The organism is Pedobacter sp. G11 (assembly GCF_003860265.1).
Taxonomy (GTDB): domain Bacteria; phylum Bacteroidota; class Bacteroidia; order Sphingobacteriales; family Sphingobacteriaceae; genus Pedobacter; species Pedobacter agri.
In genome coordinates this window covers 698,308-755,978 of the sequence record NZ_CP034190.1, presented here as the reverse complement: position 1 = coordinate 755,978, position 57,671 = coordinate 698,308, and the positions used below count along the sequence as shown (strand labels likewise).

Sequence of the window (57,671 nt, the reverse complement as noted above, 5' to 3'; positions counted from 1 at the left end):
ACTTTACCTCACGATACCTCATCGTATGTAGAAGGCTTGGAATATCATGATGGATTTTTCTATGAAAGTGCTGGTGATTACGGGCATTCTAGTTTACGTAAGGTAGAGCCTTCAACAGGAAAAATAGTGCAATCTACACCTGTTGATAAGCAATATTTTGCAGAAGGTATTACCATAATTGGTGATAAAATTATTCAGCTTACCTATCGTGAAAAAGTGGGCTTTGTTTATGATAAAGCAACGTTAAAAAAACTTTCTGAGTTTTCTTATACTACCGGAAGAGAAGGATGGGGTTTAGCTTTTGACGGTGAGAAAGTTTTAAATACAGATGGTTCGAATACCATATTTTTTCTGGATAAAGATAAATACAACCGGATTGGTTCAATTGATGTTTATGATAACAAAGGGCCGGTTCAGAATTTAAATGAACTGGAAGTGATTGACGGGAAAATTTATGCAAACGTTTATACCACCAATGAAATTCTAATCATCAACCCTGAAAATGGTGCCGTAGAAGGTCGAATTAATCTAACTGGCATATTTCCTTCAGATTATTTCAAAACCGAAGATCAAAGAGCAAATAATGTGTTAAATGGAATTGCTTATGATCAGGCAACCAAACGACTTTTTGTAACAGGAAAAAAATGGCCACATATTTACCAGATACAGATCAGCAAGAAATAACTAATTCATTCAATTGTCATTCTGAGCTTGTCTGAAGAAATTATTAATCGTTTCGACAAGCTCAACCTGACAAATGAAGAGCTGCATATCATTCCCCACGTTTTCGACTGTAGTAGAGAAGGCTTAAAGGAATTACTCTTCCTTTTTCTTTGGTTCCTCTAAAACCCCATTAAATGTAATGGGCTGCTTATTATTTCCACTTGCAATTAATGTGGCATAGCCGTTTTTCGATACACTTAAAGTAAAGCGATAGTTTTCCCTTTTAACATCTTTAGTGTTAATTTGTATAGTGTAGTTGCCTTTTTTGCTAATGGTTTGATTGTAGGTGAAATCTTTAGACGTGAATTTTATGCCTCCTTCATTAGGATTGTAGGGCGCAGTAAACGCTCTGCCATAGAAAGGCAGATAAGCAACAACGCTATCTTTAGTCACTCTAAAATCGTAATTAGAACCAGTCAGATTTATTGATCCACCACCGCCAACATTGCCAGGCATTCTTTCCAAAATTCTTGAAATATCCATATTGGACATTGGAATGGCAGTATTTGCGATGAAGACATAATTTTTATCTTTTACAATTTTATCTGTTGTTTCCTTATCTGTCTGGGCAAACAATGGCAAAGCCGATGCCATCAAAACCATGCTTAATAATACTTTCAATTGTTTCATAATGTGTGTTTTAATCGTATAACAATTTAAAGATGTGCAAGTTTCATTGATTCCATAAACAAATACTAATAAAAGCTATCTGCTTCAATGGAAAAGGCGCAAGATGACATTGCGCCTTTAAAAATAAATTTTAATTGTTCCTTATTCGATGCTTCAATGCATGATCAGCAGATCAAAATTGAGTGAGTTATTATTTTAACCCTACTATATGTCCGTAAACATACAACCTTGAATCTGCAGTCGCTTCGTCTTGAAAAATCGCATTACCGTCCTGATCAACTTCTAAAAAAACGGTTTTGAAAAAGTCTCCATTTTTAATTTTATAGGTAATGATGGTCTTGTTCTTTTTTTGTTTAATCGACTTCACTTTAAACGCCGGAGTAGTGAGCAATTGATAATCGATCTCCTTGTTGTTTATTTTACCCAATCGCAAGGTCGATTCATTTTGGGCCAGGAAAACTTTCCCATCAAGCGCTAGCTTTTTATCTCTTGAGATTTTATTATTGATATTATAAGCTGTGAAGTAACTTCCATCTCCACTTGCTAATCGATAGTAACGATCTGTCTCTGCTACAGGGAATCTTCCATCCTGAGACGTTATAGACAAGCTAGTTTGTATGCTCGCTGTACTAGGATTCACATTTGAATAATTCGGAACATCAAAGTTGTAACCACTACTCCCATTTGTGCCTGGTTTTTTCTCGACTTTCGTCGCTAAAAAGGCGAATTTTTGACTTTTCAAAACTTGTTGGATATCCTCAGACATCTCTTTCTGTGCCATTGCAACGCCTGCGTATGCAATTAGGCAAAACATTAGTAATTGTTTCATTCTTGTTTCATTTATGTGTACAACAATATAACAATTACTAAGTTCATTTGGTTACGGATCTGATTAATAGATTGTAACAATTGCGAAGATTATCTCCAGGCTTTATATTGATTGATCAATCCGTTGGTTGAGCCATCGTGGCTCTCCACCTTTTGATCACCTTCCAATTCAGGAAGAATCTTTTTTGCCAGTTGTTTGCCCAGTTCCACGCCCCACTGATCGAAGCTAAATATATTCCAAATTACACCCTGTACAAATATTTTATGCTCATACATGGCAACTAAGCTACCTAGCGTGTAAGGTGTAACTTTTTTTAAGAGAATAGAATTGGTTGGTCTGTTCCCTTCAAAAACCTTAAACGGCGCTATTTTGGCAATTTCATCTGCTGATTTACCATCTTTTTTCAGTTCTTCAGTTACCTCTTCTTCCGTTTTGCCATTCATTAAGGCCTCTGTTTGAGCAAAGAAGTTAGATAATAAAATTGGATGATGATCGCCAAGCGGATTTAAACTTTGTGCTGGTGCAATAAAATCGGCAGGAATAATTCTGGTTCCCTGATGAATCAGTTGGTAGAAAGCATGCTGGCCATTGGTACCTGGCTCACCCCAAATAATGGGTCCGGTTTCGTAATCAACTTCGTTACCGTTTCTATCTACATGTTTACCGTTACTTTCCATATCACCTTGTTGAAAATACGCCGCAAAGCGATGCATGTATTGATCGTAAGGTAAAATAACCTGTGTTTCGGCATTGTAAAAATTGATATACCAAACTCCGAGTAAACCTAAAATAACAGGGATGTTGCTTTCAAATTCTGCTGTGGCAAAATGTTTGTCGGTAGCATGTGCGCCTGCTAAAAGCTCTTTAAAGTTATCGAAACCAATACTTAATGAAATTGATAAGCCAATTGCGCTCCATAAAGAGTAACGACCGCCAACCCAATCCCAGAATTCAAACATGTTTTCAGTATCAATTCCAAAAGCCGAAACATCTTTTGCATTGGTTGATAAAGCAGCGAAATGTTTCGCAATATCATCTTCTTTACCACCTTTCTCTAAAAACCATGAACGGGCAGAATGGGCATTCGTCATCGTTTCTTGCGTGGTAAACGTTTTCGACGCCACTAAAAATAAAGTGGTTTCAGCATTTAATGCTGATAAGGTTTCAGCTATGTGGGTACCATCGATATTCGAAACGAAATGAATATTTAAGTGGTTTTTATAATGTTTCAGTGCTTCCGTTACCATTACCGGACCCAAGTCAGATCCGCCAATACCAATATTCACCACATCGGTTATGGCTTTACCGGTGTAACCCTTCCATTCGCCGCTGATAATACTGTTGCTAAACTTTTCCATTTTGGCTAAAACAGCATTAACTTCAGGCATCACATCTTTTCCATCCACTAAAACAGGTGTGTTGCTCAAATTACGTAAAGCTATATGAAGTACCGAACGATCTTCGGTTTCATTGATTTTATCACCTGCATACATCGATTTTATCGCTTCATCCAATTTGCATTCGCGAGCCAGTTGCATTAAAAGCGCCAGTGTTTCATCGCTTATTCTGTTCTTGCTATAATCAAGCAAAATGTCTTCAAAAAAAACAGAAAACTTGTTGAAACGATCAGCATCTTCAGCAAAAAGATCTTTAATGCTTTTCTGATTAATATCGATAAAATGATCGGCCAAATATTTATATGCCGCTGTTTCAGTAAAATTTATTTTAGGTAACATATCCTTTGTTTTTTGTAAAAGTAATAAAGCAAACTTTTAAAACTGTCTTTTTAATGTTCAAAATCATTAAGAATTTTTATTCTTGAATTTAGAGCGTAACTTTGAGGCAAGTCCCTATTGATACTGAGCATTCAACATTATTAATCATAAACAATTATGTTAGAAAATTTAAATCAATTGGTGCGTGAAAACGTACAGGATACCGTTGTAAACAACAGCGAAGTTCCAAACGAACAAAATGAAGAGGTTATTCAAGCAGCTTCGGGCTCAATTTTCGACAGCTTAAAAGACCAACTTGCATCAGGAAACGTAGGCGGTTTAGCCGAGATTTTCAATTCGGGCAATGCGGAAGGTTCGGCCGTAACTCAACAGGCTGCAGGTAATTTTACGGATAAGTTAGCAGGCTTAGGTATTAACGCAGAAACCGCTAAAAAGTTGGCTGCCACTGTAATTCCTGTAATTATCGGTAAGCTCACGCAAAAAACAGCTGATCCAAATGACAGTTCTTTCAATATCAAAGACGTTTTGGGAAGTTTGGCTGGCGGAAGCGATGGCAAGTTTGATGTAAGTGACGTGATCGGCATGTTTAATGGCGGTGGACAACAATCTAATCAGGCAGGTGCAGCTCAAGGCGAAGGCGGAATCCTTGATAAACTCAAAGGAATGTTTAATTAGTCAACGATTATATTGTATATCAAGCCATCTCAACGGATGGCTTTTTTTATTAATTTTGAAACAACTAATTCACGTATCTCATGATTAAAAAAATCTTTTTCGTTTTTGCTTTAGCACTCATGTCGCAGCTTATTGTTGCTTGTGTAGATTGTAATTGTTTGCCTGTTAAAACAATTTACTATACCAATAAAGCCCTTTTACTTAGAAATATGGATTTTTCCTTGGCTGAACCTAAAATTTCCAATGCTGCAATGATTTCGGGCGCAAATTATGGCATTCAAGTTCAATTGCAAACTGAAATCATCGTTTTAAATAAAAAACAGAACAGATTTGGCTTGATGCAATCTGCCTATGCCTGTAGTTGCCCTGAAGATGATTTCATTGCTAAAGATAATATTGCATCCTTAAAAATATTTTCCAATAATGATTTTGATGCCACTCATCCAAAAAACACTGATCTAAGTTTGTATTTTAAGGCAAAAAGAAATAACGCCATGGTGGCAATAACTGATTATATCGCTGCTATCAAAGATCAGATCTATGCTTATCCGAATAATTTTTATGAGGGTATATTTTTACAAACCGCACCAACCTTAAATAAAAAGCACAGATTTAAGATCGTTATTACCTTAACCGATGGCAGGGTTTTGGAAGCCGAAACAACAGAGGTAGAATTAACTTAACGCAATATTAAATTAAGTAATTTTTAAGCCATGTAATTTATTGCATGGCTTTTTTGTGTGAGTAGAGCCTGAAAATTCTTAGATTAGTACATCCTTAAATCCAAACAGAAATCATGAAAAAAATTTACCTCGCTGCATTTTCTTTGTTATCAATTAATGCCTTTGCACAAAAGTCTGATTTACGCTCAGCGGTTACAAAAAAAGCTGATGCAATAGAAAAGAAAGTAATCGAATGGAGGAGAGATTTTCATGAACATCCTGAACTTGGGAATACCGAAGTAAGAACAGCTGGGATAATTGCCAAACATTTAGAATCATTAGGCATTAAAGTAACCACTGGTGTAGCTAAAACAGGCGTGGTTGGAATTTTGAAAGGTGGCAAACCTGGTCCGGTTGTAGCGTTAAGGGCCGATATGGATGGTTTGCCTGTTGTCGAGCGAGTGAACATTCCTTTTGCTTCAAAAGTAAAAACTCAATATAACGGGCAGGAAGTTGGTGTAATGCATGCTTGTGGGCATGATAGCCATATGGCCATTTTAATGGGCGTTGCAGAAGTGCTGGCCTCCATGCAAAAAGATATTCCCGGAACAGTAAAGTTTATTTTTCAACCTGCTGAAGAAGGCGTTCCGGCAGGAGAAGAGGGTGGAGCGGCATTAATGATTAAAGAAGGCGTTTTAGAAAACCCAAAGGTAGAAGCTATATTCGGTTTACACATTAATGCGCAAACGGAAGTTGGAAATGTTACCTATCGCCCGGGTGGAACCATGGCTGCGGTAAACGATATGAAAATTACGGTTACAGGCAGGCAGGCACATGGTGCTTATCCCTGGAGCAGTATTGATCCGGTGGTAATTTCTGCCCAGATTATCAATAACCTTCAAACCATCGTAAGTAGAAACTTAAATGTAACTGAACATCCTGGCGTGGTAACCATCGGTGCCATTAACGGTGGCGTACGTTCGAACATCATCCCTGAAAAAGTCGAAATGCTGGGCACTGTCCGCAATTTCAGCAAAGAGGATGAAGCCATGTTTATCGAACGGATTAAAACCATTGCTACAAAAACTGCTGAAGCTGGTGGTGGTACTGCCGAAGTTAAGATTCCTTACAGCAATCATTATCCCGTAACTTTCAATGATATCGCTTTAACAGAAAAAATGCTTCCAAGTATGCGGGCAACAGCTGGTGCTGATCACGTGATGCTGAAACCACCTGTAACCGGTGCAGAAGATTTTTCTTTCTTTCAAGAGAAAGTGCCTGGTTTATTTGTGTTTTTAGGCGGAATGCCGAAGGGAAAAGATCCGCTTAAAACTGCTTCACATCATACGCCGGATTTTTACCTGGATGAAAGTGGATTTACACTAGGGGTAAAATTACTTTCAAATTTAACCCTGGACTATATGGGGCTGAAGAAATAAACCTTAGGCATGAACCGCATTACATTAATTGAAGTGCTTATGCCGGTTGATCAACCCAATTTTATATATTTGCCATTATGACCAAAGAACAAATTCAGGATTTAAGGGACAGAGTAACGTCCCTGAGGAGGCATCTTTGACGTCGATGAGCTACTATACGCCATCCGTGAAGAAGAAAAATTAACGATGGCGCCCGATTTCTGGGATGATCCAAAAAAAGCAGAAAAAATTCTTGCTGAAATCAGTTCGAAGAAAAAATGGACAGATGGTTTCAACCAAACCAATAATGCGGTAGAAGATGCTGCAGTGATGTTTGAATTTTTTCAATCTGGCGATGCATCAGAAGCCGAACTACAAGAACAGTTTGAGTTGAGTAAAACTTCAGTTGAAGAGCTGGAACTGAAAAACATGCTTCGCAATAAAGAAGACCAGCTTTCGGCAGTGGTGCAAATTACCGCTGGCGCCGGCGGTACAGAAAGCTGCGATTGGGCTTACATGCTCATGCGTATGTACATGATGTGGGGCGATAAAAACGGCTACAAAATTACCGAACAGGATAGTCAGGAAGGGGAAATTGCCGGTATTAAATCGGTAACACTTCAGTTCGATGGCGATTTTTCTTATGGTTATTTGAAAGGCGAAAATGGCGTTCACCGATTGGTGCGTATTTCACCTTTCGACTCCAATGCTCGCCGCCATACTTCATTTGCATCTGTTTATGTTTATCCTTTAGTGGATGATACCATTCAGATTGACATCAACCCAGCTGATATTGAGTTCGAAACTTTCAGGGCAGGGGGTGCCGGCGGACAAAATGTAAACAAAGTTGAAACGGCAGTGCGTTTATACCACAAGCCATCAGGGATTATTATTAAAAACCAGGAATCAAGATCTCAACTTCAGAACAAGGAAAACGCGATTCGTTTGCTTAAATCTCAATTGTATGAAATTGAAGAACGTAAACGTAATGAAGCCATCGCTGCAGTGGAAGGATCGAAGAAGAAAATTGAATGGGGATCGCAAATCAGAAGTTATGTGCTGGATGATCGAAGGGTAAAAGATCATCGTACAAATTATCAAACTTCAAACCCTGATGCGGTTTTAAATGGCGATATTAACGACTTTTTAAAAGCATATTTAATGGAATTTTAAAAATAAATCATGGCAAAATCATCCATCCTTTTCGTGTTGATATTTATGACGGTTCAATTTTCAAAAGCGCAAGAAGTTATACCGCTCTATTCCGATAGCATTCCTGGTGCTAAACCAACACCATCATCGTATGTTGAAAATACAGAAACGCGGACAAACGGAACTTTAAGTGTAACGAAGGTTTCTATACCCACATTAACCGTTTTTGAAGCGCCTAAAAACATTGCTACAGGTACTGCTATAATTATCTGCCCGGGTGGTGGATACGGAGCTTTGGCATTCAGTCATGAAGGAACCGATGTAGCCAAGCGATTCAATGCCATTGGGGTAACGGCTTTCGTTTTAAAGTACCGCTTGCCGAGTGATCAGATTATGGTGGATAAGACTTATGCATTATTACAGGATGCGCAAAAAGCCATTTATCTGGTGAGAAAGGATGCGAAAAAATATGGCATCAAAAGTAATAAGGTTGGTATTATGGGTTTTTCTGCAGGTGGTCATTTTGCTTCCACCCTGGCTTCACATTACAGCGATTTAAAAATTGCGAATCCTGAAAAGATTGATCTTCGCCCGAGTTTTGCGGTATTGGTTTATCCGGTAATCAGTTTTGAAGAATCTGTGCATACGGGGACTATGAAAAATCTTTTAGGACCAAATCCATCGGATTCATTAAAGAAATACTTTTCTGCAAATGAAAATGTAAACAAGAAAACGCCGCCAATGTATTTTGTTCATGCTAAAGATGATAAAACGGTGCCAGTTGCTAATAGTGAATTAATGCATCAAGCTTTACTGGCAGCTAAAATCCCAAGCAATTTAATGTATTATGAAAAAGGGGGACATGGTTTCGGCCTGATCAATAAAACCTCTGATATAGATTGGTTTAACTTGATGGCTGGCTGGTTGAAAGTTCAAAAGTTTAAAGTAAAGGGCGATTTTTAAAATTAAATCACAAAATATTTAGAAGCCACAATTCTCATTGTGGCTTCTTTTTTATTTTGCCAAAGTTTCGTGGATAACACTAAGCAATCCATTTGAATAAGCATCATCTGTTAATTCCCAAAACATAATGCCGTTCAACTGATGATCAACTACATATTTGGTTTTTAGCGCTATTGATTTGGGATCATCAAAAGTAGCCAATTGCTTAGTTGCAGCATTATAGTAATAGGGCGCTTTAGCCGAATCATCCCAGTAATATTTAAATCCTTTCTCTTCCGTAAATTGATCAGAAAAGTGCTTATAAGAAACGCCACTTAAGAATTTTGTAGGCTGATATAAACCTTGGTTTGCATCGGTGGTATTTTGAAAAATTCGGGCATAAAACGCAGCACCTAAAGCTATTTTGCTTGCCGGAACGCCCTTTTTGATCATTTCTTTAATGCCATAATCAGCTGATAACATAAGTTGAGGCGTGGAGAATAAGGCCGTATGATGCCCGCTTTGGGTAGCATAACCACTTACCAAATCATAGCTCATTAAATTTACCCGGTCAACAAGCGGCATTACTTTTTTCCATTCGAAACAAGAATCAATGCAGTTTTTCGTTCCGCCTGCAGCAAAGCTGATTTCTGCTTTTTTACCCAGTTTCTTGCGGAGTTCCTGAATTAACAAGGTGAAGTTTTGTTTATCATCTTCCGTATATCGGTGCCCGGGATAACCTGCCACCGCAGGATATTCCCAATCGATGTCTATTCCATCAGCATGGAAATAATCAAGTAATTCTTTAGTGGTTTTTGCAAAGGTTTCTCGGCCGTTTTTTCTGCTGAATACCTCCGAGCAAGGGCCGCAGGCGCTCCAGCCGCCCATGGCAATCATTACCTTTAAATCTTTGTTGCGGCTTTTTAAAGCCACCATTTTTGCAATTAGGGCAGAATCTTTTGCGCTATTGATATTCAAGCTATCGCCCTTCAGGTGGCCGAAACTATAAATCAAATGGCTTAACTTTTCAATGGGATAACTTTCAATTTCTGTGCCGCCGCCACCTGTATAGTATGCAATTACATTAGGCTTTGTGGTTTTTTGCGCCTTGAGATTAAATCCAAATAGAAGTAACGCTGCTGTTAAGATTAAAAATCGCGAAGAAAGTTGGGATAGGGAGTTTGTTTGGTGGTTCAAGGTTGATTTGTTTTTATGGTTCAGCAATTATTTTTTGTAATTCGGTGAGCTCTGCAACCTTTTCAGTAGCGCCGGCATTTTCATAAGCAGAAATTAAATTTCTAATTACGCGGCGGATAATATCTGTATTGCTGCAGGGACGATAATATTCTGGTAATGATTCGAGGTTTAGCTGACGTAAAAATTGATCTACATCGTGTTTGCCAAATATATTTCCTCTGTTGAAGGCGTTGATGTAAAACAGTACACCATATTCTGTGCCCTCCTGTTTGCTCTCATCAATAAAACCTAAAATGAAGTGTTGCGGAAGGTTAATGCCATAAATAGGCAAGTCAAGTTTCTGCGCCAGCGTAGAATAAATAATCGCCAATGAAATTTGATTACCCTTTTTACTTTCTAAAACCTGGTTTAGATAGGAGTTTTGAGGATCATGGTGGTTTTTCGTATTCCCGCCAAAACCGTATTGCTGATATAAAATGTGGTTAATCAGTTTCACTTTTTCAACTGAACTCATTTCATATTGTAGGCCCAACCAGATATCGCGTTTAATTTCCTCTATTTGGTTGATGACTTTTTGTTCATCCAAATCCGGATACTGATAGCGGTTGATAATTAAGGCACCCTGAAGCAAATCGAAAGCACCACTTAAATACCACAGATGTAAATCTTCCTTAACGGTATTAAATTGAATTTGATGAACGATATTTTCAATTCGCTCTTGCAAAAGACCATCAAAAGATTGTTCCCATGCGTTTTCAAGGTAATGGATTACCTCGCCACCATATTCAAGCAGTTTTTGTTCCACGTGTTGATAAACTTCCTCATCAGGATCATCCAACAATTTTACCAAAGCACTTATCTCAGCGATATTTTCCATAAAACATACACACGTTTGCCGCGTTTAATTACTTTTGCAATATTATGCTATTTCAATTTATTACCGACTATCTTAAACACCGTTTAACAGCGAAAACACGTCATGGGACGCACTCACCATTTGTGTACAAGCTAGCTGATGAGGTAATTTACGATTTTACTGATAAATCTCCATACCAAAGCATCGAACAACAACGAAAAAAACTTTTTTCTGACGATTCTATTATCACTGTTACCGATCTGGGGGCAGGTTCTCATCTCAATAAAAACCGCACTAAAAAGGTAAGTCAAATTGCAAAAAACGCATTGAAAAGTCCGCGGTTGGCGAAGTTAATTTACCGCTTAGCTCAAAATACTCAGCCAAAAACGGTCATTGAATTGGGTACCTGCTTGGGCATTACTTCATCTTACCTGGCAAAAGCTTGTCCTGATGCTGAAGTTATTACCATTGAAGGTTGTCCGCAAACGGCTGAAGTAGCCAAACACAACTTTCAGGATTTAGATTTAACCAACATTGAGCTTCATGTAGGCAATTTTGATTTGATTTTGCCTGATATCATCGCAAAGCAACCGACGCTGGATTTTGTTTATATTGATGGAAACCACCGAAAAGAGGCTACTTTAAATTATTTCAAGTGGTGCCTGCCAAAAGTAACGGAAAATTCTTTGCTGATTTTTGATGATATTTATTGGAGCCAGGGAATGAAAGAAGCCTGGGAAGAAATCAAAAACCATCCCGATGTTACAGTTACTATTGATTTATTTTGGATCGGACTGGTGTACTTTAAGAAAGGCCAGGCCAAAGAACATTTTAAGTTGAAATTTAATCAATAAACTTTTATGAAATATGCAGGATGAAAATTGAACCTAAACTTGATGGCATTCAAAAGCTATCTGCCTTATACATTCTGCTAATTAGTCTTTTCGCCGGGATTTTAGCCTATATTATTTCATTAACAATAAACATGGATGTACTGACACATGTGATGTTTGGCTGGGATATTTTCTGCTTATTACTCATTTCCCTGCATTGGTACATGTTTTTTAATACCTCAGCATCCGAAACTTACCTTAAGGCAAGGATGCAGGATGAAACCCGTGGAGAAATTTTCGCGATCGTTCTGGTATCAACCTTTGCCGGATTATTGGCTGTAGTTTTATTGCTGATAAATAAAGATATCGAGCCTGTTGACCTCATCGTCGCTATTTCTGGAATGTTTCTGTCGTGGTTTTTGGTGCATACCACTTTTGGCATGCGTTACGCTCATCTTTATTATGGTGATAGTGAAACCAATAAAGGTTCAGGTTTAGATTTTCCAGGGGATGATGAACCTGATTTCATTGATTTTGCTTACTTCTCTTTTGTGTTGGGCATGACTTTTCAGGTTTCTGATGTCGAAATTTCCTCTCGAAAAATCCGGCGGCTTTCCCTTTTGCATAGCCTCATTGCTTTTATCTTCAACACCGTGATTGTCGCATTAACGATAAACGCTCTGGCTGGTTTGAGCAAGTAATACTTTCTACTAAATTGAAGTTTACGATCGTTTTTGGAAATTAACGGTTCTGAGTGAATGGCGGTCTGCCGTCCCGCTCCCGTTTCTGCCACAATGAAAAATTGTGGCATTCACTTCGATCGCGTTTAGGTACAGCGGGTGGTGCTTATCGCCTGCTCGTCATTACAAAAACGATTTTTCATGGTTTATGGTAGTTTTATCTGCCTGACTCGAAATTCCGGAATGAGGTTATGATGTTTCTCGACATCCGACAGAAGTTAAGTGCTACTTATGAAACCATGGTCAGTCTGAGCCTGTCGAAGACCTTTTTTAACATTCACAAACAACAAATTTGTCATCCTGAGCTTGCCGAAGGATAAATATTTTTGTCTTCGCCATAAGTTAATTGGTGAAACAAGGGGGTGGGCAAACAATCCTAAGAATTCCCTACTCAATTTTTAAACCCGACAGCCGCGGCAGCCCCGAGTTTTCACGAGGGCTATAGCAAATGGCGGGGCTTTCGTAGCCAAAAGCTACAAGCTTTCATTTTCTAAATAAAATTAATACTCTGTAAATCAAGTTATTGAATATTAAAACTGAAAAATAAGTTATATAACTGCTTAATTAGTTGTGTAACTGAAAAATAAGTTATAAGTTTGAGTATGGAAGAATTAACCAAAACAGAAGAGCGCATTATGCAAGTCTTATGGAAACTTCAAAAGGCTTTTGTGAAAGACATAATCGATGAGTTGGATGAAAACCCAAAACCACCTTATAATACCATTTCATCAATTGTGAGGTTGTTGGAAAAAAAGGGCTACATCGATTATAAAGCTTACGGAAAAACTTACGAATATTTCCCAACAATAACGAAAGACGAATATACCAAAACTACCTTTTCGAAAATGTTTTCAGGCTATTTCGACAGCTCACCGGCAAATCTTTTGTCGTTTATGGTGAAAGAAGAAAAGTTAAGTGAAAAAGATATAGAAGAAATTAAAAAGCTCATCAGTGAAAATGCTAAATCATGATTTTAATTTATTTATTAAAGGTTTCAGCCTGTACAGTTGTTTTCTTCGCGGTTTACCAGTTTCTGCTATCGCAACTTACATTTTTTAAGCTCAATCGCTTATACCTGCTGTCGGCACTTTTCTTTAGTTTTTTGATTCCTACTTTAACTATAGAAAACAAGAAAGAGGTAGTGGTACAAAAACAAGCGTTAATTACCCAAGTGGCTTATGCTGAAGGCGAAATTGCCGAGAAGGATTTTGACGGCATCGGTACTACTCCAAATCATCCGATAGATTGGAATCAAACTTTTACCATTCTCTATTCTTTTATTGCGGCAGGCTTAATGGTACGGACATTATGGAGTATCGGCCATGTTAGCTTTTCCATCCGGAAAAATGTTTCCTCGAAGGTCGGACCTTTGTTGTATGTTCCAGCGGATTCAGCCATTAAAAACTGCTCATTTTTAAACAAAATTATTGTAGATGAATCTCTGGAGGAGCGTGAAAAGCAATTAGTCATTAGCCACGAAACGGCCCACTTGGGTCAGGCCCACGCCATTGATAAATTATTGATCAATTTTATTGTCTGCATTTTATGGTTTAATCCAATCATATATTTCTGGAGAAATGCGATAGCACATAACCACGAATTTTTAGCAGATGAAGCTGTTTTGAAATCAGCAGATCGAAACTTGTATGCATCTCTTCTGCTGAATTTAGCCACGCCAGCAACTCACCTACTCGCAAATAGTTTTAGCAAACTCCCACTTAAAAATAGAATTACCATGATGTACAAAAAGCCGAATTCCAATTTGAGCAGGTTACTTTATTTCTTAGTGGTTCCTGTTGTTTTGCTTTGTTCTTTAGCCTTTGTTAACCGCAAGGAAATTATTGTGCAGCGAAATGTGGATGAAGCTCGTCAATCTGTTTCAACTCTTACGGGTTTCCAGGATAAATTCTATAAAACCAGCATTGTGCTGGATCCAAATGCTAAACCCGCATTTAAAGCTGCTGATATGGTTTTAGTTTTAGATGCCGGACACGGTGGTAAAGATGCCGCATCGGTAGCGTTAGACGGCCAACTGGAAAAGGATATGAACCTGAGAGCGGTAAAAATTCTGCAACAGGAAGCCATTAAAAGAGGTATCAAAGTACGCCTGACCAGAAGCAGTGATGAATTTGTATCGCTTCGTGATCGTTTGCCACTTCAGGCAGCCACGGCTTTTATTTCCATCCATCATAATGCCACAGCTAAAGGTGCCCCGGTGGTTTTCCGTGGGATAGAAGTTTATGTTTCTAAACTGAACAGGAACATTAAAAATGCAGAAGAACTGGGAGCGGGTATCCTGAGTAAGCTTAAACAAGCGAATGGAATTGCTGTTCAGGATTCCTTAAAAAATGCTAGCCTGCTTCTTTTACGAGAATCTAAATCACCTGCAGTTTTAATTGAACTGGGAAATATTACTGATCAGAAGAGTTTGGATTTTATTAAGCAAGAGGCTAACCTGCGTAAAATCAGCAATTTGATTTTGGATGGTTTTGTAAGTTTTTCTAAACGTGGCTGCTAAAATATAAAAGATGGAATGGTTAACCTATTTGCTTAAAGTTAGTGTCTGCACGGTTTTTTTCTTTGCGGTTTATCTACTGGTATTGAAGAAACTTACATTCTTCAAATTCAACCGGTTTTATCTACTGGGATCCTTGGTTTGTAGTTTAATTATTCCGGCTTTGCAGTTCGAGATTAAACGCGAAATAATGGTAATAGAAACTAGGGAATGGAGTGAGAAGCCTCAACTTGAGAAACTAAGTGACGAACCTTCCAATATGATGCAGCCTTTGGCAGTTGAATACGAGCCGAAACAGGCAACTGAAATAGACTGGAATATGATCGGTTTTTACGCTTACCTGAGCATTACTGCAATGCTGTTATTGGTTTGTTTCTGGCGTTTGTTTGCTCTGTTGAAATATGCGAAAGGTTTTAAACAAATTGATGGGTTAAAGTTGATCTCGAAAACTGAAGGTTTTACCAATTGCTCATTCTTTAATTACGTTTTTATTGATGATCAGTTGAATGAAAGCGAATTGCAAGTTTTATTAAGGCATGAAAGGGTTCACGTGCAACAGTTTCATTCAATAGATAAGATGCTATTGATGCTATTTAAAGTATTGTTTTGGTTCAATCCTGTAATCTATCTTTTTGATAAAGCGGTGGAGCAAAACCATGAATATGAAGCGGATGAAATTACTTCTTCAGGTTGTGGTAGTGAGACTTATGCTAATTTACTTTTAAAGCTGGCTGTTGCTAAAAGTGATATGCCGTTGATTCACAATTTTGTGAAAAGCCCGATTAAAGATCGAATAAAAATGTTGTTTAACTCAAAATCTAAAAACATGAAGAAATTAACGTATTTGTTGGCATTACCAGTAGTATTTGGATTGGTTTGGCTATTTGCAGTTGAGGTAGTTTATGCACAATCAGAAACAAAGAAAGATGTTTTTACTCCAGATGCGTTGCAAAATAAAGCAACAAAATATCATGAATTGCCTTTGCCAAATGTGAAACAAACCGATTCTTATTTTACTTCTAAAGAATATTTGGAATTGAAGGAAATCTCTGAACTTGCAATTGGAAAAACCTTAAATGGTATCTTAAATGAAGATTATAAGTCGAAGTCTACAATTGGTTTCGATAATGGTAAATTATTTAAATCGCAAGGCATAACTTATATTCTGCCAAAAATGTATTTAGGGCAGCAAGCGCTAAACCTTTTAAAAACAGGTGATGAATTGAAAATTGTTGTTGCTTCAACCGGTTTTACCAGAGGAGAGAAATTTGTTTATCTCAATCCAAAACAGGTTTTCTCCGGCGATAAACTTATTTATCAAATGCCAAAACCTAAAGTCTATCCATTTTTGTACGAAGCGAATAGTGTGAGGTTTAGTGATGGACTAATCTCAAGTATAACACCTTCAGGTGCTAAAAAGATTTTTAATGTAATTTCGAATGGCTACAGTTTTAAGTTGATAGTTGATGAATCGCAGACGGCGTTAGCCTATTTAAATAATTTTAAAAAGGGTGATAGTATCAGATTGAGATTTGTACATGAAGTAAAAACAGGAGCTAAATCTTATTTGGTTAAAGATTGGATTTCCATTTCTAAAAATGTAAAAACATTTGGTGTTCAAAATAAGAAGTTGTTCTATAAATTTTATAAGGAAGATGGTCATCAAAAGATGGCAGGTTTAAAAACCGATACTTCAAAAAAGGCTGTGGTTCCAAAGATTATGTCTTTTACGAAACTTAATGTCGATAAAAGAAATAATATTTCTAAAATGGAGGATGCTGTGATTAAAATTAAATCAGACGTATTAAGTGCGGAAAAGGTTGAGTGGGATACAAACAAAAATATCCTTACTGCAAAAGAGGCAACCCTGACCGCTTTCGACGGAACAAAAATGGTAGCTAGTTTAGTGGTGTTTAATTTAAATAAAGGAAACTTTAAAGCATATTCAGAGAATGGAAATTTTAGGGTAGATAATTTGGATATGATAAATTACGACAAAACTAAAACTCCAAAAGTTGAATACAGGGCAGATTCTGTGAAATTTAATAAAAGTAAATCAATCATTTACATGTTCGGAAATGCGAAGGTTGCTTATGATGATGTTAATCTTTCCGGATCTAAAATTATTTATGATGCTGGCAGGGGGTTATTCCAGGCAACGAACGCCATCATTTATCATCATAGCAAAAATGTTAAGGCAGATAGTATTTACTACGATGTACGAACTTCTAAAGCCAAACTATTTGGCGCTGACTTAGATCGCTAATGCATAAACTATTATTCGCAATTACATTATTGTTCATCCTAACTTTTTCAGGCGTTCAGGCTCAATTCAAAATCGTCGGAAAATCACTTGGCGACAATAATATTGGTCAGGCTTTGATTTCTATTAAATTAACCAATGCAAGTAACAAATCAGTTTACACCCAATCAGATAGTCTAGGGAATTACATTTTCTTAAACTTACCATCCGGTAGTTACAATATCTTTTTTTCGGCGATCGATTACGTTAGTCAGCAACACAATTTTCAATTGCGAAGCGATACTTCTATTAACATCCAATTAATGGAAAATGCACAAAAGCTTGCTGATGTTCAAATCAACTCAAAAAAGCCTTTGGTGGAGAAAAGAATTGATCGTACAATTTTTAACGTAGAAAACAGCATTTCGGCAATTGGTACCGATGCACTTGAGTTGCTCGCCAAAGTTCCTGGTGTTCGCGTGATGAATGATCAGGTTTCATTAGTGGGGAAGGGTGCTGTAAATGTGATGATGAACGATAAACTCATTCAGCTTAGTCAGGATGATTTATCAAATTACTTGAAATCAATTTCCAGTGATCAGATTTCAAAAATTGAAGTGATTATAAATCCCCCTGCTAAATATGATGCCCAGGGAAACAATGGATTGATCAATATTGTCCTGAAAAAGGTTACTGCTGAAGGGATTAAAGGATCGGTAAACACGGTATTTACGCAAACTACGCACCCCACAGCTTCTGTAGGAGGAAATATCAGTTATCGAAAAGATAAAATTACTATAAATTCTACCTTAAATGTTCGTAAAGGTTCAATTGTGCCCTTTGAGCAAAGTACTATTTTTTATCCCAACCAAACCTGGAATGTGATTAACAAGGACCGGAATTTTAGAACTGTACCGAGTGCACAAGTTGGATTGGATTATCAGATCTCGAAGCAAGCCTTGCTTGGTTTGTCTTACAATGGGGGTTTAACTAATTTCCATTCTGAAGAAAACATTAAAACGAAAGTCTTTAATCATCAAAGCAGTTTAGATTCCCTTTTAAATTCTGATGCGAATGCAAAAATCAGATCGAATTTTCATGCGACAAATTTGTACCTAAATCAGTCGCTGGATTCAACAGGAAAGCAACTTATTATCAATGCCGATTGGTTCAGATTTGCCGATGATAAAACCCGATTTTTTAATAATCAAAGTTATCTAACGGATGGGGCGCTTATTCCAAACTCATTTGCTGAATACTTATCAACCAGTAAGCAGAATATAAACTTGTATACGCTTAAGGCAGATGTTGATTTACCTTTTAAAACGTTCAAGTTTGCTGTTGGAGCCAAACTGAGTTTCATTAATAATGAAAGTGATGTTGCTTTTTATAAAAGACGAAATACTATTTACGAACTCGATGTAAACCAAAGTAATTTGTTTAGTTATCGCGAAAACACACAGGCCTTATATGTCAATCTCAATAAAACCATTCAAAAATGGGATTTCCAGATTGGGCTAAGAGGAGAGTATACTCAAATTGATGGTGTGTCTGTTAACCAGCAAAATAAAAACAGCTACTTTCAATTGTTTCCAACGCTATATGTGGTGTATCGGGCGACAGATCAAAGTGCATGGAATATAAACTATGGAAGAAGAATTAACAGACCTGCTTACCGGAAATTAAACCCTTTCCGTTGGTACAGCAACCCGTTTGTGTATGCTGAAGGCAATCCGTTTTTACAGCCATCATACAATAACAATGTCGAAATTTCACATACCTACAAAAGTTTATTCATCAGTACTTTCTCCTTTAGCAATACGCAGGATGGATTTAATGATGTGAATTTTATTGATGCGGGTTCGAATACACAAGCGTCGAAGCCTGTTAATTTCATCACAGGTTATCAATATCAGTTCAGCAATTCGGCTGTATTAAGTCCGTTTAAAAACTGGCAAACAACGAATCAGTTTAATGTTTTTTACAATGTTTCAAATTCAAGTATTGTCCAAACCTTATCAAACTTAAAAGGCGCTGGAGCGTATTTTTCTACATTAAATCAATTCACCTTTACCAAATCGAAAACTATTTTGGCCGATATTAATTTCTGGTATCAATTTCCAACAGTTGATGGCCTGAATGAAAACAAAAGCCAATGTAACCTCGATTTTGGCGTGAAAACTTTGCTGCTGAATAAAAAACTTCAGTTATCGCTGAATGCAAGTGATGTTCTAAAAACAAATAAATATCGGTATAATAGTTTGATCAATAACATCGGTCAGCAATACAATAATTACTACGATTCGAGACAAATCCGTTTTACCGCCCGGCTTAATTTTGGTAATGAGAAAATCAAATCACAAGAAAGAAAAACTGGAAATGACGAGGAGCGAAGGAGAAGTGATTGATTTGAAAGGTAAGGTGGATGATAGAAAATGGACTATTTGCCCGTCATTGCGAAATCAATTTGATCATTGATTGAAGCAATCTCATAGTGAAAACTATTTTTTTAAGGGAGATTGCTTAGTGCCTCGAAATGACGACCGCTCTAAAAATACACTTATATCTATAGATTATCTTTTAGGATGATTGGACTCTTCCATCAAAGATCTTTCATCATTTAAAACGCTTCAGCAATACTGATATAAAATCCGCTTTGTCGTTTTTCATTTGGCCTTTTTTCACCAATTCCATAATCTAAGCGGACGCTGATTCCTTTTTCAGGATCGAAGAAATACCGAAAACCTGCCCCATAGTTGGGTTTGAAAGCATCTTTGGAGAAATCATCAACTCCCCAGACTGTTCCTGTACCGCCAAAAACAGTGGCGCCAAAACGGCTGCTATAACGATAACGCAGCTCAGCTTGAAAGGCCAGTAAATTTTTATCGCGGTAACGTCCGCCATAATAACCTCGCATCATTTCATCATTGCCCATTTGTGGCAACAAATAAATTGGGGTATTGTTGCCAATTACAGTATTGTAGAGTCCTTGCACACCGACAGCGAAACTTCTGTTTAATCTCCAGAAATTTCGGGCATCAATTTTTATCTGACTGCCGGTAAAATTACCTGCTGAAAAAATATTTGGCGCATATTGGTAGGTTCCCCTGATAAAGAAACCTTTCGTTGTATAATTATTATTATTTCTTGCATCATAGCTTTGCGAAACGCCGAGGTATAAAACGCTTCCGGTTCTGTTGTTGTAATATGGATCTTTACTAAAAATCCCATCTGCAACCACATCATTATATTCATAGTTTTCGAAACCTAGTGATACTCCGGTATAAGCTTTTGGCAATAACTGTTTTTCGGCTTGTAACAAAACTTTAATTTGTTGCTGGATCAGCTTGTCTTCATTCCCTTCATCTGTACTGTTACCAATTCCGTAAAAGTTAAAAGGCATGCGTTTGAAACGCAGTTCGCCAATGTAATGAAGCTTATTCCCTTTACCCCAAATGTCAATCAGCGAGCTCATGTTATAGGCTTTCAAGGTAGAATAATTCAGGTTAAGTGTTAATGATGAAGGTCGGTTGGTGGTATCCAGCCGATCTGCATAAAAACCTACAATTGCGCCAACTCCGAATTGAAAACCTGTTTCCTGAGCATAACCAAATGATGGAATGGGTAAAAAGCTGGCCTTACGCAAAGTGTCTTTTTCATTAGAAAGCAGTTTTTTAATCAACTTCATTTGAGCATATGAGCTTCCAGATAGTACAACAAATAACAGGAGCAAGCAAAATTTTTTCATTGCCGCAAATTAACTGAATTTTTATTGAAGATTTATTTCCTGCAAGTTGGTCGTGTGTTTTATGACGGTAGATTGGAAATCACTAACAGCGGTAGTGTCCATGCCACCTAAACCGGATTGACGGGGAAAGCGCCCAATTTTTCATTGGGCCTTGAACCAAAAAGCCGGACTAACTTTAATAATTTTAGAACAACTGCTTTCCAAAAAAAGATCCTTCGACTATACTCAGATGAAAATAGCGTGGAGAATTTATCAATTATTAAAATTACTTAATCAGTTCACAACGCTAAGCCCCAAACTCCAAACACTATTAATGTTTTATCCTTTCGGGCTAAATGCCTACTTTTGCGCAAAACAATACAAAACAAAATGAGCAATACAAGAGGACCAATATCTCAGTTCATGGAGCGTAATTACCTCCATTTTAATGCTGCGGCAATGATGGATGCGGCTAAAGGTTACGAAACGCATTTAGATGAAGGTGGTAAAATGATGATCACGCTTGCTGGTGCAATGAGTACTGCTGAATTGGGAATTTCACTTGCAGAAATGATCCGTCAGGATAAAGTGGCGATTATTTCGTGTACAGGTGCCAACCTTGAAGAAGATATTATGAATCTGGTAGCGCACTCACATTACAAACGTGTGCCTAACTATCGCGATTTGAGCCCGCAGGATGAGTGGGATTTGTTAGAAAACCATTACAACCGTGTTACGGATACCTGTATTCCTGAAGAGGAAGCTTTTCGTCGTTTGCAAAAGCACATTCATAAAATCTGGAAAGATGCAGATACCGCAGGCGAAAGATATTTCCCGCATGAGTTTATGTATAAAATGTTGTTGAGTGGCGATTTAGAGCAATACTATGAAATTGATCCAAAAAATTCATGGATGTTGGCAGCTGCTGAAAAGAATTTGCCAATTGTTGTTCCAGGATGGGAAGACTCAACAATGGGTAACATTTTCGCTTCTTATGTAATGAAACAGGAGTTAAAAGCAACAACGATGAAAAGCGGTATTGAATATATGGGTTGGTTAGCCGATTGGTATATTGCTAACAGTGGCGGTAAAGGTATCGGTTTCTTCCAGATTGGTGGTGGTATTGCCGGCGATTTTCCTATTTGTGTAGTGCCAATGTTGTATCAGGATATGGAAATGGAAAATATTCCGTTTTGGAGCTACTTCTGCCAGATTTCGGATTCTACAACCTCTTATGGATCGTATTCAGGTGCAGTACCAAATGAGAAAATTACCTGGGGTAAATTAGATATTCACACACCTAAATTTATTGTAGAAAGCGATGCAACAATTGTAGCGCCGCTAATGTTTGCGTGGATATTAAAACAATAATTATAAATCTTAGTAAAACCAAATTGGTTTTCTTAATGCCCATTGGAGATAAATTCAAAAATGGGCATTTTTCTTAGCTGGCGAGCCCGAATGGGCATTTGTTTAGAATGATTATAAATTGTATTTCACGTCAGTATTATGTCATGGGATTTATTAATAAGTTATACTTTTGTTCAAGTTTTGATGGGGCTATATCAGTTCAGGCATCAATTTCACAACAAAAAGTAAATTAAATAAGTATAAAGTGTTCATTATGAGAGATATCTCGATGATTTTAAAAAGCGTTTGGAAGTCGTTATTCGTATTTTCAGCAATTTCCGTAATAGCGGTTTCAACCGTAAATGCGCAAGATGCTAAAGAGGGGAGAACGCTTTTCAGGGCTAAATGTTCATCATGCCATGCGTTAGATGCCAAATTAATAGGTCCTGCTTTAACAGGGGTGAGCGATCGCCACTCGGAAGAGTTCCTTTTAAAATGGATTCCTAATTCACAAGGTATGATTGCTGCCGGTAATCCGGAAGCTGTGAAATTGTTTAACGAAAATGGAAAAGTAGCAATGACTTCTTTCCCTGAGTTAGATGAAGAAAAAGTAAAAAGCATCTTAGCTTATATCAAGGAAGGTGAGCCAAAACCAGCTGCTGGTGCTGCAGGCGCTGCTGCTCCGAAAGATGACACTACTTCAGGTTTATCTATCGCTGGTATCATTGCTATTGTATTGGTAGGTATTGTCATTTTAGTAATCTTAGGTCGTGCATCTAAATTATTAGAGCGTTTAATTCTACAAAAACAAGGTATTGAAATTGAAGAAGATGTGCCTTTAACGGTAGGCGTTCGTAAAATGTTCAAAAACAAGAAGTTCGTGATGTTCTTCATCTTATGTTTGATCATTTGTTTAGGTTCGTTTGGTTGGATGGGTATGTGGGATACAGGTGTTCACACCGGTTATCAACCAGTACAGCCAATTAAATTCTCACACGAATTACACGCAGGTATTAATCAAATCGATTGTCAATACTGCCACAACGGTGCGTTTAAATCTAAAAATGCTACAATTCCATCATTAAATGTTTGTATGAACTGCCACAAAGCTGTTCAGGCGAGAGATAATTATGATGGTGAGATTTCTCCAGAGATCAAAAAAATCTACAATGCGTTAGGTTACGATCCGGAAACTCAGCAATATGATAAGAGCAAGGAGAAGCCGATGGAGTGGGTACGTGTACACAACTTGCCAGATTTTGCTTACTTCAATCACTCTCAACACGTAGTGGTTGCAGAAGATGCAATTCGTAAAGCAAAAGGTTTACAACCAACAGAACCTGTATGTTTCGCATGTCACGGTCCGGTTAATACCATGGAAGAAATTTATCAATATTCTCCATTAACCATGAAATGGTGTATCAACTGCCACAAGGAAACAGATATTTCTGGTCAGAAAAATAATGCTTTCTACGCTAAGGTTATCGAAGCGCATGAGAAAATTAAAAAAGGCGAGAAAGTTACACCAGCGTTATTGGGTGGTTTAGAGTGTGGTAAGTGCCACTATTAATAGATAGAGTTTAGTAAGAACGTTCGAATAAACAGTAATATAGCTTAAATGGAAAGCAACAAAAAATACTGGAAAGGCTTAGAGGAGTATAACAATACACCCGATTTTGTTAAGAATAACAAAAACGAATTTGCCGAGCCACTTCCAATAGAAGATGTTTTAAATGAAGCAGGGTTAAGTACCGTTACCCCACGCCGCGACTTTTTAAAGGCGTTAGGTTTTGGTTTAGGTGCAGTTACTTTAGCTGCATGTCAAAGTGCCCCTGTTCATAAATCTATTCCTTACCTGGTAAAACCTGAAGAGGTTACTCCAGGTATTCCTAACTATTATACTTCGAGCTTTAACGGCCAGAGTATTTTAGTTAAAACAAGAGAAGGTCGTCCGATCAAAATTGAACCAAATCCAAATGCAGGTGAGTTCAATTGCGGTACAGATGCAAGAGCGCAAGCTTCAGTTTTAGATTTATATGATGTATCTAAATTAAAAGCACCGGTTCTTAAAAACGAAGAAACAACCTGGGCTAAGCTAGATAGTTTTGTGAAAGGCGAACTGGCAAAGGCACAAGCGGGTGGCAAAAAAATCCGTGTTGTGGCTTCTACAGTTAATAGTCCTTCAACAAATGCAGTTTTAGCACAATTTATTACTAAATATCCTGCTGCTAAATTGGTTCAGTATGATGCTGTTTCTTATACAGGTATTATTCAAGCCAACCAAAACAGTTTCGGTAAAGCGGTATTACCAAAATACAATTTCGATAAAGCTGATTTAATTGTAAGTTTCAGTGCAGATTTCTTAGGTACCTGGATTAGTGGTGAAGAGTTTACAGCTCAATATACAGCTAACCGTAACTATAAATCTTTAGAAAATAAAAAAATGAGCCGCCACATTCAGTTCGAAAGTGGAATGAGCTTAACAGGTACTAATGCAGATACACGTGTTCCTGTGAAATTATCTGAAGAAGGTCCTGCGTTAATTGCTTTATATAACGCCATTACTGGTCAGTCTTTAGCTGGTGGTACTTTAGGAAACAACGCAACTGCTGATAAGGTAATCAAATTAGTAGCTAAAGAATTACTACAAAATAAAGGTAAAGGCCTTGTTGTTTGTGGTTCTAATGATGTTTCTACGCAGATTTTGGTTAATGCCATTAACTCCGCTATCGGCAGTTATGGTACTACCATCGACTTAGATAATCCTTGCTATTTATACGCTGGTAACGATGCCGAATTTAATGGCTTGGTTGCTGAAATGAGTCGTGGCGAAGTTGGTGCGGTGTTCTTCTTGAACAGCAACCCTGCTTACGATTTCATGAATGTTAAGGCTTTTACTGATGCTTTAGCTAAAGTTCCTGCAAAAGTTTCATTCTCAGATCGTGCTGATGAAACGGCTTCACTTTGTGATGCCATTGCCATCAACCATAACTATTTAGAATCATGGGGTGATGCAAATGCTTACGAAGGATATTATTCAATCGTTCAACCTACCATCAATCCGGTTTTCAACAGTCGCCAGGCTGAAGAGAGTTTATTGGTTTGGGCTGATGCTCCGGTTAAAGATTACTATCAGTTTGTTCGCAGCAACTGGGAAACCAAAATGTTGCCTGCACTTGGTTTAAAATGGAATGACGTTTTAGAAAAAGGTGTAGTTGCAGTAACTCCAAAAACTGCAGCAGCTTATTCTTTCACACAATCTGTTGTTGAGGTAGCTAGCAAAATTGTTTCTGCAAGCAAAGCTTTAGCCAAAGGTGGTGATCAAATTGAATTACAGGTTTACGAAAACATCCCAATGCGTGATGGTAAAAATGCAAACAACGCATTTTTGCAAGAGTTACCTGATCCGGTTTCTAAAGTAACCTGGGATAACTATGTTGCCTTAGCACCAAAACATGCTGAAAAATTAAAGATTAAAGAATTTGACGTAGTTACTGTAAAAGGTAGCAACGGATATTCAGTTGATCTTCCTGTATTGATCCAGCCAGGACAAGCACAAGGAACTGCTTCTATCGCATTAGGTTATGGCCGTACCAAAGTTGGTAAAGCGGGTAACGATGTAGGTAAAAATGCTTTCCCTTTTGTAACGTTCGTGAATGGAACCATGCAATATGCCTCTAATATAACCATTACTCCAACAGGAGGTTACTATGAGTTGGCTCAAACACAAACACACCACTCTTTCGAAGGCCGTGCAGTAATTAAAGAAGCTACATTCAAAGAATATTTGAAAGACGCTTCTGCGGGGAACCACAAAGGCGAACACAAAGATTATGATCTTTGGGATCAATATGAGAAACCAGGTAACAACTGGGTAATGGCAATCGATTTGAATGCTTGTACAGGTTGTGGTTCTTGTATCGTTGCATGTAACGTTGAAAATAACATTCCTGTTGTAGGACGTGATGAGGTTCGCCGTCGTCGTGAAATGCACTGGATCCGTATCGATCGTTACTATAGCTACGAAACTAAAGATGGTGATGTAACTAAAGAAAAAGAAATTGCTAAGTTGGAAGACTTAGATCATGTTTCTGTTGTTCACCAGCCAATGTTATGTCAACACTGTGATCACGCACCTTGCGAAACAGTTTGTCCGGTATTGGCAACTGTACACTCATCAGATGGTTTAAACCATATGGCTTACAACCGTTGCGTAGGTACACGTTACTGTGCGAATAACTGTCCATACAAAGTTCGTCGTTTCAACTGGTTCAACTACTGGAATGATTCTCGTTTCGATAACTACTTAAATAATGAGTTTACTCAATTGGTGTTAAATCCTGATGTAACTACACGTTCTCGTGGGGTAATGGAAAAATGCTCAATGTGTATCCAACGTATTCAAGGTGGTAAGTTACAAGCTAAATTAGAGAAACGTCCATTAAAAGATGGCGATATCAAAATGGCTTGTCAGGAAGCTTGTTCAGCAAATGCGATCATATTTGGTGATTCAAACGATCCTAATTCAGAGGTTTCAAAAGCACTACGTTCTGAGCGTATCTACTACGTATTGGAAGAGATCAACGTGAAACCGGGTATCGGATACATGACAAAAATTAGAAACACAGATACAACAGTACAAGCGTAAGCTTTAGTATAAAGAAAATACAAATTATGTCAGGACATAACGAATCAATACTTAGAGAACCATTAATTACCGGCGATAATATCACGTATGCAAAAATTACGGACGATATTTTAGGACCGGTAGAAAACAAGCCGAACAAGGCTTGGTGGATTGGTTTCATCGTTTCAGCATTAGGTGCTTTACTTTGGGTTGTAGCTGTGAGTTACACCTTTTGGAACGGTATCGGATCTTGGGGCTTAAATAAAACAGTTGGATGGGCATGGGATATCACCGGTTTCGTATGGTGGGTAGGTATCGGTCACGCCGGAACGCTAATTTCAGCGGTACTATTACTCTTCCGTCAAAACTGGCGTAATTCAATCAACCGTTCGGCAGAGGCGATGACTATTTTCGCCGTTATCTGTGCGGCAACTTACGTTGTATCACACATGGGCCGTCCTTGGTTAGCTTATTGGGTATTACCATTACCAAATCAGTTCGGATCACTTTGGGTTAACTTTAACTCGCCATTGGTTTGGGATATGTTTGCCATCTCTACTTATTTCTCTGTATCATTATTATTCTGGTACACAGGTTTATTGCCAGATATTGCAACCATTCGCGACCGTGCAGTTGGAACACGCAGAAAAATCTATACCATCTTTTCTTTTGGCTGGACAGGCGGTGTTAAAACATGGCAACGTTTCGAAGCAGTATCATTAATCTTAGCTGGTATTTCAACTCCTCTGGTACTTTCTGTACACACGATTGTGTCAATGGACTTTGCAACATCAGTAATTCCTGGATGGCACACCACCATCTTCCCTCCATATTTCGTAGCAGGGGCGATCTTCTCAGGTTTTGCGATGGTGTTAACCTTATTATTGGTAGCACGTAAAGTATTAGGTCTTGAAAACTATATCACCATGTTCCACATTGAGTCGATGAACAAAATCATCATCTTAACAGGATCAATTGTAGGTGTGGCTTATTTAACGGAGTTCTTCATCGCATGGTATTCAGGTTCTGAATATGAGCAATATGCATTTATCAACCGTTCTACTGGTCCTTACTGGTGGTCATACTGGATGATGATGACTTGTAACGTAATCTCTCCACAATTACTGTGGTTCAAAAAAATCCGTTTAAGCATTAAAGCTACCTGGATTTTATCAATCGTGGTAAACGTGGGTATGTGGTTCGAACGTTTCGTAATTATCGTGACTTCACTACACCGTGATTATATTCCTTCAAGCTGGGCGATGTTTTATCCAACTTGGGTTGACGTAAGTGTATTCGTTGGTTCAATTGGATTATTCTTTACTTTATTCTTATTGTTCTTAAGAGTATTGCCATCAATTGCTATCGCAGAGGTTAAATTATTATTGAAAACTGCAAGTGAGCAATCTAAAATGAAACAGATTAAAGAAGGACATGAGAATAAAGAGTACGTTGCAGAGTACGTAGAGTCTTTACAGAAATTTGATAGTGTTAAACAAGAAGATTACGCAAAAATATAACAATGAGTGATATCAAATATATTTTAGGCAGTTTTGGTGATCCTGATGAAATGATGCATGGCATCGAAAAGCTTCAGGAAAATGGTGTAAGCATTTACGATGTTTATACGCCAATGCCTATACACGGAATAGAAGCCAAATTAGGAATTAAAAGATCGAGAATCGATATCGCAGCATTTTGCTTTGGTATTACCGGAACTTGCGCAGCTTTTGCTTTAATTTATTTTTGCGCAGTAATCGATTGGAAAGTAAACATTGGTGGTAAGCCATCATTTGCATTACCGGATTTTATTCCGATAATGTTCGAGCTTACCGTATTGTTTTGTGCTTTCGGTATGGTTTTAACTTATTATGCCTCTACGCATTTATTTCCAGGAAGAGCACCAAGAGTAATGGATCTTCGTGCAACTGACGATCGTTTTGTGATTGCAGTTGATGCAAGGGAAAATGCAGCGCACACTGTTATTGATGGTTTATTAAAAGATGCAGGTGCTTTAGAAGTAAAGTATAATGAAAGGAAGTACATTAGCTATGAATAAGAATAAATTTGTTTATACGGCGTTTTTAGCTATCGCTTTCGCAGCTACAGTATCCGCTTGTAGAGATAAACGCAGTACTGGTTTAGAATATGCCAGAAACATGTATGATGCATTAGCATTAAATCCGGATCAGCCGGTTGATACTACTAATAAGTTATTGGCTAGTTTCAAAGGTCATACCGCACAGGTGCCACCAGCAAATACAAAGCCGGTTGGTTTTACAGAGTATGATGAATATCCTAATACAAAAGAAGGATATGAAGCTGCAGGTGTGAGCATGGTAAATCCATTACCTGTTGATACTTTAAATTTAGCAGAAGGAAAACATTTATTTGGTGTTTTCTGTAGCCCTTGCCACGGTGAAAAAGGTGATGGTCAAGGTCACTTAGTTAAAATTGAGAAATTTAGTGGTGTACCGGCTTATCAAACAGGCGCTTCATCACGTGGTGGAAATATGGTAGATCTTACACCTGGTAAAATTTATCACACCATCACTTACGGTGTAAATAACATGGGCTCGCATGCTTCACAAATTACGCCAACAGATCGTTGGAAAGTAGTGATGTATGTTCAACAATTACAAAAAGGACAATAGTAAAGCAGAATATAAATGGGAACTCACAATATTAATTTTAGTGAACAGTTTGAGTTTACAGGTAAAGTAAAAACCTTAAGCATTGTTGGTATCATATTAGGTGCTATTGCTATTGGTTACGGTTTTACTGGAGATAAAGTAATGCATGAGCGTACTTTTGCCAACCTGTTACTTATGGGATACTACTTTGCATGCGTTTGTATGTCAGGTATGTTTTTCCTTGCTGTTCAATTTGTTGCGCAGGCAGGATGGTCTGCATCAATTTTACGTGTACCACAGGCATTGGCTAAAACATTGCCTATCGCTTCTATAATCCTAATCGTGATTATTTCTGCTGGTTTATATACACACAACTTATATCACCACTGGCATGCTGATGGATTAACTGATCCGAACAGCCCTAACTACGATTCCTTAATTGCAGGTAAATCAGTATTTCTGAACGTACCTTTCTTCTTAGGTCGTATGGTAGTGTTTTTGGGTGTTTACAGTGCATTTGCAATCAGTTTTACTAAACTATCATACAATGAAGATTTAGCTGGTGGATTGGTTTCTTACAGAAAGAGCTTTAAAAATGCTTGTATCTTCTTGGTGATCTACGGTTTTACTACGCCGATCTTCGCTTTCGATACGATCATGTCATTAGAAGCACACTGGTTCTCAACCATGTTCGGTTGGTATAACTTTGCTGCAATGTGGGTAAGTAGTTTAGCAACAATTGCCATCATCATCATCTTATTAAGAAGAGCTGGTTATATGCAATGGGTTAACAATAGCCACTTACATAACTTAGGTCAGTTTATCTTTGGTTTCTCTATCTTCTGGACTTATGTATGGTTCGCACAGTTCTTGTTAATTTACTATGCAAACATGCCAGAGGAAACGGTTTATTTCTACAAACGCTTTGAGTATTACAAATTCTGGTTTTTCTTAAACCTTGCAATGAATTTCTTAGCTCCGGTTCTATTGTTAATGGATAGAGATAATAAAAGAACAGATGTTAAATTGTTATTTGTTTCTATTGTAGTTCTGCTAGGTCACTGGGTAGATTATTATCAAATGATTATGCCAGGAGCTGTTGAAGATGGCCACAATGGTTTTGGTATTGTTGAGATCGGTACTGCATTAGGATTTGTAGGATTGTTTACCTTTACGGTTTTAAGCAACTTAAGCAAGAAACCTTTAATTGCAAAGAATCACCCATTATTACAAGAAAGTTTGCATCATCAACTTTAGTAGATGATATATAGGGCAAATATTTAATTATTATTATAATAGAAGTACAGCGTACTACTTTTAAGAAAATGAGTTTAAGAAAGTTTATCACGAATAAAACGACCGCGGCTTTAGCAGTATTACTTACTGTTTTTGCAAACACCAGCGCATTTGCGCAAGAGGCAGCAGCAGGAGCTGCAGCGGCACCGAAAGTTGATATGGGCGAGGTTTATAAATCAGTAATATTTTATATTCTGATCTTTCTTGCCGTATGTTTATTCATCGCAATTATTGGTAAATCAATAAAAGTATATGAATTAAGCCGCGAAGCACAAGGCAAGCCAGTTGGTATTAACTGGAACAGAGTTCATGCAAGTTTATTTGCATTGTTTCTTGTTCTGGGTTTGTACGGTGTGTATTGGGAGTATACGGTTCATGGCTCGATGTTGTTACCTGATGCTGCATCTGAACATGGAAAGAAAATTGATGAAATGTTTAATTTAACATTGATCATTACTACAATCGTATTCATTTTAACCCACATTTTATTATTTGGATTTGCTTATATCTACAAATATTCTGCAAAAAGAAAAGCATACTATTACCCACACAATAATACAATCGAAAAAATCTGGACAATTGTTCCGGCTTTAGTATTAACCGTTTTGGTTTTGATGGGTTTTTTAACCTGGAGATCGATTTTCTTCAAAGTTGAAGATCAGAATAACAAGCCACTTCAAATCGAGGTAACTTCTGAACAGTTCAAATGGTCTATCCGTTATCCAGGTGCCGATGGTATTGTAGGTAAGAAAAACTATAAATTAACTACTTCTTCGAATACCTTAGGTATCGATTTCAAAGACCTAAACTCTCGTGATGATGAGATGGCTGATGAAATGGTGATTCCAGTTGGTAAACCAGTTAAGTTAATCTTAAACAGTAAAGATGTTATCCACAGTTTTTACATGCCTCACTTCAGAGTGCAGTTGAATACTGTACCGGGTATGCAAACGATTTTCGAATTCACTCCGACTAAGACTACCCGTCAGATGCAGGAGGAAACAAACGATCCTAACTTTAAGTTCCTTTTCTTCTGTGCTAAAATTTGTGGGTCAGGTCACTGGAACATGCAGAAAGATGTGCGTGTAGTTTCAGAGGCTGAGTACAAAACCTGGATTGCAGAACAGAAAACATACTTAAACGACGATTTAAGAAAACAATTTAATTTGCCTGTGGCACCTGCGCCTGCTAAACCAGCAGCAGAAGGAGATTCATCAGCAACCGATTCGGCAGCTGTGAAAGGTAACCAAATGGCTTTAAATAAATAATATTAAGCAGGAGCGAAAAGAATTATGTCAACAATAGCATTACACGACGAACACAATCACGACCACGCTGATCACGGTCACCACAAGGAGACGTTGATCTCGAAGTATATCTTCAGCATGGATCACAAAATGATTGCTAAGCAATTCCTAATTACGGGTATCATCATGGCCGTAATTGCGATGGGTTTATCAATTTTATTCCGTATTCAATTGGCTTGGCCAGATCAAAACTTCCCTTTCTTAGAAACTTTTTTAGGAAAATGGGCTGAAGGTGGTCGTATCAAACCTGATTTTTATTTAGCCTTAGTTACTATTCACGGTACCATTATGGTATTCTTTGTATTAACTGCAGGGTTAAGTGGAACTTTTAGTAATTTACTTATTCCATTACAAATCGGAGCAAGAGATATGGCCTCGCCATTCTTAAACATGCTTTCATACTGGTTCTTCTTTATGGCTTGTGTGATCATGATGTCTTCGTTTTTTGTTCAAACCGGACCTGCTTCTGGTGGATGGACGGTTTATCCGCCATTATCGGTTGTTGCTAAAGCAATGCCAGGTTCTGGTATGGGTATGACATTGTGGTTAGTAAGTATGGTACTTTTCGTGGCATCATCTCTAATGGGTGGTATCAACTATGTGAGTACAATTTTAAACATGCGTACTAAAGGTATGGACCTTTGGAAAATGCCGTTACCGATCTGGGCTTTCTTCTTAACTGCTATCTTAGGTATCTTATCATTCCCTGTACTTGTAGCAGGTGTAGTGTTAATGGTATTCGATCGTAGTTTTGGAACAAGTTTCTACTTGTCAGATATTGTAATGGGTACTGACATTTTACCGAACGAAGGTGGTTCGCCAATTTTGTGGCAACACTTGTTCTGGTTCTTAGGTCACCCTGAGGTATATATTGTAATTATGCCGGCATTAGGTATTTCATCAGAAGTTATATCTGTAAACGCCCGCAAACCAATCTTCGGTTATCATGCGATGGTTTATTCATTAATTGGTATTACTGTACTTTCATTCATCGTATGGGGTCACCACATGTTTGTGACAGGTATGAACCCATTGTTGGGTGGTGTATTTATGATTACCACGTTGATTATTGCCGTACCATCAGCCGTAAAAACATTCAACTACCTGGCTACACTTTGGAGAGGTAACATCCGTTTCACTCCTGCGATGTTATTTGCTATAGGTTTGGTTTCATTTTTTATCTCAGGTGGATTAACTGGTATCTTCTTAGGAAATGCTTCATTAGATATTAACTTACATGATACATATTTCGTTGTTGCCCACTTCCACCTGGTAATGGGATCTGCAGCTATCTTTGGTATGTTGGCAGGTGTTTATCACTGGTTCCCAAGAATGTTTGGTAAAATGATGAACGCTAAGTTAGGCTACTTACACTTCTGGTTAACTTTCATTGCAGCTTACCTGGTATTCTTCCCGCTTCACTTTTTAGGTTTAGATGGTGTACCTCGTCGTTACTATGCTTTCACAGAATTTGAATTCATGAAAAAATGGTTAACTGTTAACGTTTTTGTAACCTGGGCAGCTATTTTTGCAGCCTTGGCTCAAGTAGCATTTTTGTTTAACTTCTTCTATTCAATCTTTAAAGGTAAAAAAGCACCTCAAAACCCTTGGGAGGCCAATACTTTAGAGTGGACAGCACCAGTTGAACACATTCACGGAAACTGGCCAGGAGAAATTCCTACCGTTTACAGATGGCCATATGATTATAGCAAACCTGGTCATGACGTGGATTTTATCCCTCAAACAGTACCTTTCTCTCAAACGATGAGTTCAAACTTACCTCATGATTTTGAAGGAAATGCTGAGGCAGAAAAAATTCAACAGGATTGGGAATTGGCTAATCCGGTTAAAGAAAACTAAGATAAGCGCAAAGCTTTAATACAATTTTAAAAGGGGTATCTGATTAAGTTTCTGCTTATCCGGATACCCTTTTCATCTTAAAAGATATATGGTCAGTAGATCAGAACAACGTTTCATCAAGATAAACTTTATAACCATCATAGTTACGCTATTGGTTATTCTTGCCGGCGGTATCGTACGCAGTACGGGTTCCGGCATGGGCTGTCCTGATTGGCCGAAATGTTTTGATCGCTATATTCCACCAACTGATGTATCGCAACTTCCAGCAAACTATAAAGAAAAGTATGTAGCCGGAAGGATTAAAAAGAATGAGAAATTTGCCAAATATTTAGAAAGTATGGGCAAAGTGGCGTTAGCGGACAGTATCAGGAATGATAAAAGCATTACGCTTCCCGAAGAATTTAATCCAGCCAAAACCTGGGTTGAATATTTAAATCGCTTAACTGGAGTATTTGCTGGTTTGTTTTTGCTTTTGACGGCTGTTTATTCATTTACTTACCGGAAAACTGCAAAGCGAATTATATTCTTAAGCATTCTGAACATATTGGTGGTGGGCTATCAGGCCTGGCTAGGTTCGATTGTAGTATCTACCAATTTGGCACAGTGGGTAGTCACTGTACACATGCTTTTAGCGATTGTAATTTTAGCCATTTCTATTTACACCTATAACTACGCAAAGCAACTTGGAAAAACACCTTCTGTAATCATGTATCGCATATTATGGCTGAAGGGTTTTTTACTATTTACGCTGGTAATTAGTATTATACAGATTGTTTTAGGTACCGAAGTAAGGGAATCGGTAGATGTAATTGCAAAGTCTTTGTCTTATGGATTAAGAGGTACATGGATTGATAAAGTGGGTGACATATTTTCTTACCATCGCGATTTGGCCATATTGGTGGTGGTTTGTAATGCCATCGTTTATAAAATGGTAATTGATCGTTTTAGTGGAAAGGCAGCACCCTTATTAACTGCCCGATTCATATTAATTACGCTTCTCATACAATTATTAAGTGGCTTCGCATTGGCTTACATAGCGTTTCCACCTGCAGCGCAGGCAGTACATATTTTATTTTCTACGCTGTTATTTAGTTTACAGTTTTATTTGTACTTGCTGGTTTACAGAACAAGTACTTACAAACAATAATAAAAAGAGAATTGAAACAAGTTATTTCAGATTTTTCTAAACTCATCAAATTCAGGCTATCGTTTACGGTGGTGTTTTCTGCGTCGATTTCGTTTTTGATCGGTCAGAAAATGCAAGTAGGCAGAGGGCATATTCCATCAATAGATTGGGGTAACTGGGGTATATTAATAGCCGGTGGTTTTTTAGTTACTGCAGCGGCCAATTGTTTTAATGAAATCATAGAGAAAGATCTGGATAAACTAATGTCTCGAACGAAAGACCGCCCTATGCCAGCTGGGAGAATGACCACCGGACAGGGCTTGATCCTTGGGGTATTCATGGCTTTTCTAGGAACATGGTTATTAGGACACTTGAATCTTGAAACAGGTTTGTTATCAGTGTTTTCAATTTTACTATATGCATTTGCGTATACGCCATTAAAAAGAAAATCGCCTATTGCAGTTTTCGTTGGTGCTATACCTGGTGCGTTACCACCGCTAATCGGTTATTTAGCTGCATTTGGTAGCTTAAAATCTGAGATGTTTTACGCAATTGATTATAACATTGCAGTTATTTTGTTCCTGATCCAGTTTGTATGGCAATTTCCTCACTTCTGGGCCATTGCATGGGTATTGGATGATGATTATAAAAAAGCAGGATTCAGGTTGTTACCTACTAAAAAACGTGATAAAGCAACTGCGCTGATTACTTTCATCAGTACATTAATTTTGATTCCTGTGAGCCTAATGCCAACTATTTATGGTTTCGGAGGCTATTACATTGCAGGTTTATCACTAGTAGCTGGGATTATATTTAGCTGGTTAGCTTTAAAACTTTTGTTAAACAGAGAGTTGATTGATGCAAAACGCGTGATGTTTTGCTCGTTTTTTTACATTCCTGCTGTACAGTTGGGATTATTATTAAATTTTATCGCAAAATAATTTATGGTTCTAACAATGGAAAATATCCAAGATACATTTGATCCAAAACCAAGGAAGTTCATCGTTTGGTTATTCGTGGTTTCATCAACCATTATGTTTGGTGGATTTACCAGTTATTATCTGGTTTTTTCCGCGTCGAAAGGAAAAGGCCATGGGTTGGTATTACCTGATGCATTTATCTATTCAAGCTTGGTGATTATAGCCAGCAGTATCACGCTTTTCCTGGCTTCGAAAGCATTACGCAAACTAAAGTTTGGTATGCAACGGAATCTGCTTTTAATTACTGTAATTTTGGCCATAGCGTTTGGCGTGATGCAGTTTAGTGCATGGGGAAGCATGGTGAATACAGGTGCAACATTAGTGGGTAATAATGCGGCAATATCATTTATTTACGTAGTAAGCTTTATTCACCTGTTGCACATTATTGCAGGTGTTTTCTTAATAATCAGCGCCTTAGTGGGTAGCTATAGAAATATTCCGTTAGCGAAAAGCCAGTATCGCATGGAAATCGCATCTATTTTCTGGCATTTTATAGATATATTATGGATATATCTGTATGTTTTTTTACTTTTGAACCGTTAAATTTGTTAACAAACTATTATACTATTTCCAAATGAATTCAGTATCACAATTAGATCAAGTTAAAACCGGACCATGGAATGGTGGTCGTTCTCCGTGGTCGGTAGAATATGGTAAAATCATGATGTGGTTTTTCCTTTTGTCAGATGCTTTTACTTTTTCATCGCTATTGATCTATTATGGCGCTCAGCGTTTTTCAAAATTAACATGGCCAGATCCTGATTTGGTTTTCCAGTCAATCCCTGGTATCATGGATCATGGTGCACCTTTGGTTTTCGTGGGTATCATGACTTTCATCTTAATCATGAGTTCGGTTACAATGGTATTAGCCGTAGAAGCCGGACACAGACGTTCGAAGAAAGAAGTAATCTGGTGGATGATTGCCACAATCATTGGTGGTTTTATGTTCTTAGGCTGCCAGGCTTTAGAATGGACGCACTTATTCCATGAAGGATTTGGATGGGGAGAAATTCCTTCCGCTGAAGAATTAAAACACTTATTCTCTGGTGATGTATCATTAGTGGCTGCACAACAGTTTTCTAACTTATTTTTTACCATTACAGGTTTCCACGGTTTCCACGTATTTAGTGGTGTGGTAATTAACATCATCATCTTGATCATGACGATTAATGGAACTTTCGAAAAAAGAGGTCACTATTTAATGGTTGAAAAAGTTGGTTTATACTGGCACTTTGTAGATTTAGTGTGGGTGTTTGTATTTACATTCTTCTATTTGGTTTAATTTATCATATCTAAAAATATTATCATGTCAGAACATCATTCACATACAACAGAAGGGCACGAGCACGAAGAACATGCTGGTTTAACCAAAAGTAAAATTTGGCAGGTTTTCGGTATTCTATTGTTGATAACAGTTATCGAATTTATCATTGCTTTGGTGGTTTTACCTAAAGGGTATATGTCACACGGGGTAGGGAACTTCGTTTATATCGCCTTAACATTGGTTAAAGCTTTTTATATCGTTGCCTATTTCATGCACTTGAAATACGAAAAGTTAGGTTTACAACTTTCATTAACAGTTTCATTCATTTTCATTGTTTACTTTATTGTTTTGATGTTAATTGAAGGCGGTTTCTTAAACCTCCACATGTTAAGCCATTAATGAAAAGAAACCCCATAAAAAAGGTAATAATCCTGGTAAGCATTTTAGCTATACCAGGATTTTTGTTTTTTTACTTATTGCCACAGTTCGCTAAAAACCGGTATAAGAGCTTACCAATCTTTGGCGAGAAAATAGTGGCTTCAACTTTCCATTCGGTAAAAGGAAAAAAAATACCCGATACCATTTATCACCAGATTCCAGATTTTAGTTTAAGCAATCAAAACGGCGATTCAATCAATTGGCTATCCCTTAAAGATAAAATTGTTGTGATGAACCTTTTCTATGCCGATGCCAGCAGTAATAACGTCATTCAGTATATCAAGCAATTATCTGAAGGCTACGAGAAAAAACCATTAGTGCGATTTTTAAGCTTATCAGTAAATCCTGATGACAAAAGTAAGGTAGATGGTTTTGCAGCAAAGCTTAATGCCAAGCCCGGGAAATGGGATTTGCTTACAGGTGATACCGCATCTACATATCCGCTCATTCGAAAAGGTCTAATGCTCGACGTGATTCAGGATGATACAAAAGATAAACCGAACTTTATTTTTGGTAATAAGATTTTGCTGATTGATGTGCAACATCGCATCAGAGGCATTTATGAAATTGATAATCCGGAGGCAAGAGGCAGGCTGGAAGATGAAATTAAGGTATTAATTGCTGAATATCTGCGAACAGTAAAAGACGGCAGGTAATTTAGTTGCAAAGTACAAAGCTGAAAGTTTAAAATTAAAACATAAGGTTGAAAGGTAATTGGAGCCAATTGACATAGCGATTAGAATCAGAATGAAATCATCAGTTGAACAAAAATATAATAAATGGATTGTTGTTTTATCCATTGCTATTCCATTGGTTGTCGCTTTATTGTTTGGCGTTAATTTAAGAAAGCTAGGCTATGACGTTAAACCATTATCTTTTTTACCGCCAATATATGCTGCCATTAACGGAATTACAGCTATTGTGTTGGTTATAGCTGTTTGGGCAATTAAAAACGGTAAACAAAAGTTGCATGAAAACCTCATGAAGTTTGCTATTTGCCTCTCTGTTGCATTCCTGGCCATGTATGTGGCTTATCATATGACATCAGATTCTACTAAGTTTGGCGGAGCGGGTATAATCAAATACGTTTATTACGTAATTTTGATTACGCACATCTGCCTGTCTGTGATTATTATTCCGTTTGTATTGGTTACCTATGTTAGGGCATTGGCGCAACGGTTTGACAAACATAGAAAAATTGCCAGGATCACTTTTCCAATGTGGCTTTACGTTGCTGTAACTGGCGTAATCGTTTATCTGATGATTTCTCCATATTATCACTACTAAACCTGTAAACCTACTGCTTTACAAAAAAGCAAATACTTTCTGTCACTTTTTTGAGCATTAATTTGTATTATTGATTTGATATTAGCAGATCAACGCGTGACAATTAATGGATGTAGCAGAAATAGAAACGGGAAGTGATTTAATTACTTTAATTGAGAAAGGTCAAACTTCGATCTTTACCCGTTTTTATACGTCGTACTTTCAAAAACTGCTATTGGCAAGCGATAAGTATTTAAAGGATGTTTATGCAGCAGAGGAACTTGTACAAGATGTTTTCTTGAAAATATGGGAAAATCCCTATCAATTAGTTGAGGTTAAATCGCTTAAATCATATCTCTATAGAGTGGTAATAAACGCTTCCATCAATCACCTCAATCGCCAGAAAAATATTGAGCAGCATCATTTAAAACTTGCTTCTACATTAACAGATGAATATTTGACTGAATTAGATGAAGAGCACGAGATTATCGTGTTGCTTAGAATAGAAATTGAAAAGCTACCCGCTCAATGCAAAAAAATCTTCAAACTGAATAGGTTTGAAAATTTAAAATATAAGGAAATTGCTCAGCAACTCAATATTTCTGAAAAAACTGTAGAAAATCATATTGGTAATGCATTAAAGATTTTAAGAGAGCGGTTTCTAAAAGATTCACACTTAAATAAACGGGCTAAATCTTATTTGATGCTGATAAATACATTTTTATATTAGAATTAGTTGTGCTGAACGGCATTTTCCATAATAATCTTCTTTTTTTTAATTTTTTTTAGGATCGACTAGGGGTTTTGTAAAAGTTATTTGTCTATATGATACAAACCCAAACTAACTAATGCTTAACCAACCTGAATACCTGGACTTAATTGTTCGGTATTTAAATAATCCGCAGGATGAAAAACTTCATGCTGAAATAATTTCTTTTTGCGCTGAATCTAAAAGCAATGAATCCTACTTTAAGGATATCGAACGTGTATGGAAGTTATCTTCGAAGTCTGCCCGTTTAGATCATTTAAAAGAAGAAGAAGCAGTTGCCAGTTTCCAAAAGGCTTTAAAGAGAATTTCAGGTCGCCCGGCAAGTTTTGCTAAATGGATGAGTGCTGTGGCTGCTACAATTTTGCTTGCTGCAACATGTTATTGGTGGTTTGATAAAAGTAACGATGTAGAGTTACTGAGCTTAAAAACCGATAGCAATATCGATTCAGTTAAGCTTGCAGATGGATCAACCGTAATACTGGCTGAAAATACCATCGTAAGTTATCCTAAAATATTTAGTGGGGCATCGAGAGAAATATTTTTACGCAAGGGAAGGGCTTTCTTTAACGTAACTAAAGATCCTCACCATCCTTTCAGTATCGCCATGGGTGAATCGAAGGTAAGCGTTTTAGGTACCTCCTTTAATATCGACTATTCTCCAGGCAAGATTGATCTTGATGTAAAGACAGGTAAGGTTATATTTTCGCCATATTCTAATGGTGCATCTTCAATTTTAACAGCAGGACAGGCGTTAACATATAGTATTCAGAAACGGGAGTTTACTACCCGCTTATCGCAAAATGCCGATTCATGGTTAACCCACGAACTGATTTTTGTTGATACGCCACTTGGAGAAGTTTGTAAACAGTTAAGCCATTACTATCATAAAAATATTAAACTCGAAGCCAACCACCAGGTTATCGAAAAATTCAATGCAAAGTTCCAAAATAACAGTTTAGATGAAATTTTGGACGTGCTAAAAGCCACTTACAATGTAAAAATCAAAGAAACCAAAGATCATATCACCCTAACTACCTTTTAACTAATCAAACAAACAAACAATTAAACTATGGAGAGAAATTTCTACCAAAGAAATGCGGCAATGGGTTTGCGCCGAATGGCACTGCTTCTGTGTGCAATCTTTTGGACGGTTTTAGCCAGTGCTGATACGCAGCAAGGCAAAGCCAGGCCCGAAAGATTAGACAGCTACTTAAAGAAAATTGAACAAACTTACAGTGTAAGTTTTGTTTATGATGCCGCTGAAATTAACAAGACAATGATTTTAGATGTTCCAACCAAATTAACATCGATCACTGAATCATTAGACCAGTTGAAGCAGAAAAATATTGCATACAAATTGGTTGGCAAACAGGTTATTCTAAAAGTTCAGGAATCGCCAAAATCTAATCAAAAAGACGTAATCATCAAAGGCCGTGTAAAAGATAAAAAAGATGGCTCGCCAATGCCGGGTGTAAGCGTTCGCGAAAAAGGAGCTTCTAATGCAGTTTCTACCAATGGAAATGGAGAATACCAAATTCGTGTTAAAGATGGCGCAACTTTATCTTTTGCTTCTGTAGGTTACAAAACCATTGAGGTTGCTGTGAATGGCAGAACCACTATCGATGTTTCTATCGAAGAAGATGCTGCTCAACTTAAAGAGGTGAATGTGGTTTCTACAGGTTATCAGGAACTAAACAAGAAATTATTTACAGGTTCGGCAACAGCGTTAAAAGCATCTGATGTAAAGCGTGATGGTATCACGGATGTGAGTCGTATGCTAGAGGGTCGTGTGGCCGGTGTGTCTGTACAAAATGTTTCAGGAACTTTTGGTGCTGCTCCTAAAATCCGTGTTCGTGGAGCTACTTCAATTTCTGGCGATAATAAACCGCTTTGGGTGGTTGATGGAATTATCCTGGAAGATGTGGTGAATATCTCTAACGAACAATTATCGACAGGAGATCCATCTACTTTGGTAGGTTCATCTGTTGCAGGCTTAAACCCTGATGATATCGAAAGTTTCAATATCTTAAAAGATGCTGCTGCAACTGCACAATATGGCGCAAGAGCAATGAATGGTGTGGTAATCATCACAACTAAAAAAGGAAGAAATACTGATGGAAAACCATTAATTTCTTACACAGGAAACTTCTCGAGTTACATGAAACCATCATATAATAATTTCGATATCTTAAATTCAGCTGACCAGATGAATGTGTATATCGAAATGCAAAATAAAGGTTGGTTAAATCATTCAAGCTCATCCAGAAGCGCAAACGGTGGTGTTTTTACGAAGATGTATAATCAAATGTATATCTATGACCCGGCTACCAATAGTTATGCTTTGAGAAATGATGCCCAAAGCCAAAAACAATTTTTACAGCGTTATGCTGATGCCAATACCGATTGGTTTGATGTATTGTTCAAACAATCATTAATGCAGGAGCACTCTCTAAGTGTGGCTACAGGTACGCAAAAATCTAAAATATATGCATCAACCAGTTTCCTTCAGGATAACGGATGGACGGTTGGTGACAATGTAAAAAGATTTACCGGAAACTTTCGTGGTAACTTCGAAATCAGCGACAAGTTGAGTTTTGAGTTAATCACACAAGGTTCAATCCGAGATCAAAAAGCGCCTGGTACCTTAGGCAGAAACGGGAATCCGGTTTATGGAACATACGACCGAGATTTTGATATCAACCCGTTTAGTTATGCTTTAAACACCAGCCGTACATTAACACCGTATGATGCAAATGGTAACCGTGAATTTTTTAGCCAAAATTATGCACCTTTTAATATCTTAAATGAGCTGGAAAATAATACCTTGGAATTAGGTCTTATCGATTTTAAAGTTCAGGGTGGTTTAAAGTACAAAATCACCAATAACTTAAAGTATTCATTTGATGGTGCATATCGTTTCGCAAAGACGACTCAAGAGCATAAAATCACTGAAAACTCAAACATGGCACAGGCTTACCGTGCTGGTATAAGTCCGGATGATGCAACCATTAGAAGGAGTAATAAATTTTTATATCGCAATCCTGATGATCCCAATGCACTGCCTGTTTCGGTTTTACCTTACGGAGGTTTCTATAAAACTAATGATGATAACATTGTTAACTACTATGTTCGTAACAGTTTAGAATACGATAAAACTTTCAACGAAGATCATCTTTTTAACGTATTCGCCACTCAGGAGATGCGTTATATTAATCGTCAAAACAAAATTTTTGATGGCTATGGATATCAGTATGACAAGGGAGGTGTTCCATTCATAGATCCAAACATCGTTAAACAAAATGTAGAGGGTGGTTTTAACTATTACAGTATGAACTATCGTTATGAGCGTTATTTAAATTACTCTTTAAGAGCTGCTTATTCATATAAAGGAAAATATAGCCTTAATGCTACTGGTCGTTACGATGGTTCTAACTTACTGGGTGAATCGCCTACAGCAAGATGGTTACCAACCTGGAACGTATCAGGTGCCTGGAATATTGATACCGAGAATTTCATGCAAAATGAAAGACTTAGAAGCATCATCAGCCGTGCTACTTTAAGAGCAACTTATGGTTTAGTTGCAAGTATGGGTTCGGCAACTAACTCTAGCCTAGTGGTACAAAGTATGGGTACCCGCCGGCCTTATCTTGGAGAAAAAGAGACAAAACTATACATTGCGGGTCTTGAGAACTCTGAGTTAACTTTCGAAAAATTAAACGAGTTAAATATTGGGTTAGATTTAGGCTTATTTAAAGAAAGAATGACCTTGACAGTTGATGCTTATAGAAGAAAAAGTTTCGATTTGATTGGTGCATTCAGAACTTCTGGTATTGGTGGTGAAGCCATAAAACAGGCAAACTATGCCGATATGAAATCGGAAGGTATAGAGGCAGCTTTAGGAGCAAAAGTAGTTACTTCCCCAGGTTTCAACTGGTCTACCCAATTAATTTTTGGCTATAACCGCAATGAGATTACCAACTTAAAAAATCAGCCAAATATTTTTGGATTAATCGGTGCTGATGGTGGACCGCTTGAGGGTTATGCGCAAAGAGGCTTGTTCTCTCTTGATTTTCAAGGCTTAGATCCTTTAAACGGATCGCCAAGATTTATTAATGACGAAGGCATTGTAAGTGGTGATGTTTACCTTCAAAGTGATGTGGTGAAATACCTGAAATATGAAGGACCAATCGATCCGAAATATACAGGTGGTTTCTCTAATACATTTAAATACAAAGATTTCACATTATCTGCATTGGTAACATTTGCTGCTGGAAACAAAGTTCGTTTATCACCAGCTTTTAAAACCAGTTATACCGATTTAGACGCTATGCCAAAGGCCTTCTTAAGCCGTTGGGAACAACAAGGGGATGAATTGTTAACCAATGTGCCATCAATTTTAGATGTTTTAGAAGCACAATCATTCGGTAGTAATTATGCATACAACAATTATAATTATTCTACGGAGCGTGTAGCAGATGGTGGTTTTGTAAGAATGAAACAAATTATTTTAAGCTATAACATCCCAACTAAATTTACGAAGAAGCTTGGTTTAACCAACTCATCGATTAGTGCTGTGGGTAATAACTTGTTTTTAATTTATTCGGATAAAAAATTAAACGGCCAGGATCCTGAGTTTTTTGGATCTGGTGGGGTGGCCTTGCCAATCCCTCGTCAGTTTACATTATCTTTAAAGGTGGGATTCTAAATATAATATCATGAAAAAAATATATATATCGATAATTGCTTTAGCACTCATATCGACAACTGGTTGCAAAAAGTTCTTAGAGCAGGCGCCAGATCAAAGAACTCAGGTTAATACAGTTGAAAAGGTTGCAGAATTATTAACCAGTGCATATCCTGAAGGCAATTACATTGCTTTTACCGAAACTTCATCAGATAATGCTGAGGATAAAGGACCTGGAATTGGTAGTGAGGGTAGAACAATAACCCAACCTTTTTACTGGCTAGATAATGATGATGATGGTAATGATACGCCTACTCAATATTGGAATTCTTGTTATGAAGCCATTGCAGCAGCAAATGCAGCTTTGGAAGCAATTGAGGTAAATAATTTGGGAGCAGCAGCATTACCATATAAAGGTGAAGCTTTAGTTGCCAGAGCCTATGCTCACTTCATGTTGGTAACCTTATACTCGAAAGTTTATGATCCTGCAACCAGCAATGATTCTCCAGGAATCCCTTATGTCACGGCGCCAGAAAAGATTGTATCTGCTCAATATACACGCGGTACAGTTGCTTCTGTATATGCAAATATCGAGAAAGACTTATTGGCTGGTCTTCCGCTAATCAAGAACACTTCTTATAAAGTTGCTAAATACCACTTTAATGTAGCTGCAGCAAACGCTTTCGCTGCAAGATTCTTTTTATTCAAAAAAGAGTATGAAAAAGTGATTCAATATGCCAGTGCAGTTTCGCCGGGTAATGCCTTTGCCACAATACTTAGGCCTTGGAATACAAGATATAACACATATACGTTAGATGAGCAGGTAATAAACTTTACACAGGCGAATGAACCCTCTACATTGTTATTAATCGAAACTGCTTCGTCATGGGCGAGAACAACCTCTCCAAGATATGGTTTTGGTCAGATTCAAAACAATGAAATGTTCTTAGTAAATGTTACTGGAGCACGTTGGGCGTATAAATCTGCTTATTATGGTGTTCCGCATTATACCATGTTAAAGTGGAATGAATATTTTGTTAGAACAAGTCCTAATGCCACTATTGGTTTCCCTTACACTATTGTGCCGGTACTAACTGCTGATGAAGTATTATTAAATAGGGCAGAAGCTTATGCATCATCAGGACAAAATGCTTTAGCGCTTGCTGACTTGAATACTTATTGTAGTACAAGAATCTTAAACTACAACGCTACAACGCATGCTGTAACGCTAGCTAAAATCGCTGCTTTTTACGGTACCACCGATCCTAAAGCGGGTTTAATTGCAACAATTTTAGATTTCAAAAAGAAAGAATTTACACAAGAAGGTTTGCGGTGGTTTGATATTTTAAGGTATAAACTACCTGTTCAACACCGAGTTTTTGCAGTGAACGGTTCCTTTACTACAAATACACTAACTGCAGACGATCCGCGTAAATTATTTCAACTGCCAAATCAAGTTACACTTTCAGGTATTGCTCAAAATCCAAGATAATAAAGATGATTATTATGAAAAAAATATTTAATAAAGGCGTTGTAGCATTAGGTATGCTTACAATCCTGGCATCTTGTAAAAAAGAAGGCACCTTAAATGCCAATCTGGATGCTATTGATCAAAATATTATTACCAATAAAAATGCAACTGATTTATGGTTAGATCAGAATTTTTTAAATCCATATAACATCGAAACCAAGTATCGTTTTGATCGTTTTGAACTTCCATCTGGTAAAAATATTACACCTCCTTTGGTTGGGCAAGTTATTCCGGCCATGGAGATGGTTCGTGATGTCTGGATCAGACCTTTTGAAGCTGCAGGTGGCAGCGATTTTATTAAAAGGATATCGCCAAAACAATTTGTTTTAGCAGGTAGTGCAGAATATAACAGCAATGGAACGATTACCTTAGGAACTGCCGAAGGTGGGCGCAAAATTGTACTTTATGTAATCAACTCATTTGATAAAACAAATCTGGGGTCGGTGAAGCAAATGATTCAGGTGATTCAACACGAGTATACACACATCTTAAACCAGACGGTTGATTTTTCTCCTGAATACCAAACGGTTTCTCGTGGCGGATATGAAGCAAACTGGACACAAAGACCGCTTACAGAAGCCTATTCATTAGGGTTTATTACACAGTATGCCCGGGTATCTCCTGGAGAGGATTTCGCAGAACAATCTTCGAACATGTTAATGATGGGTGGCGTTCAGTATAATGGAATTGTAGCTTCGGTTCCTGCAGATGCACAAATTAAATTGAAGAAAAAAGAACAGTTTGTTGTGGATTACTTCAAAACAGCATTTAATATTGATTTTTATAAGTTGCAAAAAGAGGTGCAATTGGCTCTGTTCAAAGTTTCAGCTCCTGTACTTTCGCGTATGATTGGTTTAGGCGTGGGATATACTACGCTCACTTCAAATCCTTCTACTGACCCAAGTCAGTCTGCAGAATTTTTAGGCTTGTGGAATGCAGCAAGAACTTCAATGACAGCTGGTGGTTTTGTGCTAAAAGATTTCAAAATGACTTTTAGAGCATCCAATTTGATGACTTTAAGATATACGTTTACAAATGCTGCCGGTACGACTACTTATTCAGCTGATGCGGATTATACTGTAGCCTTAAATACAACTACTGGTGTAACGACTTTTACGTTAAATGCTACGCAGCCTACGGCAACCGTTCCGGCTGTAGATCCTGTACCTTATTCAAACATGGGCGTCATTAATGCAAGAATGGCTGGCGTGAACAGTTATTTTACTTCGGGCTCATTCAGGGTAAACTGGATTAACCAGATTATACCGGGCGAGATCGGTTTTGTAGGTTCACTAGGTGCTTTTTACAAAACTACTAATGCCAATTCATATTTTTACGGAACAATGGGCCATTAATAAAAGGAGAAATTAACATGAAAAAAATATTTTTATATTCATTATTGTCTCTTGCTTTTTTTGCAGGTTGTAAAAAAGAGGAAGTTTTAATTGATGGACAAAGACCAGAGGAAAGGATTACCGAAGCGGTAACAAAATACACCAATGCTTTAACTGGTAGTACAACAGGCTGGAAAGCTTTTTTATATCCCGATGGTGGTGGCGGCTACTCCTTTTTTCTAAATTTTAACAAAGAAAACAAGGTAAGCATGTATGCCGATTTGGATTATGCTCCAGCCTCAGATATTATGGAAAGTACTTATAGGGTTAAGGCTTTTCAAAACCCAACTTTATCATTTGATACCTACAGTTACATGCACATTCTCGCCGATCCAAATCCTAATACTTTTGGTGGTGTGGCTGGTTGGGGTGTTTATTCTGACTTCGAATTTACGTTTGATAAGCAGGTAGGAGATTCAATTATGCTTACCGGCAAACTCCTTAAAAGCAAGTTGGTTTTAGTGAAAGCAACAGCTGCTGAAAAAGCATCTTACGATGCAAAAGGTCTGTATAATTCTGTTACTACTGCAGTAGACTACACTACATTGAACAAAAATTTATACGCATTGATTGGTGATCAAACAAAAGTTCAGATCAGCATTGATGTTTACAATAAAATATTCAGTTTAATCTGGGATAGCAATGGCGAAGTAAATACGGCTACCACTGGCTTTGCTTTTACGCTTACTGGCATCGTACTAAAAGAGCCATTGTTTTACAAAGGCAAGAAAATAACAGAATTGACATGGGATCCGGTAAAGAAAGTATACTACACCACTATCGACGGACAAAGAGTTGAAGTTGTAGTGTCTTCGACACCAATTCTTCCATTGCATTTATTGATGGGGCTAAATTATTCGAGAATTGTGGTTCCGCAAGCAACTACAAGCCCGGGATGGGGGGCAGATTTTATTGCCCAAAGAGCAAGTGCTGCAACCGGCGTGGCAACTTTTAGCGTAGGCGGAAGTAGGTTAACATTAGGTAGCATGACCTACATATTTAACACAAACGCTCAAACCATGACGCTTAATGTGATTACACCGTATGCAGCAACAAGTTTAACACTTACTTACCCGTACACCTATACGAAAACCACAGCTGGAACCTATAAATTTACAATAGGTGCTGCTGGTGGAAACGCAGCCGCACTGGCTGGTGTAATGGCACCACTACTTGCTCAACGCATTAACGTAGACGAATTCACTTTGGATTATTTTACAAATCCAACAAATGGTGCAACGCTGGGGCAGTTCAAAAGTGTTCAACACCCAACATTTACATTTACCGGTACTTTACAATAATTAACAATCTCTCCTTAAAACCCCGCCTCATCAGCGGGGTTTTTTTATGACATAATTTTTGCCGGCCGGCGTTCGTTTAATCTTATATTTGCAATGATGAAAAAGACATTCACTTTTATCTTATTTTCAATCGCTTGCGTATTTTTGTTTTCGGCAAATGTACAAGCACAATGCGCCATGTGTAGCATCAATGCTGAGCAAGGCGTAAAAAATGGTAATACAGTTTCGGCAGGTCTAAACACCGGCGTTTTGTACCTTTTGGCTATTCCTTACTTAATGGCAATAATTGTTGGTGTGGTTTGGTATAAAAAATTCCGTAAGAAAAATGTGGAATTGAATATGAAAAAAGAGCCGTTCCATTTAAATTAAGAATGTCAGGTAAAACCTCAAAACTTTCGGCAATTATTCATTGCAAATGCCCACATTGCCGTAGGGGAGATATTTTCACAGGCAGTATGTATGGCTGGAACATCCAGCATACCAAAGAAATTTGCAGTTATTGCGGCCAGCGTATAGAAATTGAACCAGGCTATTTTTATGCAGCCATGTACGTCAGTTATGCAATGAATGTGATTGAGATGCTTATAGTAAGTTTAATTACCTATTTAATTTTTGGGCCGTTAACTGATGCTACCTTTTGGCATTACCTAATTGCCATCTTTTCTGGCTGTTTTATTTTATACCCATTCAATTATCGTTATTCCAGGATAATCCTGCTTCACGTATTATCGCCTAATATAAAATACAAACCTTATTACGATAAATAGTATCTTTAATCAAAAACTAATTATGATTACTAACCATTCATCGTTTACGAAAAATTTATTTTTTGTTACCTTAATAACCTCAATTTATTTTGTACTTGCATTTACAGGTATACTGGCTAAGTTACAAACGATAACGTTAATTGGTGCGGTTTCAGAGTTAATTACCATTCCGCTTATAATTTTACTGGTAATTATTTTCTTGTTTTCATTGTATCAGTTATTTGCCAAACGCAATCGTATTTCAGGTTATTCAATAGTAACGCTATCGCTATCCTTTAGCATCATCGCTTTAATGTTCATCATTAACTAGCTTCAAAAACTCTATCCATATTTTACGAATGTTAAAAAAAGAAACCCTAAAATTTATTAAAGATGTTGCGGAGAACAATAACCGTGAATGGTTTGCTGAACATAAGGACGAATATGAAGAAGCGAAGCAGGATGTTTTAAATTTAATTTCTGTCATCATTCCTGAACTTGCCAAAGTTGATCCATTAATTTCTGCCGATACAGATCCAAAGAAAAACTTAATGCGCATTTACCGCGATGTTCGTTTTAGTAAGAATAAAGATCCATACAAAAATAACTTCGGTATTTGGTTTTCAGCTAAAGGTAAGGGCGTGAATGAGCCCGGATATTACCTGCATATTCAGCCAGGCAAAAGTTTTATCGCAGGCGGTTACTGGATGCCGGAAGCTGCGCACTTAAAACTTATCAGGCAAGAGATCGATTATAATATCGATGAATTTAAAGAAATTATATCTGCTAAAGATTTTAAAAAACACTTTACGCTGGGTACCAGTAATGCACTTAAAAATGCACCAAAAGGTTATGATCCCGCCGATCCAAACATTGAATATTTGAAATTGAAAAGTTTTGAAGCCACTACTTCATTAACTGATAATGAATTTTTTGATCCCAAACTCGTTAATAAGTTAATAAGTTCTTTTGGAGCAATACAGCCATTAGTTGCATTTTTACGAAACGCAATCAGTCAGTAATCAAACTCAAATTTATCGGGTTTTGATACCTGTTGCTAAAATCTTGATACTTAAAATATGAAAAATACCTTTTTAACTTTTGCCATTCTTTTATTTATTTCATCCCTAACATCGTGTGTTGTATTGTCTCCAAAAAAGTATAAAGCTTTACTTGGAAGCAAAGATTCTTTGTACACTGCGTTTAATGAAGGTTTGGTTAAAATTGAGAATCTGGAAAATGAAGTTAAAAAACTGAAGAAAGATACCTCGATGATGGCTGAAGAGTTGAGAGATTTGCAGAACAGCTATAATGAAGTAGATGCCAGCTATAAAAAACTTAAAAATAATTCAACTACAGAAATTACAAAATTATCAGGCGACCTGGCCGCCCGCGAGAAACGCCTGAAAGAAGTGGAAGAGGTGCTGCGCAAACGCGATGAAGCCACCAATTCTTTAAAAGAGAAGTTGCAGCAAGCGTTACTTGGTTTTACAAAAAGTGGCTTAACGGTAGAAATTAAAAATGGCAAGGTATACGTTTCCTTAACGGATAAACTGTTATTTCCATCAGGAAGTATCATTATCGATGATAAAGGAAAACAAGCCTTAACACAATTGGCTAACGTACTGAAACAACAGCCTGAAATTAATATCGCTGTAGAAGGTCATACCGATAATCAGAAAATAAATAACCTAGGCCAGATTAAAGACAACTGGGATTTAAGTGTGTTAAGGGCTACATCAGTGGTTCGCTATCTAACAGAAAATGAAAAGGTTGAAAGTGTGCGGATGACGGCAACCGGTAAAGGCGAATTTCAGCCTTTAGGTTCTAATGCAGGTGCCGATGGAAGGAGTAAAAACCGCAGAATTGAAATTGTACTTTCTCCAAAACTGGATGAACTTTACAACCTGATTAAATAATTAGAACTCACATCATTAATGTCCTGCTGTTTCACACTGCAGGACATTTTATTTTTTATACGATTTTAGCACCTTAAAAGTTTGATCAAATTCAAAGTTATTCAGGTTGGTATATTCAGGCAATGAGATTTTATGCAGCGATAAGAAATTAAAGAGTTCTTTAATCGCATTTGAAACCTCTTCCGGTCGGTCGCAATGTTTTAATGAATCTATTTTCAGTAACTGTAAGGCGATCTCATAAATTTTAAAATCATCCTGGCTTGCCATTTTTAGTCCTGTTTCTGTTTCTGCAACAGCCTGTTCGTAGTTGTGTGTGCAGTTGTAAAAATTTGCTTTGAAAACACTAAAGCTCACAATAATAAAGTTGGTATAGTAAGTATAATCACATTCAATTATCTTTTCTACAAACTCAACAATCCGTTTAGCTTTTTTGTAATAATTAAGCTTCAAGTAAGTTTGTCCGAGCTGAAGCAATAAGAAAGGGGAGAATACCGAGTATCTGACATAAAAAATATTTGGATACCTATTTAAAATCGCCATGATGAAACGGTGGCACTCCGCATAATTTTTCTGTGCAAAAAGAGTAAGCAGCACCATCCGGTATGCTAAAACTTCGGTTGTGGTGATTTGACTATTTTTTAAAGGCTCACTTTTATCTATTTGATGGCAAAGGCTGATGATTTTCTCTTCAAGGGTTTTGCTTTCATTTGGTTTACCAATCAGGTTATTATGAAAGTATAATATTAAGTCGTAAGGGTTAATCGGAAATAACTCACTCAATCTTTTGTAATGCCTTTTTAACGATTGCATAGCATTTACCAAAAGCGTTTTGTCGATATCAATCAATGCAATATTGCACTCAATAACCAGCAGCATAATTTGCACATCTTCATTGAGCACATTATCTGAAATCGCTTTCACGGTTTCTTTGTACAAAGGGCTCATCGTTCTTCCGTTAGCCAAAATATCAATAAAATCCATATTGATACTTTGTTTATTGAAATTGGAGTTCGGCTTACTTATTTCATACTTTGATACACTACAGATAAAATCAAATGAATCGTTTTTCTCCTCATTTGTAAAAGGCAGTTTTAAAATGTTTTTTAATTCTGAAATCTCATTTCTATTGATACAAAACCTGATGGACCAGTTCAGAATGTAATTTCTAATTAAGGTTCTAGGGGTGTAGTTTTCGAGAATGTATTCAAAAAATGCTTTACTCGGTTTATAATTAAATTTTTCAGTGATTTGAATGAACAGAAAATAAGTGTAAATGTCATCGTTCAGGAAGCGAACAACTTCTGTTGGGATGGCTGTGCTTAGGCGTTTCTCCTGAATAAGGATGCCGTCATACAAAAGTTCTTCATACGCATCAGGATAGTCATTGATATAGGTTAAGATGGTCTCTTTCGCTACGCGAAGGCCTTTATTACCTTTAGAGATGTTTTCACTGATTTTTTTAAGCAAAAATATCTTCTCAGTACTTTTTTTGGCCAGAAAGATTTTTTTCTCCAGAAAATAATTGATCTGTTCATAACATAAAAGTGGATCATTTAATTCAAGAGAAAAATTTTCATTCTTTAGCTGAAAATACACCTGTAGCCAGAAGGGTGATTTTAACTGTTTCAATAACGCGGGGTGAACATCTTCCTGGGTTACATCTTTTTCTTCAAGACGACTAAGTATACCTAATATTTCTTCGGTATTTAGTGGTGGAACGTTGCTAAGTACATCGATGTCATAAAATAATCCATTATACCAGTTCTTTGTTAAAAAAGCCGAGCCAGTTATAATAGGCTGTAAATTTACCCAGCTATTGGTTCGAAGGCCAAACACCAGTTTTAAAAAACTATTTTCTTCAATACTATATAGAAAATCAACAAAGATTTTAAAAAAATCAGTTCTGGCCAGAAATGTATCAATTCCGTCAACAACTATAACAATTTTTCCTTCTTTTTTATCTGGATGCTTTTTAAAATAGCTCACTAAAGCGCTCAGACTCTCAAACTTAAATTCTTTTAGAAACCAATCTTTTAGCGAAAGTCCGTTTTGGATGATGTTATTGATGCTATTCACATTCAGGAGCAAAACAATATCATTCTTATATAAAGCATGCTCAGAATAAAAAAAGTGCTCTACCATGTGCGCAATTAGTATAGACTTCCCTTGTCCGGGTTGTGCGCTTATCGTAGTAAACTGGTAACTGTTTTTTAAGAAATAATCGAAATCCGGATAGTAAAAATTCCGGTTGGCAGTAAAATTAAACGGAACGCCAGAATTATTTTTTTTAGTAACCAGTGCCAGTTCTGTAATCGACTTAGCCGTTAACTTTATGGTTTGCCAAATGCTTTGTGACGGTAAAATTTGGTTTTCTTTTTCCTTGCAGAAAGCATTCCAATCGGCATAGCCGATGTATTGCGAGAGACTGTTTAATGTAAAAAGAGAGAATTTGTGCAGCGTATTGGCAAAACCAAAAAACCTTTTTATAGTGGTTTCACTAACGTAGTTTTTTGTTTCCTGGAATACATACTCAGAGATTACCTTACAATGGGCTGGATCAATGTTTCTTAATCCTGATTTTATAAGTACAAACTTCCTGAGTTCAATAAGGAGTTCGTTAGCGTTCATTAATTTATGGGATGACTACGCTAATGTCATCAAATTTTCACAATACCGGAAATGAAATGAGTAACAATTAGCTGTATGAATAAAATGAATGAAAGTACTGGCCAAACAATGAATAGGAATGGATGAAATAGAAGTCTATTCGAAATGTAGATTTGTCATTGTAGTGTTTACCAAATCTCCTTAGTAAATAACTGCGACAACTATAAATCGTCCAAATTACGCCTGACATGATGAAAAATTTTACCTCTCGTTTCCTAAACGGAAAAATCTGCAATTATCTAATATTTGCACTCATCATTTTATTAACGTTCTTAAATTCCAAATCGTATGCGCAAAATACAATTTATGCAAATAGTGTTAGCGCAAGTTCAAACGTAACCAATCCCACTAATGCCACTAATGCTGATGAAACGAGCTTTGCCCAGGTAAATTCGTACGGAGGACTATTATTAGGTGGTGGCCGCTTTGAAGGAGAACTGGAGTTAAAGTTCCCATCCAATGTAGCGGCAAACACAACTGCTTACATCAGAATAGATTCTGACCCGGATTTATTGAACGCATTATTGGGCGGTAACTTAGGCGGTTTACTGGCTAATGTTGTAGGCAATGTGGCTTTAGGAAATCACAGTTTTACCGTTGGCGCAAGAAATGCTTCAGGGCAAACAGTGTTGGAGGGTTCGAGTGCCGGGCAGTTTTCGAGCAATAATATTCGTTTGATAAAAGATGCTACAGGCAAATTTTATGTAGCCATCACCCCGAGCCAAATTTACGATCGCATATTTATTCGCGATGCTACTAGTGCGTTATTACTTGGTACATCTAATAATACCAAAGTATATTCTGCCCTTCATTTTTCGGGAAGTGATCCTTGTGCACAAGCTTTTGCAACCAGTTATGAAGGCACAGGCATTTCACTAGATGCTTTAAAACTGGGCAATTCAGGAGGCATTAATACTGAACGGGCCATTGATGCTGATCCTGGTAATTTTTCTCAGTTGAGTTTAGGTATTTTGGCAGTTGGTGGCACCGCCAGCCAGGTTTTTTATTTTTCTGGCTTATCTAATCCAACTGATGATGTTAATTTAAGATTTAAAACAACACCCTCGTTATTAAACCTCGGTTTACTGAATAATATTATTGTTACTACTTATAATGGTACTCAGGTAGTCGCTACTCAAAATATAAATCCAAATTTATTGAGCCTTGATTTACTTGGCTTACTCAACAACGGATCTATTGTTACCATTCCTTTTTCTCCGGGAGGCGCTTATGATCGGGTTAAAGTTACTCTAAACTCGCTTGTAGGAGTAAATGTATTGCAGGCCATAGATATTTATGGTGTTACGCGTTCTGCCGGAAGACCAACATTTAGCGGTCCGAATGGTAATACTTTCCAGGCATGTTATAACGTGCCTGTAGGTTTAACGGCAACAACAGCAAATACCAATGAACTCCTTTGGTATGAGGCGGCAGAGGGTGGAAATCCACTGGCTACCGTTGCATTTAACGGTGTTTATCAAACGCCTGGTTTAACAGCAAACAAAACGTATTATGTTGCGGCAAGACGATTAACCTGTACAACGGAATCGGCCAGAGTACCAGCGTTAGTGACTGTAAATCCTTTAATCAATTTCAGTGGTGCTACGCTAACGAATGCAACGAGCGGAACCAATTATAACCGGCAAATTGCGCCTGCAACGGGTGGAACCCCAGGTTTTACCTATGCTCTGGCGTCTGGTAGTTCATTGCCTGCTGGCCTTACACTATCGTCAACCGGTGATATTGCTGGTAGACCAACTGTGCCAGGTGATTACAATTTTTCTATTGTGGCTACTGATAGCAGGGGATGTAATCTTACCGCAGCTTATACACTTACCGTAACAGGCCCTTTAACCCTGGTACCTGGTGCTTTGCCTGATGGAATTACAAATGTTTTGTATCCAACGCAAACAATTCCTGTTGCGGCCGGAGGCACCGGGCCATATAGCTATGTTGCGACAGATGTTCCTGCAGGGTTAACATTTAATCCAAGCACAAGAGAGATTACAGGAACACCAACAATACCTGGCAATTACATTGTACGGGTAACAGTAACCGATGCGAATGGTAATACGGTTACTTCAAATTATACACTAAAGGTTACTGATCCTTTGGTTTTATCCGCTGCAGCTTTAGCAAACGGTACGACCGGACAAATTTATACACCACAAATTATCCCTTCGGCTACGGGCGGCACCACGCCATATAGCTACTCGGCTACCGGCTTGCCTCCGGGATTAACCTTTACACCTGGTACCAGAACAATAGCAGGAACGCCTACACTGGCAGGTACATATCCTGTTTCGGTTACTGCAACAGATGCTGATGGAAAAACGATTGCTGCTACTTATTCGATAACCGTACTCGATCCATTGACATTACCACCTACAGCGCTCGCAGATGGAAATGAAAAAGTAACTTATCCTACACAAACAATTCTTCCGGCAACAGGAGGTTCAGGCCCATATACTTATATAGCTTCCAATGTTCCTGCCGGATTAACTTTTAATGCCAGCACCCGTGAGATTACTGGTACACCAGCTCAGGCCGGTAACTATTCCATCTTAGTAACGGTAACTGATGGTGGAGGAAGAACAGCCAGCCGTTCATATCCTTTAAAAGTGATCGGTGCGCTTAACTTGCCATCAACTACTTTAGCCGATGGAACGGTTGGAGCAACTTATCCAAACAGAACTTTACCAGCAGTAAGTGGCGGAACACAGCCTTATACTTATGTGGCTACGGGTCTTCCTCAGGGAATGACATTTAATCCGGTTACCCGGGAGATTTCAGGTAGACCAGAAGTTGGGGGTACTTTTGGAATTTCACTTACTGCAACAGATGCAGCAAACAATAATGCCACCACCACCTATACGCTCAATGTAAATGTTACTGCACCAGTTGTGGCATCAACAACTGTTTGCACAGGCTCTGGCGCAACCCTGGCAGTTAGCAATAATCCACAAAATATTTCGCTTACTTATCGCTTGTACGGTCCAACTGGTGATAGCCCGATACAAACTAATACCACAGGGAATTTTACCACCCCAACTGTAAACGCACAAACTACGTTTTACGTTGATGCCATTTCCGGTACTGCCGTAAGTGCAAAAACGGCTGTTACGGTTTCGGTAAATCCACCGGCAGCATTGCCAACAGTAGCTGCCAGCAATATTGCGATCAATGCTGGTCAAACCGCGACCTTAACTGCAACTTTTGATGCGGGAAACAGCATTGCCTGGTTTGAGGCTGCAACAGGTGGCACACCGGTAAGTAACAGTGCTTCATTTACAACACCACAATTAACAACAACAAAAACTTACTATGCTCAAACCACGAGTGCAGCAGGTTGTGTTAGTGCATCCCGAGTGCCAGTTACCGTTACAGTTATTCCGCTATCAGGTGCTACTGCATGTAACGCCGCAGGAAGCCAAAGCACAGCCATAAATGGAATTTGTATTTTATGTGGCATCGCCGGGGCTGGTAACTCTACTGATGCTGATCCTAACAATTTTACAAGGTTAACATTAGGTGTAGGCGTTGGTGCCTCAGGAGTGCAACAACTTATTTTCCAGAATCCTGGCGCAGCTACGGATAGCATTCGTTTAAATTTAGGATTACCGGGTGGCCTCGCGG

Annotated in this window: 47 protein-coding genes (2 of these 47 only partly in view); 40 read left to right on the top strand and 7 right to left on the bottom strand. The window is 37.7% G+C overall.

The window, feature by feature from the left end:
* A protein-coding gene (locus EA772_RS03230; protein WP_124911157.1) for a glutaminyl-peptide cyclotransferase crosses the window boundary here: on the top strand, positions 1 to 684 show its 3' portion. Its footprint begins 399 nt before the window's first position; only the last 684 of its 1,083 coding nucleotides appear in the window; its start codon lies off the left edge, out of view; its stop codon occupies positions 682 to 684.
* A 132-nt stretch (positions 685 to 816) separates the two neighbouring features.
* On the opposite strand, the gene EA772_RS03225 is transcribed toward EA772_RS03230, so the two are convergent.
* The 3 genes from EA772_RS03225 to pgi form a co-directional block, all read right to left on the bottom strand.
* Positions 817 to 1,353, bottom strand: a complete 537-nt coding sequence (locus EA772_RS03225; RefSeq protein ID WP_124911156.1) for a DUF4251 domain-containing protein — start codon at positions 1,351 to 1,353, stop codon at positions 817 to 819.
* Positions 1,354 to 1,543: 190 nt separating this feature from the next.
* A complete protein-coding gene (locus EA772_RS03220) occupies positions 1,544 to 2,182 on the bottom strand; it encodes a hypothetical protein (protein ID WP_124911155.1) in 639 nt (212 codons plus the stop codon).
* An 89-nt stretch (positions 2,183 to 2,271) separates the two neighbouring features.
* Positions 2,272 to 3,918, bottom strand: a complete 1,647-nt coding sequence (gene pgi / locus EA772_RS03215; protein WP_124911154.1) for a glucose-6-phosphate isomerase — start codon at positions 3,916 to 3,918, stop codon at positions 2,272 to 2,274.
* 156 nt (positions 3,919 to 4,074) lie between these two features.
* Here pgi and EA772_RS03210 point away from each other — a divergent pair, with 156 nt between their 5' ends.
* The 5 genes from EA772_RS03210 to EA772_RS03190 all read left to right on the top strand — a co-directional run bounded on the left by EA772_RS03210 (position 4,075) and on the right by EA772_RS03190 (position 8,788).
* Complete coding sequence (locus EA772_RS03210) at positions 4,075 to 4,593, top strand: hypothetical protein (RefSeq protein ID WP_124911153.1); 519 nt, start codon at positions 4,075 to 4,077, stop codon at positions 4,591 to 4,593.
* 80 nt (positions 4,594 to 4,673) lie between these two features.
* Complete coding sequence (locus EA772_RS03205) at positions 4,674 to 5,276, top strand: DUF5034 domain-containing protein (RefSeq protein WP_124911152.1); 603 nt, start codon at positions 4,674 to 4,676, stop codon at positions 5,274 to 5,276.
* Positions 5,277 to 5,389: 113 nt separating this feature from the next.
* A complete protein-coding gene (locus EA772_RS03200) occupies positions 5,390 to 6,694 on the top strand; it encodes an amidohydrolase (RefSeq protein WP_124911151.1) in 1,305 nt (434 codons plus the stop codon).
* A gap of 77 nt (positions 6,695 to 6,771) precedes the next feature.
* Positions 6,772 to 7,846 (top strand): peptide chain release factor 2 gene (gene prfB / locus EA772_RS03195; protein WP_124911150.1). Its coding sequence is split into 2 segments (ribosomal slippage): positions 6,772 to 6,831 and positions 6,833 to 7,846, totalling 1,074 coding nucleotides; the frame shifts between segments, so codons are not numbered across the junction.
* Positions 7,847 to 7,855: 9 nt separating this feature from the next.
* Positions 7,856 to 8,788: an alpha/beta hydrolase gene (locus EA772_RS03190; protein ID WP_124911149.1), complete on the top strand. Its 933-nt coding sequence runs from the start codon at positions 7,856 to 7,858 to the stop codon at positions 8,786 to 8,788.
* Between the two features lie 51 nt (positions 8,789 to 8,839).
* Here the strand turns inward: EA772_RS03190 and EA772_RS03185 are convergent, their stop codons facing one another.
* Both EA772_RS03185 and EA772_RS03180 read right to left on the bottom strand, forming a co-directional pair.
* Positions 8,840 to 9,964, bottom strand: a complete 1,125-nt coding sequence (locus tag EA772_RS03185; protein WP_124911148.1) for a glycoside hydrolase family 18 protein — start codon at positions 9,962 to 9,964, stop codon at positions 8,840 to 8,842.
* A gap of 13 nt (positions 9,965 to 9,977) precedes the next feature.
* Positions 9,978 to 10,841: a transglutaminase-like domain-containing protein gene (locus EA772_RS03180; RefSeq protein WP_010599092.1), complete on the bottom strand. Its 864-nt coding sequence runs from the start codon at positions 10,839 to 10,841 to the stop codon at positions 9,978 to 9,980.
* Positions 10,842 to 10,885: 44 nt separating this feature from the next.
* On the opposite strand from EA772_RS03180, the gene EA772_RS03175 reads away from it, so the two are divergent.
* From EA772_RS03175 to EA772_RS03150, 6 genes are all read left to right on the top strand, one after another.
* Complete coding sequence (locus EA772_RS03175; protein WP_124911147.1) at positions 10,886 to 11,674, top strand: O-methyltransferase; 789 nt, start codon at positions 10,886 to 10,888, stop codon at positions 11,672 to 11,674.
* A gap of 20 nt (positions 11,675 to 11,694) precedes the next feature.
* The gene (locus EA772_RS03170) at positions 11,695 to 12,354 is read left to right on the top strand and encodes a DUF1345 domain-containing protein (RefSeq protein WP_124911146.1); all 660 of its coding nucleotides are present in this window, start codon (positions 11,695 to 11,697) and stop codon (positions 12,352 to 12,354) included.
* 641 nt (positions 12,355 to 12,995) lie between these two features.
* Entirely contained in the window at positions 12,996 to 13,364 is a 369-nt protein-coding gene (locus EA772_RS03165) for a BlaI/MecI/CopY family transcriptional regulator (protein ID WP_116169168.1), read from the top strand.
* Positions 13,361 to 14,911 carry an N-acetylmuramoyl-L-alanine amidase gene (locus tag EA772_RS03160; protein ID WP_124911145.1) on the top strand — a complete coding sequence of 517 codons (1,551 nt, stop codon included), beginning with the start codon at positions 13,361 to 13,363 and terminating at the stop codon, positions 14,909 to 14,911. The genes EA772_RS03165 and EA772_RS03160 overlap by 4 nt, the downstream gene beginning before the upstream one ends.
* A 187-nt stretch (positions 14,912 to 15,098) precedes the next feature.
* The gene (locus tag EA772_RS03155; protein ID WP_168187474.1) at positions 15,099 to 17,174 is read left to right on the top strand and encodes a M56 family metallopeptidase; all 2,076 of its coding nucleotides are present in this window, start codon (positions 15,099 to 15,101) and stop codon (positions 17,172 to 17,174) included.
* Complete coding sequence (locus EA772_RS03150) at positions 17,174 to 19,558, top strand: outer membrane beta-barrel family protein (protein WP_124911143.1); 2,385 nt, start codon at positions 17,174 to 17,176, stop codon at positions 19,556 to 19,558. The genes EA772_RS03155 and EA772_RS03150 overlap by 1 nt, the downstream gene beginning before the upstream one ends.
* A gap of 212 nt (positions 19,559 to 19,770) precedes the next feature.
* Here EA772_RS03150 and EA772_RS03145 read toward each other — a convergent pair whose 3' ends face one another.
* Positions 19,771 to 20,898: a polymerase gene (locus EA772_RS03145; RefSeq protein WP_124911142.1), complete on the bottom strand. Its 1,128-nt coding sequence runs from the start codon at positions 20,896 to 20,898 to the stop codon at positions 19,771 to 19,773.
* A 369-nt stretch (positions 20,899 to 21,267) separates the two neighbouring features.
* Here EA772_RS03145 and EA772_RS03140 point away from each other — a divergent pair, with 369 nt between their 5' ends.
* The 27 genes from EA772_RS03140 to EA772_RS03010 all read left to right on the top strand — a co-directional run bounded on the left by EA772_RS03140 (position 21,268) and on the right by EA772_RS03010 (position 51,368).
* Positions 21,268 to 22,248, top strand: a complete 981-nt coding sequence (locus tag EA772_RS03140; protein ID WP_116169172.1) for a deoxyhypusine synthase family protein — start codon at positions 21,268 to 21,270, stop codon at positions 22,246 to 22,248.
* 253 nt (positions 22,249 to 22,501) lie between these two features.
* Positions 22,502 to 23,797 (top strand): c-type cytochrome, encoded by a 1,296-nt coding sequence (locus tag EA772_RS03135; RefSeq protein WP_116169173.1) that lies wholly within the window; start codon positions 22,502 to 22,504, stop codon positions 23,795 to 23,797.
* Positions 23,798 to 23,845: 48 nt separating this feature from the next.
* Positions 23,846 to 26,875, top strand: a complete 3,030-nt coding sequence (locus EA772_RS03130; protein ID WP_124911141.1) for a TAT-variant-translocated molybdopterin oxidoreductase — start codon at positions 23,846 to 23,848, stop codon at positions 26,873 to 26,875.
* Positions 26,876 to 26,901: 26 nt separating this feature from the next.
* Positions 26,902 to 28,374, top strand: coding sequence for an NrfD/PsrC family molybdoenzyme membrane anchor subunit (gene nrfD / locus EA772_RS03125; RefSeq protein WP_010599103.1), 1,473 nt, complete (start codon positions 26,902 to 26,904; stop codon positions 28,372 to 28,374).
* A 2-nt stretch (positions 28,375 to 28,376) separates the two neighbouring features.
* Entirely contained in the window at positions 28,377 to 28,913 is a 537-nt protein-coding gene (locus EA772_RS03120) for a DUF3341 domain-containing protein (RefSeq protein WP_010599104.1), read from the top strand.
* Complete coding sequence (locus EA772_RS03115; RefSeq protein ID WP_010599105.1) at positions 28,885 to 29,508, top strand: cytochrome c; 624 nt, start codon at positions 28,885 to 28,887, stop codon at positions 29,506 to 29,508. The genes EA772_RS03120 and EA772_RS03115 overlap by 29 nt, the downstream gene beginning before the upstream one ends.
* Before the next feature lie 15 nt (positions 29,509 to 29,523).
* Positions 29,524 to 30,744: a quinol:cytochrome C oxidoreductase gene (locus tag EA772_RS03110; RefSeq protein ID WP_124911140.1), complete on the top strand. Its 1,221-nt coding sequence runs from the start codon at positions 29,524 to 29,526 to the stop codon at positions 30,742 to 30,744.
* Positions 30,745 to 30,812: 68 nt separating this feature from the next.
* Positions 30,813 to 32,051 carry a cytochrome c oxidase subunit II gene (locus tag EA772_RS03105; RefSeq protein ID WP_124911139.1) on the top strand — a complete coding sequence of 413 codons (1,239 nt, stop codon included), beginning with the start codon at positions 30,813 to 30,815 and terminating at the stop codon, positions 32,049 to 32,051.
* A gap of 24 nt (positions 32,052 to 32,075) precedes the next feature.
* Positions 32,076 to 33,950 carry a cbb3-type cytochrome c oxidase subunit I gene (locus tag EA772_RS03100; RefSeq protein WP_029204013.1) on the top strand — a complete coding sequence of 625 codons (1,875 nt, stop codon included), beginning with the start codon at positions 32,076 to 32,078 and terminating at the stop codon, positions 33,948 to 33,950.
* Positions 33,951 to 34,038: 88 nt separating this feature from the next.
* The gene (locus EA772_RS03095) at positions 34,039 to 35,097 is read left to right on the top strand and encodes a heme A synthase (RefSeq protein ID WP_124911138.1); all 1,059 of its coding nucleotides are present in this window, start codon (positions 34,039 to 34,041) and stop codon (positions 35,095 to 35,097) included.
* Between the two features lie 11 nt (positions 35,098 to 35,108).
* Positions 35,109 to 36,017, top strand: coding sequence for a heme o synthase (cyoE, locus tag EA772_RS03090; protein ID WP_124911137.1), 909 nt, complete (start codon positions 35,109 to 35,111; stop codon positions 36,015 to 36,017).
* Positions 36,018 to 36,032: 15 nt separating this feature from the next.
* Complete coding sequence (locus tag EA772_RS03085; protein WP_116169180.1) at positions 36,033 to 36,599, top strand: cytochrome c oxidase subunit 3; 567 nt, start codon at positions 36,033 to 36,035, stop codon at positions 36,597 to 36,599.
* Positions 36,600 to 36,630: 31 nt separating this feature from the next.
* On the top strand, positions 36,631 to 37,338 hold the full coding sequence (locus EA772_RS03080) for a cytochrome c oxidase subunit 3 (RefSeq protein WP_010599732.1): 708 nt from the start codon (positions 36,631 to 36,633) through the stop codon (positions 37,336 to 37,338).
* A gap of 24 nt (positions 37,339 to 37,362) precedes the next feature.
* Entirely contained in the window at positions 37,363 to 37,719 is a 357-nt protein-coding gene (locus EA772_RS03075; RefSeq protein ID WP_124911136.1) for a cytochrome C oxidase subunit IV family protein, read from the top strand.
* Positions 37,719 to 38,414 (top strand): SCO family protein, encoded by a 696-nt coding sequence (locus EA772_RS03070; protein ID WP_124911135.1) that lies wholly within the window; start codon positions 37,719 to 37,721, stop codon positions 38,412 to 38,414. Before EA772_RS03075 ends, EA772_RS03070 begins: the two co-directional genes overlap by 1 nt.
* A 91-nt stretch (positions 38,415 to 38,505) precedes the next feature.
* Positions 38,506 to 39,045: a DUF420 domain-containing protein gene (locus EA772_RS03065; protein ID WP_124911134.1), complete on the top strand. Its 540-nt coding sequence runs from the start codon at positions 38,506 to 38,508 to the stop codon at positions 39,043 to 39,045.
* A 106-nt stretch (positions 39,046 to 39,151) separates the two neighbouring features.
* Complete coding sequence (locus EA772_RS03060) at positions 39,152 to 39,754, top strand: RNA polymerase sigma-70 factor (protein WP_124911133.1); 603 nt, start codon at positions 39,152 to 39,154, stop codon at positions 39,752 to 39,754.
* A gap of 118 nt (positions 39,755 to 39,872) precedes the next feature.
* Positions 39,873 to 40,835 carry a FecR family protein gene (locus EA772_RS03055; protein WP_124911132.1) on the top strand — a complete coding sequence of 321 codons (963 nt, stop codon included), beginning with the start codon at positions 39,873 to 39,875 and terminating at the stop codon, positions 40,833 to 40,835.
* A gap of 27 nt (positions 40,836 to 40,862) precedes the next feature.
* The gene (locus tag EA772_RS03050; RefSeq protein ID WP_124911131.1) at positions 40,863 to 44,498 is read left to right on the top strand and encodes a SusC/RagA family TonB-linked outer membrane protein; all 3,636 of its coding nucleotides are present in this window, start codon (positions 40,863 to 40,865) and stop codon (positions 44,496 to 44,498) included.
* A gap of 10 nt (positions 44,499 to 44,508) precedes the next feature.
* Complete coding sequence (locus EA772_RS03045; RefSeq protein ID WP_010599739.1) at positions 44,509 to 45,969, top strand: RagB/SusD family nutrient uptake outer membrane protein; 1,461 nt, start codon at positions 44,509 to 44,511, stop codon at positions 45,967 to 45,969.
* Between the two features lie 14 nt (positions 45,970 to 45,983).
* Positions 45,984 to 47,363 carry a putative zinc-binding metallopeptidase gene (locus EA772_RS03040; protein ID WP_168187473.1) on the top strand — a complete coding sequence of 460 codons (1,380 nt, stop codon included), beginning with the start codon at positions 45,984 to 45,986 and terminating at the stop codon, positions 47,361 to 47,363.
* Positions 47,364 to 47,380: 17 nt separating this feature from the next.
* The gene (locus EA772_RS03035) at positions 47,381 to 48,703 is read left to right on the top strand and encodes a DUF4302 domain-containing protein (protein ID WP_124911129.1); all 1,323 of its coding nucleotides are present in this window, start codon (positions 47,381 to 47,383) and stop codon (positions 48,701 to 48,703) included.
* Between the two features lie 93 nt (positions 48,704 to 48,796).
* The gene (locus EA772_RS03030) at positions 48,797 to 49,072 is read left to right on the top strand and encodes a hypothetical protein (RefSeq protein ID WP_238533595.1); all 276 of its coding nucleotides are present in this window, start codon (positions 48,797 to 48,799) and stop codon (positions 49,070 to 49,072) included.
* Positions 49,073 to 49,074: 2 nt separating this feature from the next.
* Complete coding sequence (locus EA772_RS03025) at positions 49,075 to 49,470, top strand: DUF983 domain-containing protein (protein WP_124911128.1); 396 nt, start codon at positions 49,075 to 49,077, stop codon at positions 49,468 to 49,470.
* Between the two features lie 22 nt (positions 49,471 to 49,492).
* Positions 49,493 to 49,780 carry a hypothetical protein gene (locus EA772_RS03020; RefSeq protein WP_124911127.1) on the top strand — a complete coding sequence of 96 codons (288 nt, stop codon included), beginning with the start codon at positions 49,493 to 49,495 and terminating at the stop codon, positions 49,778 to 49,780.
* Between the two features lie 28 nt (positions 49,781 to 49,808).
* Complete coding sequence (locus tag EA772_RS03015; protein ID WP_124911126.1) at positions 49,809 to 50,471, top strand: DUF2461 domain-containing protein; 663 nt, start codon at positions 49,809 to 49,811, stop codon at positions 50,469 to 50,471.
* Between the two features lie 57 nt (positions 50,472 to 50,528).
* Entirely contained in the window at positions 50,529 to 51,368 is an 840-nt protein-coding gene (locus EA772_RS03010; RefSeq protein ID WP_010599746.1) for a flagellar motor protein MotB, read from the top strand.
* A gap of 48 nt (positions 51,369 to 51,416) precedes the next feature.
* On the opposite strand, the gene EA772_RS03005 is transcribed toward EA772_RS03010, so the two are convergent.
* Complete coding sequence (locus tag EA772_RS03005; RefSeq protein ID WP_124911125.1) at positions 51,417 to 53,996, bottom strand: hypothetical protein; 2,580 nt, start codon at positions 53,994 to 53,996, stop codon at positions 51,417 to 51,419.
* Positions 53,997 to 54,223: 227 nt separating this feature from the next.
* Between EA772_RS03005 and EA772_RS03000 the strand changes: the two genes are divergently transcribed.
* Positions 54,224 to 57,671, top strand: partial view of a putative Ig domain-containing protein gene (locus EA772_RS03000; protein WP_124911124.1) — the 5' end (the start) only. 9,233 nt of this gene lie beyond the right edge of the window; only the first 3,448 of its 12,681 coding nucleotides appear in the window; the start codon lies at positions 54,224 to 54,226; its stop codon lies beyond the right edge, outside the window.

What these genes read in the sequence shown, in the direction of transcription:
- EA772_RS03225 (WP_124911156.1), bottom strand. Translation starts at nt 1,353, where the DNA reads ATGAAACAATTGAAAGTATTATTAAGCATGGTTTTGATGGCATCGGCT.
- EA772_RS03220 (WP_124911155.1), bottom strand. Translation starts at nt 2,182, where the DNA reads ATGAAACAATTACTAATGTTTTGCCTAATTGCATACGCAGGCGTTGCA.
- pgi (WP_124911154.1), bottom strand. Translation starts at nt 3,918, where the DNA reads ATGTTACCTAAAATAAATTTTACTGAAACAGCGGCATATAAATATTTG.
- EA772_RS03210 (WP_124911153.1), top strand. Translation starts at nt 4,075, where the DNA reads ATGTTAGAAAATTTAAATCAATTGGTGCGTGAAAACGTACAGGATACC.
- EA772_RS03205 (WP_124911152.1), top strand. Translation starts at nt 4,674, where the DNA reads ATGATTAAAAAAATCTTTTTCGTTTTTGCTTTAGCACTCATGTCGCAG.
- EA772_RS03200 (WP_124911151.1), top strand. Translation starts at nt 5,390, where the DNA reads ATGAAAAAAATTTACCTCGCTGCATTTTCTTTGTTATCAATTAATGCC.
- EA772_RS03190 (WP_124911149.1), top strand. Translation starts at nt 7,856, where the DNA reads ATGGCAAAATCATCCATCCTTTTCGTGTTGATATTTATGACGGTTCAA.
- EA772_RS03180 (WP_010599092.1), bottom strand. Translation starts at nt 10,841, where the DNA reads ATGGAAAATATCGCTGAGATAAGTGCTTTGGTAAAATTGTTGGATGAT.
- EA772_RS03175 (WP_124911147.1), top strand. Translation starts at nt 10,886, where the DNA reads ATGCTATTTCAATTTATTACCGACTATCTTAAACACCGTTTAACAGCG.
- EA772_RS03170 (WP_124911146.1), top strand. Translation starts at nt 11,695, where the DNA reads ATGAAAATTGAACCTAAACTTGATGGCATTCAAAAGCTATCTGCCTTA.
- EA772_RS03165 (WP_116169168.1), top strand. Translation starts at nt 12,996, where the DNA reads ATGGAAGAATTAACCAAAACAGAAGAGCGCATTATGCAAGTCTTATGG.
- EA772_RS03160 (WP_124911145.1), top strand. Translation starts at nt 13,361, where the DNA reads ATGATTTTAATTTATTTATTAAAGGTTTCAGCCTGTACAGTTGTTTTC.
- EA772_RS03155 (WP_168187474.1), top strand. Translation starts at nt 15,099, where the DNA reads ATGGTAATAGAAACTAGGGAATGGAGTGAGAAGCCTCAACTTGAGAAA.
- EA772_RS03150 (WP_124911143.1), top strand. Translation starts at nt 17,174, where the DNA reads ATGCATAAACTATTATTCGCAATTACATTATTGTTCATCCTAACTTTT.
- EA772_RS03145 (WP_124911142.1), bottom strand. Translation starts at nt 20,898, where the DNA reads ATGAAAAAATTTTGCTTGCTCCTGTTATTTGTTGTACTATCTGGAAGC.
- EA772_RS03140 (WP_116169172.1), top strand. Translation starts at nt 21,268, where the DNA reads ATGAGCAATACAAGAGGACCAATATCTCAGTTCATGGAGCGTAATTAC.
- EA772_RS03135 (WP_116169173.1), top strand. Translation starts at nt 22,502, where the DNA reads ATGAGAGATATCTCGATGATTTTAAAAAGCGTTTGGAAGTCGTTATTC.
- EA772_RS03130 (WP_124911141.1), top strand. Translation starts at nt 23,846, where the DNA reads ATGGAAAGCAACAAAAAATACTGGAAAGGCTTAGAGGAGTATAACAAT.
- nrfD (WP_010599103.1), top strand. Translation starts at nt 26,902, where the DNA reads ATGTCAGGACATAACGAATCAATACTTAGAGAACCATTAATTACCGGC.
- EA772_RS03120 (WP_010599104.1), top strand. Translation starts at nt 28,377, where the DNA reads ATGAGTGATATCAAATATATTTTAGGCAGTTTTGGTGATCCTGATGAA.
- EA772_RS03115 (WP_010599105.1), top strand. Translation starts at nt 28,885, where the DNA reads ATGAAAGGAAGTACATTAGCTATGAATAAGAATAAATTTGTTTATACG.
- EA772_RS03110 (WP_124911140.1), top strand. Translation starts at nt 29,524, where the DNA reads ATGGGAACTCACAATATTAATTTTAGTGAACAGTTTGAGTTTACAGGT.
- EA772_RS03105 (WP_124911139.1), top strand. Translation starts at nt 30,813, where the DNA reads ATGAGTTTAAGAAAGTTTATCACGAATAAAACGACCGCGGCTTTAGCA.
- EA772_RS03100 (WP_029204013.1), top strand. Translation starts at nt 32,076, where the DNA reads ATGTCAACAATAGCATTACACGACGAACACAATCACGACCACGCTGAT.
- EA772_RS03095 (WP_124911138.1), top strand. Translation starts at nt 34,039, where the DNA reads ATGGTCAGTAGATCAGAACAACGTTTCATCAAGATAAACTTTATAACC.
- EA772_RS03085 (WP_116169180.1), top strand. Translation starts at nt 36,033, where the DNA reads ATGGAAAATATCCAAGATACATTTGATCCAAAACCAAGGAAGTTCATC.
- EA772_RS03080 (WP_010599732.1), top strand. Translation starts at nt 36,631, where the DNA reads ATGAATTCAGTATCACAATTAGATCAAGTTAAAACCGGACCATGGAAT.
- EA772_RS03075 (WP_124911136.1), top strand. Translation starts at nt 37,363, where the DNA reads ATGTCAGAACATCATTCACATACAACAGAAGGGCACGAGCACGAAGAA.
- EA772_RS03070 (WP_124911135.1), top strand. Translation starts at nt 37,719, where the DNA reads ATGAAAAGAAACCCCATAAAAAAGGTAATAATCCTGGTAAGCATTTTA.
- EA772_RS03065 (WP_124911134.1), top strand. Translation starts at nt 38,506, where the DNA reads ATGAAATCATCAGTTGAACAAAAATATAATAAATGGATTGTTGTTTTA.
- EA772_RS03060 (WP_124911133.1), top strand. Translation starts at nt 39,152, where the DNA reads ATGGATGTAGCAGAAATAGAAACGGGAAGTGATTTAATTACTTTAATT.
- EA772_RS03055 (WP_124911132.1), top strand. Translation starts at nt 39,873, where the DNA reads ATGCTTAACCAACCTGAATACCTGGACTTAATTGTTCGGTATTTAAAT.
- EA772_RS03050 (WP_124911131.1), top strand. Translation starts at nt 40,863, where the DNA reads ATGGAGAGAAATTTCTACCAAAGAAATGCGGCAATGGGTTTGCGCCGA.
- EA772_RS03045 (WP_010599739.1), top strand. Translation starts at nt 44,509, where the DNA reads ATGAAAAAAATATATATATCGATAATTGCTTTAGCACTCATATCGACA.
- EA772_RS03040 (WP_168187473.1), top strand. Translation starts at nt 45,984, where the DNA reads ATGAAAAAAATATTTAATAAAGGCGTTGTAGCATTAGGTATGCTTACA.
- EA772_RS03035 (WP_124911129.1), top strand. Translation starts at nt 47,381, where the DNA reads ATGAAAAAAATATTTTTATATTCATTATTGTCTCTTGCTTTTTTTGCA.
- EA772_RS03030 (WP_238533595.1), top strand. Translation starts at nt 48,797, where the DNA reads ATGATGAAAAAGACATTCACTTTTATCTTATTTTCAATCGCTTGCGTA.
- EA772_RS03025 (WP_124911128.1), top strand. Translation starts at nt 49,075, where the DNA reads ATGTCAGGTAAAACCTCAAAACTTTCGGCAATTATTCATTGCAAATGC.
- EA772_RS03020 (WP_124911127.1), top strand. Translation starts at nt 49,493, where the DNA reads ATGATTACTAACCATTCATCGTTTACGAAAAATTTATTTTTTGTTACC.
- EA772_RS03015 (WP_124911126.1), top strand. Translation starts at nt 49,809, where the DNA reads ATGTTAAAAAAAGAAACCCTAAAATTTATTAAAGATGTTGCGGAGAAC.
- EA772_RS03010 (WP_010599746.1), top strand. Translation starts at nt 50,529, where the DNA reads ATGAAAAATACCTTTTTAACTTTTGCCATTCTTTTATTTATTTCATCC.
- EA772_RS03005 (WP_124911125.1), bottom strand. Translation starts at nt 53,996, where the DNA reads ATGAACGCTAACGAACTCCTTATTGAACTCAGGAAGTTTGTACTTATA.